Origin of the sequence: Photobacterium sp. SP02 (genome assembly GCF_038519165.1) — a bacterium.
Classification (GTDB): domain Bacteria; phylum Pseudomonadota; class Gammaproteobacteria; order Enterobacterales; family Vibrionaceae; genus Photobacterium; species Photobacterium halotolerans.
In genome coordinates this window covers 1-56,118 of the sequence record NZ_JASJOJ010000002.1, presented here as the reverse complement: position 1 = coordinate 56,118, position 56,118 = coordinate 1, and the positions used below count along the sequence as shown (strand labels likewise).

Below are 56,118 nucleotides of genomic sequence, written 5' to 3'. Positions count from 1 at the left end.
CAACATCTCAAGAATATCTTCCGCTTTTAAATTCAACGCAATACGTAATTTCTGGAACACCATATTGTTGTTCAGGTGATCTTCCGGTTTGGGTTGCTCGCCATCACGCTTACCCCGTTTGAAATTGATCAGCCCATTCAAAAACACGGCTAATTCTGTATCAGTAAGCTTGATAGACGTCTCGGCGGCGTCTTTTTCTAACCAACCCGCAACCTGCTCTTCAGTTGCACTGAAATCCGCCATCGCGAAGATTTCAATCATAGTATTGTTTTTAAAATCAAAGGTATCACGTACACGACGCAAGATATCATTATTGGTCAAAATAGATCCTAGTCTTAGGTATGCCATGGCAATCAACACGATTGCTGGAGAGCGGTGATTTTACCAGACTTGCGAGCCAAGCCCTATCAATTGCTCATGTCGCCGTAAAGCTTATTTTCCACTCGCACTGAGCAGCAACTTCAAACTGGCGGCCCCGAAAAACAAAGCAAACAGACTTTCAAATACCTTTTTGGACTTGAGGTAAAACTGCCGAATCCTTGTGCGGGAAAAAAAGCGCTCCGTAGCCCAGAAAAACGGATGCACTGACCAATCCAACCACAAGAATGACAGAGATCAGATCTACCGGCCTGGCCGCTGCTGGCACGCCCATGGAATACAGAGCGCCAAAAAACAACACAGCTTTGAGGTTCGTCAGATGAATCAGCAGACCTTTGACATAATTACCCTTTACTGTGGATATCCGATGCTCAGGCAGTGTAAACGATGCCGAGTTCAAGGCAGACCGCAACAACTTCCATGCTAAATACAGCAAATACAACGCCCCGCAGTACCTCAGCGTTTCAAAAAGCCATACATTCGTATGCATTAAGGCTGCCAGACCAAACGCTGCGAAAGCAGACACTACAATGAGCAGATAATTAATCTTTTCCATTGTTTTCTGACTCTCTGTTTGGGCATCCGAGTTCACGAAATTGAAAAGTATTTCATTTTTTTTGTTCACCACTCGATTTTGCGAAGTAGTAAGCAACGCCTACCGCAGCAACCGTTTCTCCGTATGGCTTTAATAGGTTTATTGTTTCTAAAATATCCTCAATTGTTCCACCAAATAGCATGAGTATCGGCGGACATAAAACCCATAACCCAACAGTTAATATTGCAAATGTAAAAATCTCGATAGATGTTTTACTTTCAATATCAATTACCTTTGCCTGGCCAAAATAAAACGCTGCTATCATTGCGATAAGAGGCAAGTAAATCTCGATTAATTCATTGATAGTCGCCCTAACTGCTTCACCTGCAATCGCCCCGCCCCTACCTACGATAAATAACACTAGAAACGACATTACAGTCGAGCCAAGAACCATCAGCATCAGCGACCAACGGCCTTTTGAAGAAGCTATATCCTTGATCACTGGCATCTCCTATTTATAAACAACCCTTTCACTTCTTCAAGATTATTGGGCGTATATGATCCGTCTGGTTCGACAGTTCGCCATGTGCGCTCCCGTATTCCCTTTGACTCTACAAGCCAAGTAACTGAAGCACTTACGCACTGGCTATTCGCAGTATTACTCTCTCTCATGCTTACCCTGTAGGCCGTTCTTCTAACCCTTCTATCTTCTCGAGTCTTAGGTTCGGCGAGGTATGCAGTTATGACATAACTATGAGGTTCTTGAATTTCTTGCCGATATGGAATGCCCTTGTCTGTAAAGAAATTTATCGTTGCTTGACGAGTTTCTTCTCTTGTTCCTGCCACTCGATAATCCAAACCTACTTCCGGAAAATCGATGACCTCTGGTGGCCTTGAACTTGTATCAACCGAACTACAACTTGCAATAAGAATGGTCTGGAAGATCAGTAGAAAGTATTTTGAAATTTTTCCCATGGTCGTAGGTTTCTCCTTGATGGCCTACGAATGTATGGCCTCCCTCCTCAGGCTTAACCACACTCGGTAAATCTGATGGCGAAATCATCGGAGGAAACCATGCCACATTCTATTAATTACATTCATTTAGCCCAATACAGCTTCAGCATTCACTGTGAAAATCGCCAAGACAAAATGTTGATTCACATAACACTCTCGCGCTCGAAAGCCAGAAAGGCTTTCTCAATATTACTTGACCGCTAAAGTGATCCATAAGCAATGAAAGTATCGTCCAGAAATCAATTCTGGTGCCATGATCATTCGTTATGTCATACCTCGAAGTAATAAAGCTAACTTGCAAGTGTTCTCCTGAAAACCAGTTTAAACCCTGCACCCCAACCAGGGTTCCAAAAGCAGCACCATGAAATTTACGACACATAGAGCAATAACAGTTCGCAGCCTGTTCACTGAAACCGTTAACAGAAAACTGAACGCCCCGGCACAAGCAAGACCCTTGGTATCTGTTACTCATCTCACGTTTCTCTCCATGTTGTATAACGAGTGGCATCGCCCTCTCTTCAAACTTGACTGCACTGGAAATGTCATGCGTTAACAGCCCCTTTTGTCTTCGATAAATCTCATATGTATTCGGTGCCAGCACGCGCTCTTCTTGTGGGTTCTGTTTCATGCAGATAACGCGTCAATGTATCTTTTGGACGCTCAAGACCATTTTCGGCTAACACTCTTGAAGCCATGCCTCGGTGGTTACTGCCATGGGTCAGTAAATGCAGCAAGATTTCTTCAACGGTGAGTTGTCCGAAGGCACCATCTATAAACTTAAATGAAACAATGCGCTTTAGTTCTTCCGGCGTAGCTGACTGCGTATAATTGACAAGCCATGAGTCATGCTCATTCATGGTCTGACGCAGTTCGGATATGGAAGGGGTTTCTACTGTATTATCGTCACTGTATTTTTCAGGTTCACCGATAATTCGACTGATGAACAGACTATCGACAACGGTGGTATGATTTAAAATCCGAACGAAAAAAGTGGCATCAACTTCCGGTAATTTTGAAAATTGCAGCTCTCCTAATTGAAGCAGCTCAGCATTGGCCCATTGTTTATATTGAAACGCTTTAGAAAACTGCATTTTTTCTCCGAAATATCTCAGATCATGACATTGTTACTGACAAAGACAGCGCAAACCCGCGATTACATCTAAATCGCTTACTCTGTATTATTGCTGCCCTGATTACACACTTTCTTTGGCACATAAAATGGCAGCCGCAATTGCTGTTTTTGCTTGTGGGCTATTTTTCCAGCACGTTGTTCGTAACATGGAAGCCACCATTTCAGCGATATCATCGACCTGATAAGTCGCCAAATCAGACAATGTGTTGATACCAATTTCCTCAAACCTTTTGATGACAGTCGGGCCGACGCCTTTCACAGCCAAGAGCACTTCTCTTTCTCGATCAGAAAATGTCATACAATTTCCTTATTCATATATGACGAATGACATGGGTTTCCCTCAACAGGCTTTGTCACACTCGGAAAAACTGATTACCTAATCAATCGATGCCACTATGTCAAAGTCTACCTAGGGTATTGATTTAACCGAATATATTTCGTGTCCACAGTGAATTTCGCCAGACAAGAGATTATTCAAAAAATATCCCGTTCGAAAGTCTTTGAGACATTTACCAATATCCCACCCGCGATTATCAGGATGGAAGCCTGCGGAGCATCTCTTTACAGGACCAGAAATTAGAGTAAAACAATCAGCATTGCCGACCACCAGCGCTCAAGCAAGCAAACTTATTTCTTTAATAGTACTTTATCGGACTTGTTCAACACCCGATAAAGTGTCGGCTTCGCAATAAACATCCTTCTTTTTTAGGCGTACTATATTTGGACTGCATCCGGCACATCATAAATATTATCTGTTATCTCACTCATTAAGCGATGATCTAAAAGGACCTGTAATATTGTACTAACTGTATCCGCACATGGAATAATGGTGTTATTAACTGTATCAAATTTAAGCCCCCATCCTCTATATGCATTCACAGAAACTAGGTTGGTCATAAAGTTTGGCCGATTATAAATACCTTTACTTTCAATGACCGCCATTCTTCTCAATTGTATTGAGTTAGAACCTACATAATCAATGATAGGTTCTAGATTGGAAAACAAATTGACAAATTCTGGACTTGATTGTAACTGAGAAAAAACTTGATTATAAGCTTCACGATACTTCATTGATGACTCAAAGCCACGCTTATTAGCTATAAATGCCGTATTATTAATCACATAAAAATCAAAGTTCTTTTCTATCGAAAAGCTATTATCTTCCACCCCTGACAACTCACCATTTGAGAAAATCATATTAATATATCTTTTCGGATAGGAGGTTTTCCATGAAGAGGTAGATCTCTTTACTCCATATACAGTGACACCATTCGAGATAAATTTAACAACATAACCTGAAGCACCTTTCAAATCCTTACTGTCATTGATTCGGTGTTCTGTTTCCAAACGATCAACAAGCACTTTTAAGCTTGAAAAGTTTGTCACAGTGGAATCTAAAGTAAGGCAACTATTTTCATTTGTTTGTGCAATATACGAATACGGAGAGTGTTCTGTTATTCTTTTTATTTCCGTATTTACAAATGACTTTAATTGCTGGTTAAGCCTATTTTCCGTTTGTACATAAAACGACCTGAACTTTGCAGAAGTACTACTATCCTTGAATATCCATAGGTGTGTGTTTGCCTTAGCAAAGTCAAATGTTTTTAATTGCTGAAAATCAGTACTCATTAACTAATATCCTTTAAAATGTAAAAATCTTGAATGGATTGAAACTTGTAATGGCCAGGAGATAGAGTTCCTTTTTTAAGAACACGTACATCTCTTTCTTGCCCGTTAATTTGAACTTTAGCTTCGTATAACTTCCAGCCAAACATTAACAGGAGTGGGTTCATAACTATCTGACCTGATTTATATGTAATTGCAAACATCCAAAGCAAGAAAACCACAAAACCTAGCATTTTTTCCGGAGCGTTATAGCTTATACCCATGAATGAAACCACGTACGGAAATACATAATTTATAATATCATTAGGAATCGGCTTAGAACTTTTCACTTCACCATGAAATGGAAAGTCCACTTTATTCAAAGACACATTAGAAATAACTACTGAAAAAACAGTAACAACAATAAAAATTATAGACAGATAAGGATGTTCAAACGGATTAAATATACAGTCATCTATTATTGATAAATCACAAAATCGATTACCCCACCATGCAATAGGAATATCTTGTACAGCTAGAATTAAAGCTAACGGCAAATATGATCCCAAAAAAATTATGAATCCTGCTATAAGTTTAAACTGCATACATTAAATCCATTATGATAACCTGATTAGATCTAGTTTAAAGGGGACAAGCGTCTAGCTACACGGTACGCGTCGGTTAGCTTTGCTTGTTAGCAGCCTAGACTGGTACGGCTTGCCGCACTAGCAGCACCTAACAACAGCAGACTGCTTTTAATTAAAAACTACGCCAGCCAGTTTCGATACTGCGAGTCAACCGAAAACTGGCAATCGAAATCCAGAAGAACAACGCTACCACTTCAATCTGTCTATGACATTGATTTAGCAAACATATCTTTTGTATCCACGATGAGATCACTAGATAAAATGCATCTATCTATATAGACAGGTTTGGCTTGCGGGAAAGCATTGCGGTACCAATCTAGCCCGGCTTGCACGTCTGGGACATGCACTAACAGCGCTGAAGGTGTCATCCCGATCCCCCACGGTTCAATACATGCTCACGGTGAAAGACGCTACCGCCCCTGACAATGAAGTCACGTAAGCAGGGTATTTTCGTTTGATGAGTCAGACATATTATTGGCATATGGGACAGGTTTCACTAAAACATGACATTGCAGTGTCAACTTTGTGGTTTAGGGCAAGTTTCGCGGGGAGGTGATAAAAACAGTCAATCAAGAAACAGCCAGATTATCCGGTATTAGCCTGGCTGAACTTGTGCGCTTGCGGCAAGTAACCACGCCCGTCTGCTTGTCAGAGATGAGCCATAGCATTGCATTTATTGAGGGGGGACTCGCACGGGAATTGTGGTCTTTTCCCGTATTCAGAGGACGCTCAGCGCGCCCCCCGGAGATTTCAGCGCGTTATGAATTCAATCAGAAACTGCTGTATTGCCGTATTATGAACGCCCCTGCTGATGTTTCTCTTTATCCGCATCAGGATGCGTTAATTGCTCTTGTGACGCTTCTTTCGGAACAGCACTTTTCTCCGATGAATCTGACGTTGCTTTTACATCCTCGGTCAGCTGATCCTGCTTGCCATCATTAATGATCATCTGATCCTGCTTGCCATCATTGATGATCAGCTGTGTCGTCCCTGTTTGATCAGCCGCCGATGCAAAACCGGACAAGGTCATAGATAACGCTGTCAGCACGACACCCAGAGCAAATCCATGTTTCGATTGAATCTGACTCATCACTTGTTCCCTTTTTAATTGATTGTTGGTACGGAGATAAATAAGCGCCTGGCATACTTGCATAATGTTTAGGCTAAGTCTGTCGGAATGAATACACTAAATATCTGTTTTGGGACTTGGCGCGAGTTCATGTGTAAAAACAGCAAATAAAAAAACAGCCAGAGCAATCTGGCTGTTTAGATATTTAACTGTTTAAAAGCAGATAAAGCAGGAATCAGTCTTTGTAGTCGGCGAAGTCGCCGGCACAATCGACCAGCTGTTCACGGGTCATCATGAAGACGCCGTGGCCGCCGTTTTCGAATTCCAGCCAGGTGAACGGAATGTGCGGGTACTGCGCTTCCATGTGAATCATGGAGTTGCCGACTTCACAGATCAGAATCCCGTCGTCGGCCAGATAGTCCGGAGCATTGGCCAGAATGCGGCGCACCAGATCCAGGCCATCAAAACCGGCAGCCAGACCCAGTTCCGGCTCATGACGGAATTCTTCCGGCAGGCTGTCCATGTCTTCCTGATCCACATAAGGCGGATTGGACACTATGATGTCGTACTTGTCTTTGGGTACGTCACGCAGCAGATCCGAATGCAGCGGGATCACCTGCTGTTCCAGACCGTGGTCGTGAATGTTCTGCTCGGCCACGGCCAGGGCATCGGTCGAGATATCCACCAGATCCACTTCCGCTTCCGGGAACGCATAGGCACAGGCGATACCGATACAGCCGCTGCCGGTACACAAGTCCATGATACGGGTGGGTTCACGGGTCAGGAAAGGTTCGAAGCCGTTATCAATCAGCTCGCCAATCGGTGAGCGTGGCACCAGCACACGCTCGTCGACGAAAAATTCCAGGCCACAGAACCAGGCTTTATTGGTCAGGTAAGACACAGGGGTCCGTTCAGTGACACGTCTCACGACGCGCTCTACAATCGTTCGGCGCTCGCTGCTGGTCAGGCGCGAGAAGCGCGCGTCAGCCGGAATATCAATCGGCAGATGCAGGGTCGGCAGCACCAACTGCACCGCTTCATCCCACGCATTGTCAGTGCCATGGCCATAAAACAGACCTGCATCGTTGAATCGGCTGACGGTCCAACGTAGCATATCCTGCAGTGTGTGAAGTTCGTTGACAGCTTCGTCGACAAAAATCTTATCCAAAATAGCCTCCAAATGGCGCTACAATACCGCGATAAAGTAGTTGGAAATTCATTATGAGTAAAAAAGACCCTGCACTGGAAGAGGACGATTTCTCGCTCTTTCAGGATGCAGTGAAGGGCGTTAAAAAGTTGTCGCATGATACCATAATCACTTCACGCCGACAGAGCCCGAAGACCGATAAGCGCAATGTGAGTGCCAAAGAGAGCCATAATCACGAGTTTTATTTCTCTGACGAGTTCGAACCTCATCTGAGCGAACATGGCCCGATGCAATATGCCCGATCCGGCGTCTCCAAGTATGAAGTGAAAAAGTTACGGCGCGGTGTCTATGTGCCGGATATTTTTCTGGATATGCATGGCATGACACAAAAAGAAGCCAAACGTGAGCTGGCGGCGATGATTGCAGCCTGTATAAAAGACGGGGTGTCCTGCGCCTGCGTGATGCACGGTATCGGCAAGCATATTCTGAAGCAAAAAGCACCGCTCTGGCTGGCTCAGCACCCGGATGTGATGGCATTTCACCAGGCGCCGCTGGAATTTGGTGGCGCCGGTGCACTCTTGGTGCTGATTGAAGTGCCCGAGCGGTAGCGCGCATTACCACCCGGAACGACAACGTGTCAGGCCGTTGCGCCTGACGCCTCGCTCAGCAGATCTGATCTGATCAATACACAGTCTGAGACAATGCACCGACGTTAACCACCTGTCCGTCCTGGATCAGGGTGACTTCGCCGGTATCACACACCTGCATCCGTACTTTTACCGAGCCTTCGTTGTAATAGTGCTCACAGTTGCCATTACGAGCACTGTCGATACGGGAAAAAATGGTGATACCGCCCGGATTCAGCATAGAAGGCGGGCTAACGAAAGTTAAGGTGCTGCCGGTTTGAGAAATATTCATCTCTTCTCTCACGCCATTTGCCCATTTTATCGCCCCGTTGGCGACAATATTGGGTGTCACCATGTTTGTCACACAGGCCGTCAGTCCCAGACAGCCAAGCAATACGAATACTATTTTTTTCATAACCACTTAATTTATCAGTCTTTATTTTTATCGTTCATTGTACCAGACCTGTCGGATCAGGACAGGCCGGCAATCTAAAACTGCGTACCGCAGCCAATCAATGGTGATTGGGCTGGACAACATCAACAGGATTTTCCTGCCATAATAAGGCGGACGGTTCCCCCTCAGCATGAAAATCCACCGCGGCAATGGAAGAAGTGCGGAACATCAGTGGCTGCAATCCCGGCACCAGCTCAGCACTCAGATAGCCCACCAGCGGTAAATGCGACACCACCAGAACCGTTTGCGGCTTCTCCAGCGCAATCACGGCTTTGAGGTAGTCTGCCACCTGGCTGGCGTCGCCGTAGGGAGTGATATCATCGACCGTCATCAGGGTGTTCGGCACAGGCAGCTCATCTGACATTTCCTGCCAGGTTTGCTGAGCGCGCAGATACGGGCTGACCCACACCAGATCAAGCTGCCCGTCCAGATGACTCGCTAACTGCTTGGCCATCTGCCGGGAATACATCTTGCCCTGGGCTGTCAGGGGCCGCTCCGCGTCACTTGGGGCAAAATGCTGTGCTTCGCCATGACGCATGATAAAAATTCGCATAGTCTCCAGTCCGATTGCGCGTTTCTGTCGTTATGCTAGCAAAGGCTGGCACAGACAGGGTAGCCATTTCATATTACGCGATGTGAAAGCGTGACGGCTGAATCGCTCTGATTACTGACGCCCAGTCACACATCCTGGCCAGACAGAATTTGCCAGTGCCATTAATGGGCGTCATAATTACCCTAATTCCCTGTAAATATAGGCGCTTCCTGTGTTCAAAAGTCCGAACGATCCCAAAGAGTACCGCTATCTGACACTGGACAATCAACTCAGGGTCTTGCTGGTCCATGATCACACGGCACCCCGGGCTGCAGCGGCGCTGTCTGTCGGCATCGGCCACTTTGATGATCCCCTGGATCGTCAGGGAATGGCGCACTTCCTTGAACACATGTTATTTCTGGGAACGGAAAAATTCCCCAATCCGGGCGAATTCCAGTCTTTTGTTAACCAGTACGGCGGCAGCAACAATGCCTGGACCGGCACGGAAAACACCACCTATTTTTTTGAGATCGCCCCGCCGGCCTTTGCTGCCGGTCTGGAACGTTTCGGGCAATTTTTTATTGCCCCGCTGTTCAATGTCGACGCGGTTGACAAAGAACGCCAGGCTGTCGATTCTGAATACAAACTCAAGCTCAAAGACGATGTACGCCGCCTTTATCAGGTGCACAAAGAAACCATTAACCCTGAGCACCCGTTTGCTAAATTTTCAGTGGGCGATATCACCACTTTGGAAGACAGGCCGGATAACCCGGTTCGCGATGAACTGATTGCTTTCTACCAGCAACATTATTCCGCCAATCAGATGGGGCTGGTGCTCTTAGGGCCGCAATCTCTGGACGAACTGGCAACCTACGCCGAACAGTTCTTTGGCGCGATTCCCAACTCAGGCCAGGACAAACCCGCCATTGATGTTCCCCTGATAACAGACAGAGAAAACGCCTGTTTTATTGCGATTGAGCCGATTAAAGAAGTGCGGAAACTCACGCTGTCTTTTACCCTGCCCCCCATGGATGCCCATTATCGCAGCAAGCCGTTGTCTTATCTGGCGCATTTGCTGGGCAATGAAGGCACAGGCAGCCTGATGTCTGTCCTGAAAAGTGAAGGGCTGATCAATACTCTGGCAGCAGGCGGCGGGATCAGCGGCAGTAATTTCCGGGAATTTACCATCGGCCTGAACCTGACACCCGATGGTCTGAACCGTGTCGATCATATAGTCACCACCATTTTCCAGTACATCCGACTCATCACCGAACACGGGCTGGCAGAATGGCGCTACCTGGAAAAGCAAGCGGTGCTGGAGCAGGCGTTCCGCTATCAGGAAAAAAGCCGGCCGCTTGATACCGTCAGCTATCTGGTGATGAACCTGCTGCACTATGCCCCGGAAGATATCGTCTACGGCGATTATATGATGAGCCAGTACGATGAAACGCTGCTGCAAGACGTGCTTGGCTATCTTCGCCCGGACAATCTTCGCCTGACGCTGGTGGCAAAAGGCCAGAAGCACGACAGAGTAGCCGACTGGTATCACACTCCTTATTCGGTCACGCCGTTTACCGAAGCGCAGTTAACGGCCTGGGCTGAGCCGGGCGACAACCCGGCGCTCATGCTGCCCGAGCAAAACCCCTACCTGTGCCAGCGTATGGACCCTCACCCGCTGACCGATGAACAGGAAGCGATTCCTCAGTTAATTCAGGATCTGCCGGGCTTCCGGCTGTGGTTCATGCAAGAACATGAGTTCAGAGTGCCCAAAGGCCTGGTCTATGTCGCCATCGACAGCCCGCACGCGGTAAGCTCTGTGCGCAATATCGTCAAGACGCGCCTGTGTGTCGAAATGCTGATGGAGTCCTGCAACGAAGTGGCCTACCCGGCAGAAGTGGCGGGGATGGCGTATAACCTGTATGCCCATCAGGGCGGGGTGACACTCCAGTTATCCGGTTTCAGCGAGAAGCAGCCTTTGCTGCTCAAACTGCTGCTGGAAAAATTCTCCGGCCGCACGTTCAATATCGACCGATTTAACAGCATCAAAGCACAGATGCTGCGTAACTGGCGCAATGCCGCGGAAGACAAGCCGATCTCTCAGCTGTTTAACCAACTGACCGGCCTGCTGCAACCGAATAACCCACCCTACCCGGCGATGATCAAAGAGCTGGAAACCGTTGAAGTCACCGAATTACCCGGTTTTGTCGAAGCCATGTTTGCCGAATTGCACATTGACGCTTTCGTGTACGGTGACTGGCGCAAAGATGATGCCCTGGCATTGGCAGAAGTGCTGAAAGACGCGTTCCGGGTCACCGATCAGCTCTATGGCGAAGCACAGCGGCCATTGGTACAACTGGGAGAATGCAGCACGCTGCGCTATGAAGTGGACTGCGGCCATGCTGATTCCGCCATCCTGATCTACTACCAGTCGCAGGAACAGTCGCCCAAAGCCATTGCCACCTACACCCTGGCCAATCATCTGATGTCGACCACCTTCTTCCACGAGCTGCGCACCGAACAGCAATTGGGGTACATGGTCGGCACGGCGAATCTGCCGCTTAACCGCCATCCGGGCCTGCTGCTGTATATACAGTCGCCGGTGGCCGGTCCGTTGCAGCTGCTCGAAGCGATTGATGAATTCACCAATGCCTTCGCGCTGGTGTTGCTTGAGCTCAATGAAAGCCAGTGGCAGGCCAGTAAGCAAGGGCTGATCGCTCAGTTGTCCGAGCCGGATACCAATTTGCGCGCACGCGCCCAGCGCTACTGGGTCAGCATTGGCCACAAAGATGACCATTTTGACCAAAGGCAGAAAATTGCCCACGAAATGGCATCGCTGTCCCGTGCTGAGTTAGTCCGCTTTCTGGTAGAAGACATTAAACCCAGAATCGCGAACCGGCTGGTGATGTATTATCAGGGCGGCGCACACCGTAACCTGACCCCGCTGGAAGTGGGGGATCCTATTACCTCAGTAACCGATTTTCAGCGTAACGCCCAGTAACCGCCTCCCCCTGAGTCTCGATCTCAGGGGAGACTGCTTGCATATCCAGAACGATAAAAGTGGAATCGTGATTCCACTTTTGGCATTCCTCTTAATTTTCCCTTTCCTGTCAGTCGATTATCTACATTAACAAATCCAAAAATACAGCCTCAGGCTGGCCGTCTGTATCGGATAGTGATGCAAGAAGCCGTGAGGTCGAATAAGCATAATTTCTCAGAACAATGTTCAGGAACCTGTTATGTCACACGCCTGTTCGATCTGCCGTCAGTCTATTACGGCGAAAAACCAGAGTTTACACAGCCGGCTGTTCTGCCGTCCCTGTATGAAGGCTATTCATCCGCGCCAGCTTGACAGCATGTTGTGTCTGCTGACCGCTATCGCCCTGTGTTCACTGACTTTCATGCTGTGGATTGGCTTTAACCCGCTGATGGTAGCTGGCTCGGTGATTCTGCTGCTGCACTTAGTCCGCCCGAAAAGCCTGTACCGGCGCTTTCGTCTTGGCATCAATGTGCAGCAAGGGTTAAAGCACCACAAAATCAGTTAACCGTTTCGCATCGCTCCTGTTTCCAATATCTCGCGCCATCTCTTGCTCCATCTCCCTCTAACGACAAAGGCCTGCTATGCAGGCCTTTGATTTATCAGGTTCTGAACCGGAAATCAGTCGTAGAAACGCTGCTCGTCCTGGGCCATCTGCAACAGACGCTCGCAGGGGCGGAAGCGATCGCCGTACTTATTGACATGCTCATTGAGCAATTCAACAACACGCTTGGCACCGAGCTGATCCATATAACGGAACGGACCGCCCAGGAATGGCGGGAAGCCGATACCGAAGATCGCACCAATGTCGCCGTCACGGGCACTGTGCACTACACCTTCATCCAGACAGCGGGCCGCTTCGTTCAGCATCATCAGTGCGCAGCGGATCGCGATGTCATGGCCGGAGGCTTTCCGCGCCGGGTTCAGCTTCAGCAGTTTATAAACGCTCTTATCGACACCTTTTTTCTTGCCGTTGTACAGGTAAAAACCTTTGCCTGTTTTACGGCCTTTGCGGCCATCTTTCAGCAAGATATCAAAGACATCCGGGCTCTTGAAACGATCGCCCAGCTCTGTTTCCAGAATCGGGCTGATTTTGGCCCCGACATCCACGCCCACTTCATCCAATAGGGTAATAGGCCCAACCGGGAAACCAAAGTCCAGCAGTGCGTTATCAATGTGTTCGATTGGCTCTCCGCCCAGCAGAGCCAGCGCGGCTTCGTTCATGTACGGGGCAAGAATACGGTTGACATAAAAACCGGCTTTATCGGCCACCACAATCGGGGTTTTCCCCTGCTTCTTGGCTAATTTCACCACGGTCGCGACCGTTTGCGGCGATGTACCGGCATGGGGGATCACTTCCACCAGCGGCATTTTTTCTACCGGGCTGAAATAATGCAAACCGACCACCAGCTCAGGGCGCTCTGCGGCAGAAGCAATCTGGTTGATAGGCAACGAGGACGTGTTGGTGGCAAAAATGGTGTCGGGTCTGGCATGGGCTTCCACCTCTTGCACCATCTGATGCTTGAGGCTGAGATCCTCAAAGACTGCCTCAATCACCACATCGGCTTTATCAAACCCCTGATAATCGACACCGCCGTTGATCATCAGCATCTGTTTTTGTAACTCGGCTTTACTGATAATTCTGCGCTTACGCTTTTTATCGAGCAGCTTAAAGTTATACGCCATCGCGTTCAAAATGCCGTCGTTGGCGATGTCTTTCACTTTGACCGGCAAACCGGCTTTTGATGCGGTCACATGGCTGATGCCACCGCCCATCAGCCCGCCACCCAGCACAGCGACCCGCTTGACCTCGGCCGGTTTGATATCGTCACCAACACCGGTTTCTTTCTTCATGGCCGTAGTGGCAAAAAAGAGGCTGCGCAGCGAAGCAGATTCCGAAGACATCACCAGTTCTCCGAACCGGCGGGCCTCTTCTTTTTGTCCTTTGACTATGCCGTGCTGCAAGCCATATTTGATGACATCTAAAATGGCTTCCGCTGCCGGGTAATTGCCACGGGTTTTTTCGCGTGTCTTCTTACGGGCCTGATCAAACACCAGATCAATATCGGTAATCGTAAAATCGGGTGCGGTATAATCAGCACGGTACTTAGCAGTCGGTTGAGCGGCATTCGGTTGATCGGCCATAAAGTCCTTCCTTCATCATCCATATTGGCAGTTGCCACAATACAACGAACAAGATTCGATCTTTTCAATCGATGAAACATTGTTTGCGGAACTGAAAAATTTGCATACCCAACTTCAGGTTATGATAGCGGGTATGGAGCAGGTAAAGTCAGCGTGCAGCATGTGCCATAAACACGCCGTATAGGTAAGACAAGAATTCTTGAAATCGCATCAACTATACTTTATGTGAATACGTATAATTGGTCGCCAATAATCTTTACACTGTGTTAAGACAAAATGTTAGCAGATAGCACTTGAGGTGAAAATCTTATCTTTATCTATTGTTACCTGTGTCGCGTCGCGTAACAATGACACCGTCGTACAACCTCCTTTACCCCAGTACATTGATTTTAGCCTCTTTAACAGGAATGACTCTGCAATATGAACCACACTATGCAACCTTGGATCATTGATTCACTGCTTGATACCGATGCGTACAAACTCCACATGCAGCAAGCGATTTTTCACCTCTATCCAGATGTGAACGCTGCCGCCGAGTTTCGCTGTCGCAGTGGCGAAGATCTCAGGCCTTACCTGGCTGAAATCAAAAGACAAGTCGCTCACCTGGGTGAGCTGCGGTTTAGCGCAGAAGAAATTAACTACTTAGCCACACTGCCATTCTTTCAGCCAGACTATCTGGACTATTTAAGCCAGTTTCATCTCGATCCCGCGCAGGTCATCATAGGTGAAAGCGATGAACAGCTCACGATTCGTATCGAAGGAAAATGGCTGGATATCATCTTGTGGGAAGTGCCTTTGCTTGCCATTGTCTGCGAGACTCGCTGTCGTCATCGCTATGCTGATGCCTCACCAGAAGATGCGATTGTTCAACTCAAACACAAACTGTCTCATTTTCACGCGCTGGCTGCCGATACGGACATCAGCGAATTTTCCCTGGTCGATTTCGGTACCCGGCGTCGTTTTTCTAAAGACGTACACTACGCCGTTGTCGATTATCTGACAGCGCATTTCCCTCAGTTTGGCGGTACATCCAACTACCATCTGGCCCGAACTCGCCAGCTCACCCCTTTTGGTACCCAGGCACACGAATGGTTCCAGGCTCACCAACAACTGGCCGGTGAACTGGCTGACTCTCAGCAGTTAGCATTGAACCGCTGGCTTCAGGAATACCCGGACTCATTAGGCATCGCCTTAACCGACTGTATTAACATGGATGCATTTTTGCGGGATTTCGATCTGCGTCTTTCGAAACGCTTCAGTGGTCTTCGTCATGACAGCGGTGACCCGATTGCATGGGGCGAAAAAGCCATTGCGCATTATCAGTCGCTGGGCATTGATCCGAAAAGCAAAACACTGGTGTTTTCCGACAGCCTGACGTTAGAGCGCGCACTGGAGATATATCAGCACTTCTGTCAGCGAGTTCAAATCAGTTTTGGTATAGGGACGAATATGACATGCGACTTGCCAGACGTAGATACCTTAAACATTGTGCTGAAACTGACCGAATGTGAAGGCCGGCCAGTTGCCAAAATTTCTGATGAACCCGGAAAAAGTATCTGTCAGGATGAAGAGTACCTGGGTCAACTTCGTGAAGCCTTCAAGCTGGCCAATGACTGAGTTGGATACACTGTCATGCTGCAGACAAAAAGAGAGGCGAAAGCCTCTCTTTTTATTACAATGTTGCGTTACTAAGGTAACATTTTACAGATAGATAAGGTGTTATTGACGCTGCATCACAGCTTCCATACCAAACTGTTTATTTGTCAGGGTTAAGGTATTGTCTCCGCCCAGCTTAAAATGGCTGTCGTGCTGGCCATCTTCGTAAATCAGCACAATCCTGTCATCTTCCAGGTAGTAGATGCCCTTATGCTCTTTACGCTTTCCGTCTTTTCCTATGACCTGCGCAGAGAATAAGAAATCCGGACGCAGCGATAGCTTCAGCTCTGACACACTGTTATCTACATCCTTACCGCCTATCGCGGAAGAACGCCATTGACCCGGTAAATTTTCAGGCGCCAGCTTAGTAAAACGCGCGCCATCTAAAAGAAACTGGTTATAACTCAACACATATTCATGCTGCTGGGAAGGCTGATTGATGGAGTTCATGGTAAGCGTCGTTTCATCAATATCATAGTTGCCGCCCCACTCGTCGATCAGTCCGTCGGTACGAAGCAGGCGCACTTTAAAATGATAAGACGAATTGAACTTAATATTCATAGCACGGTAGTTGATTCCCTCACTCTCCACCCCTTCCTCGGTAGTGCTGAACCAGTACCAGTCTCCAAGCAGCAGCGGATAATCGAATTCAGTCAGCTCATCGGCTGCTGCAGTATTGCTCCATGTAAAAACACTGAGGACAAATGACAAAAGAACGGCTCGCAGCATGATAGTACCCCTAAGAAGTATCAGCCCCTTCTATCAAATTAGCCCTCATTGGAATGTCCCGCGCGCGAATATGATACTTGTCATAAGTATTCAACCGCTTGTTTCAACTATGAGACATGGTCATACATGAACATCAGCCTAGTTCAGAATATAACTAAGGTACTGTTATAAAAGAAAAACGGCGCAGAATGCGCCGTTTTTTGTATGGTCATTAAATCTTAATCACTTCAGCTTTGTTCTTCCCGAACTAAATCAGCCGTGATTGCAACAGCCTCATCCAGATAAGCATCAGGCGCTTCATAGTCTTTAGGGACGTCTTTCAATGCAATGAAAGGCTTCTCACCTAACGATTTCTGACGTGCGTTCAAGCGCTCCAAACGCTCTTTCTCATCCAGATCCTGCTCAGACCGACGCTTGCTCTCGTTCAGAGACAAGGCATTTTTATCTTTCTCTGCGTTGTACTTGGCTATGTCATCGAAAATAAAGCCAAACTCCATATCGCTCTTGATACGTTGCTCGTGTTGGGCACGTAACGAAGGCAACAGCGGAGAGAAGTCATACAGCTTCTGGTAACCCGCAGGTTTGATACTGTCCCACGGCAGAGCATTATCTTCTACACTTTCACCCGTATCCGCAGGGTCAATGGCAGTAGGGAAACTGATATCCGGCACAACACCCAGATTCTGCGTACTGCCGCCGTTAATGCGGTAGAACTTCTGAATCGTGTATTGTACGTGACCTAGCGGTTTATCGAACAGATCATAGATATGATTCAGAGAACGGTGCTGCTGGACTGTGCCCTTACCAAATGACTGTTCACCGATAATAACGGCACGACCGTAATCTTGCATTGCCGCGGCAAAAATCTCAGACGCAGACGCACTGTAACGGTTGATCAGCACAGTTAAGGGGCTATCAAAGTAAACGCGATCATCAGAATCACCATTCACTTTCACACGACCGTAACTATCGCGCACCTGAACCACCGGGCCACTGTTAATAAACAGACCGGTTAATGCAGTCGCTTCGGTTAACGCACCGCCGCCGTTATTACGTAAGTCAATAACAATACCATCAACCTGTTGCTGGTTTAGCTTCGCCAGCTCTTTCTTGGTATCTTCCGACAGACCGACATAGAAACTCGGGATCTCAATGACACCAATTTTGCGGCCTTTGTAAGTTTCTACCGATGACTTGGCAGCCCTGTCTTCCAGACGGATCTTGTCCCGGACGATGGTGACACTGTAGCTTTTGGCATTGACTCCTTCCGGAAGAATCTCCAGACGAACCTTGCTGCCCTTCGGCCCTTTGATCAGCTGTACCACATCATCCAGTCGCCAGCCCACCACATCGACCATTTCTTTACCGTCCTGAGCGACACCGATAATACGGTCTCCTGCAGACAGTTTTTTAGAATTGGATGCCGGGCCACCAGCAACTAAAGAACGAATAACAGTGAATTCATCATCCACCTGAAGCACAGCACCAATCCCTTCCAGAGACAAGTTCATCTCTGACTGGAACTGCTCAGCGCTGCGAGGAGAGAGATAACTGGTATGAGGGTCAACTTCACGCGCGAACGCATTCATATAGAGCTGAAACACATCTTCGCTGTGACTTTGAGTAAGGCGCTTCAACGCGTTGTTGTAACGTTTACCCAAGGTTTCCTGGATGTCTTTCCACTCTTTGCCTGCCAGCTTAAGATTCAGCTCATCCGATTTGACACGTTCGCGCCAAATTTCATTCAGCTCTGCCCTGTCCTTCGGCCATGGCATTTCTGAGCGATCAACCACTATGTCTTCGTTGACATTGAAAGACATAGGTTTGTCCAGCAGGGTCAGCGCATATTGATAACGATCAAACCGGCGCTTCAATACCGTATTAAAGATATCGTAAGCTGCTGTTGTTTCGCCTCTTTTTAACTGGTCATCAAGCTGATATTTCCACTGTTCGAACTGTCTGATATCAGATTGAGTGAGGAAGCTTTTGTTGAAGTCCAGCATTTCCAGATAGCGATCGAAAATGTTGGCAGAAAATTGATCATCAAGTGAGAACTGGCGATAGTGAGATCGGGTAAACCGTGAGGCTACACGCTTACTGGCGGTCGCATGCTGTTTTTCTGGAGACAAAACAGGCAATTCACTTTGTGTATGTGTGGCTTCCAAGGCCTGAGCTGATGCTGCCAGCACAATACCGGCAGCAATCAGTGAGAAACGGAATCGACATTTCATACGTCGAGCATTCTCCTTTATGAACGCAGGTGCTCCGCTTTCACAACCATGGTCAGGCCATTAGTCAGACGGACACGCACATCGTCCTTATTAATTTCTACAATGGTTGCCGGCATGTTGCCATTGCCCATATTGACACTGACATCCTTACCCACTGTCACTTCATCGGAAGACAAAGCACGTGTTGTTTCTACCGGCTTCTTATCTAGCTTAGACGTTTTTTGCTTAACGTTTCTAGGTCTAGGTGATTTTTCCCTAACTTTCTTTGGCTTAGCATCACCTTCAGCCGCCGCTTTAGCCGCTGCCTGCTCTTTACGACGGGCGCGAACTTTCGCTTTACTTTCTTCCAACGCCTTTTGCGCGTGATCGACATGTTCCTGTTCTAACACACCACACTCATTGCCATCAAGGTCAATACGGCTAGCGCCTGCTTTAACACCATGAAGATAACGCCAAGAAGAAGTGTACTGACGAAGTGCTGCTCGCAGCTGAGTTTTACTGACTTTAGGATCATCACTCAGTCGTTCAGCGAGGTCTTGGAAGATACCAATTTTTAATGGTTTAGCTTCACCTTCAACAGTAAAACAATTCGGGAATTGCTCTGCAATATAGGCAATCACTTCTTTACTGTTCGTTAACTTTTCAGAGTTTTCCATGGACTTTCCTGACAAAGCGAGAGTACCTCGCTGTTAGTGCTTTTAAATAAAACCAATAAGTGCGGGCTATTATAATTACCTGATGTTGAAAAACCACCGAAAGCATGCAATTAGAGCTTAATTTGTAGTTCCTCAATGAATGCAACCAGTCCGTCTTCATCTTCCTGGTCAAATCTTGACAGACTTGGGCTATCAATATCCAATACGCCGTACAATTCACCTTTAACAGAAAATGGAATCACGATCTCAGAATTACTGGCCGCATCACAGGCAATGTGCCCCTCAAATTGATGGACGTCGCCGACTCGCTGAACTTTGTTTTCTGAGATGGCCGTGCCACAAACACCGCGGCCTACAGGTATGCGAACACAGGCAGGTTTACCCTGAAATGGACCCAGCACCAACTGGTCATCTTTCAGCAGATAAAAACCGACCCAGTTAATATCCTCTAACTCCATGTTCAGTAACGCACTAATATTAGAAATATTAGCAATTACATCGGGTTCACCGTCAACGATTGCCACAGCCTGTTGGGTTAAACGGCGGTAGAATGCAGATTTATTTTCCATGGCTTACTCCATATATAGCCGTTAAAATGGCACCTTTGTATCGTAATAGGAATCGTTATCACTGTGAAAGGCTCAACGAATCAAATGATTAACTGGTCATGGTTGATAAAGCAAGCAAAACATCACAAAAAGAGGCTGATTGCTGCCAATATCATCGCCCTGATTGCCACGCTTATCAGCGTCCCTATCCCACTGCTGATGCCGCTGATGGTAGACGAAATTCTGCTTGACCAGCCAGGAAAGGGAATTGCCTTATTAAACCATTTCCTGCCGTTAGCCTGGCAACAGCCGGCTGCCTATATCATGCTGGTGCTCCTGATGGTCGTCGTCATGCGTGCTGCCAGCCAAGCCTTGAATATTCTGCAAAGTCGCCAGTTTACCTTAGTCGCCAAAGACGTCACTTATCAGATGCGCAAGCACCTGATTGATAAACTGGGCCGGATCAGCATGCGTCAGTATGAAGAGCGCGGCAGCGGCGGGATCACCTCTCATCTGGTTACGGATGTTGAAACCATAGATAAATTTGTCGGCGATACGTTAAGCCGCTTTCTGATTGGTACGCTGACTGTGCTCGGGACAGCCGTGGTGCTGCTGTGGCTGAACTGGGAGCTGGGGCTGTTCATTCTTCTGGTCAACCCCGTTGTGATTTATGCATCACGAAAAATGGGAAACCGAGTTAAGCACTTAAAGCGGAAAGAAAACCAAGCCTTCGAGAAATTTCAGCAGCGACTGGTTGAAACGCTGGATGGTATTTATCAGCTCAGAGCCGCAAACCGTGAACGCGATTTCCTGAAAAACCTGAAAGAGCATGCTGATGGTATCCGTGATAATGCCGATAAGTATGCCTGGCAGTCAGAAGCCGCCGGACGAATATCTTTCCTGTTGTTTTTGATTGGATTCGAACTCTTCCGCGCTGGGGCCATGCTCATGGTGCTGTTCAGCGATTTGACCATTGGCCAGATGTTCGCGGTATTTGGCTATCTGTGGTTTATGCTGGGCCCGGTTCAGGAACTGCTGGGTATTCAATTTGCCTGGTACGGTGCTTCGGCCGCTATGCAGCGTCTGAACCAGCTGATTGCACTGGAAGAAGAGGTTCGTCCTCAGGCCAAAGTGGATCCCTTCTCCGGCCATAAACAGATTGCCATTGATATCAATCATCTGGACTTTTCCTATGATGAAGACAAGAAAGTCCTGAACGGATTGAATCTTTCATTACCGGCAGGAAAACGCGTCGCATTAGTGGGCGCGTCGGGCGGCGGAAAATCCACATTGATCCAGTTACTTCTTGGCATCTATCAAAAAGACAGTGGCGATATACTGATCAATGGCCATCCTGTTGAAGACGTCAGCTATGAGGCACTGCGGGAAAAAATGGCCGTTGTGCTGCAACAACCGGTACTGTTCAATGATACTCTTCGTCATAATCTGTCATTGGGCGCTGAGTATAGCGACGAACAACTTTGGCAAGCGATTGAAATCGCACAGCTTTCAGATGTCACACAGCGGCTGAGCGACGGACTGGACACTCAAATTGGCCGTCAGGGTATTCGCCTTTCAGGTGGGCAGCGTCAGCGGCTCGCGATCGCCAGAATGATTCTGACTAACCCGGATTTCGTCATTCTGGATGAGGCGACATCTGCACTGGATACTGCCACTGAAGCCGCTCTGCATACTGCGTTGAACCACTTTCTGGCAGACCGCACGACCCTTATCGTGGCTCACAGGCTCTCTGCGGTGAAACAGGCTGATATCATTTATGTGCTGGAAGACGGCCAGGTAAGCCAGACGGGCACACACACTGAACTGGTGAACACAACCGGCCTGTATCAGACCCTGTACGGTACTGCACAATCCAGCGATGCTGAACATCACATTAATGATCAGAATCTGACAGTAGCCAGGTTCAATTCAAAATAATATAGTGATGCCAGTTCAACAAGTTAACGGTTCCAAATAGGATGGACAACAATGTCAACGGTAAGACTCTGCCCTAGTTGTGATTTACTTTTGACACCTAAAGTAACCGCCAGGGGACAAAGCGCTTTTTGTCCCCGCTGTGAATCACGCATGTATCGTGGTGGCATGCCATCTATACGTGGCGATCTGGCTCTTGCTGTCGCCGGTTTGATATTAATCATACCGGCGCATCTCTACCCGTTAATTACCATTCGCCTGTTCGGTGTCATGATACCGGCCACCATACCCTCTGGCGCACTGACGCTGTCGTCCGATTACCCCGCTGTCGCGCTGTTAATACTGTTCTGCAGCACAGTCGCACCTTTACTGGTTTTTCTGTCGGTAGTCGGCGCTCAACTGGGTTTGGCGAAGCGCCAGCTCAGCCTCTTTAAGTACTCGATGTGGTGCATAGAACACCTGAAGCATTGGGCGATGTTTGATGTTTTTCTGGTCAGCTTGGGCATTGCCTGCTTCAAAGTTAAAGACTATGCCGATATCTATGTCGGCCCCGGTCTGTTTTGCCTGGTTATGATGGAAATACTGATGGTCATCATGCTCACGCGATTCAATGTCAAACGGTACTGGGAAGTCTGGCAGCCTGAAACCGATCATAAAGGCCCGGCATTAAAGTTACACTGTGACAATTGCCATCTGAGCCAGGAAGAGACTGATATATGCCAGCGCTGCCATAGCCCGACTCACTATCGTAAACCGTTTTCAATACAGAAAACCTGGGCTTACCTGATCACAGCGACTATTTTCATCATCCCGGCTAACACCTACCCGATATCAATATTTTTAAACAACGGTAAGCGGATTGAAGACACTATTCTCTCTGGTGTCGCGTCCCTCATCAATACAGGTATGGAAGGCATCGCCATTCTGATTTTCTTTGCCAGTATCGTTGTGCCCGTTGCCAAAATACTCGGACTTGCATTTATTCTTCTGTGCATCCACGGTAAAAGAAAGATCAATCACTTACACAGAATGAGGCTTTACCGTATCATTCAATGGATCGGTAAATGGTCAATGATGGACTTGTTCGTCATTGCTTTAATGGTCACGCTCATTGATCGCGGCCAGATTCTGGATTTTACCCCTGGCCCGGGAGCCATTGCCTTTGCGGTCGTTGTCGTGCTCACCATGCTGGCAGCAGAAAGCCTGGACTCTCGCCTGATTTGGGACAATTATGACAAACAGTAAATACCCTCCACAGCCGCCTTTTGGCACCCCCGTCGGCCCGCAACAGCCTCAACCGGTGAATGTCAAAAGGGACAGACAGATATCGCCGCTGTGGATTTTACCTGTTCTCGCTTTGGGGCTGGCGGCATGGCTGGTGGTTCAGGCTGTCAGCGAAGCTGGCCAGCGCATCATTATCCATTTTGAGGATGCAGCCGGGCTGGTTGCCGGCAGAACCATGATTCGTTACCAGGGCCTGGAAGTTGGCGTCGTCCGGGACGTTAAGCTCTCTGATGATCTGCAAAGTATCTATGTAACCGCTGATATCTACCCCGAAGCAGTACAGGTTTTACGTAAAGGCACGCGGTTCTGGCTTGTTAAACCCAAAGCCTCGATTACCGGTATCAGCGGCCTCGATGCACTGGTATCGGGTAACTACATTGCGCTGCTCCCAGGAGAGGGAGAACCGGCCCAGGAGTTTGACGCTTTAGACAGTCAACCCTCCGAAACACCCGCTGGCGAAGGGCTCACCATTCAGCTTCAGGCGCCCGATCTGGGCTCTGTCTCTATCGGCGCGCAGGTTTACTATAAAAAAATCCCGGTGGGTGAAGTCTATAACTACACCCTCAGCAACAATAAAAAACGGGTGTTGATTGACGTCCTGATCCAGCCTCAATACGCCAACCTGGTGACCAATAAAAGCCGCTTCTGGAACGTGAGCGGTGTCAGTGCCAATATCGGATTTAACGGTGTCGATGTTCAGTTTGAAAGTCTCTCGGCACTGATTGCCGGGGCGATTGCTTTCGACTCCCCGGACGAAGGTCTTCCTATCCAGCCGAACCATTTATTCCGTCTGTACCCCGATCTGAATACGGCTGGACGCGGCATCGCTATTACCGTTGAATTGCCAGATGACAATGACATCAGTGCTGGCGGCGCTCCGATCGTGTATCGCGGCCTGCAGATTGGCCAGATCTCTGATTTGCGTTTAGACCATCAGCGCAAACGTATTATTGCCCATGCTGCCATTGAGCCTAGCATGAGTGATTTGCTGACATCCGGCACCAGCCTGTTGCTGGAAGAAGCCAACCTCTCCTTACAAGGTGTCAGTAATCTCGGTAACCTGATAAAGGGCAATTATCTGACGTTAATTCCTGGCGAAGGTGAACCTGCCCGGCACTTCCAGGCATTCACCCAGGAGCAGCTTGAAGAGAAACGTCCCGGGGCTGCTGTCATTCACCTGTACGCCGATAAGAATGTTGGTATCAGCAGAAATACTCAGGTGACGCACCGTGGCATGGCTGTGGGAAGCGTCAAAAAAATCAGCCTGGAAAAAGAAAAAGTCCGTTTTGATATCATTATCAAACCCGAATTCACCTCTCTGGTACGAAGCCAAAGCCGCTTCTTTATTGATGGCGGAATTCAGGCCGACATCAGTGCAGACGGTATCAATGTCTCAGTACCGCCAGCAGAGCAGTTAATCAGTAGCAGTATTGCTTTTACCTCTGAAGGCACAGGGAGAATGCGTAGCCACTATCCGCTGTTTGAAAGTCGGGCACTTGCTAAACTTGCCAGCAGCCAGCAATCCGGCAGTACCAGGGTACAACTTTTTGCCGATACCCTTCCCTCGGTGAGCGAAGGTAGCCCGGTGCTGTACCGTAACCTTCCCGTCGGCAAAGTCAGTGGTTATGCCCTAACGCGTGACGGCGTCACAATAAAATTATCGGTTCAGAACAAGTACCGCCATTTGGTAACAGCCGACAGCGTTTTCTGGGACCAATCCGGTGTTGAAATCGAAGCAGGCCTGTCTGGGGTCAATATAAAAGCCAGCCCCATCACTTCATTACTCAAAGGCGGTATTGCTTTCGATAATATGAACGGCATTCCCAACCGTGTCGGTAAACAATTCAAGCTGTTCGGCAGCCTGAAAAGCGCGAAGGAGTTTGGTACGCTAATCAGCCTGACGGCAGAGCATGCCAAAGGCATTTCCGCGGGTACTGATATCAAGTATCAAGGGGTGACAGTAGGTAAAGTGTTGTCGCTGATACCGGATTTTAAAACCGGTCTGGTTCAGATTGATGCGCGCCTTTTTCCCCGGTTTGCTGATGCGCTGACAAAAGATAAAACGCACTTCTGGCTGGTCACACCGAAAGTCGATCTCACTGGTGTCAAAAATCTCGACAGTATTTTAAGCAGCTACATAGAGGTAGAACCGGGTGAAGGAAATTACCGGCAAACATTCGCGCTATCTGAACAGGCAAAAGCAAGGTTCGATGGCCTGACCGTTATTCTGGAAAGTGTCACCCGCGCTTCCATACGTTCAGGTACGCCCCTGCTGTTCAGAGACATACAGGTGGGTCAGGTCAGCAAGGTTACACTGGGTGAGCTGGCTGACAGAGTGATGATAGAGGCACACATTGAGCCGGATTTCCGGCATCTGGTTCGCTCAGATACCGTATTCTGGAACACATCGGGTCTGGATGTCAGTGTCGGTCTGACAGGGGCCAGCATTCAGGCTGGCACTGTAGACAGCCTGATTCGTGGCGGCATTGCACTCGCGACACCCGAAGGCCAGCCTCTTTCCGCGCCAGCTCAAACCGGGACGCACTTTCTGCTTCACGAAAAGGCCAATCCGGAATGGAAACAATGGCGGACCGCTATTCCGGCCGAATAATACCCGGCGTCAGCCCCCGGCCACCTTGGTCGCCGAAAAAGTCTGGCTGTTCCAGCCTGCTGCATCAACAAGGCAAGCCATTGGGCTTGCCTTGTTGTTTTATCCTAACGTCAGTTTGTTATAGACTTGCCGCCTGCATTCCAACCGAGATAAAGCAAGTGCATCAGTCCATCTACATGCCAGACGATTTCATTAACCTCATTCGCCAAATTCTGCCAGACACTCTGGATATGGACAGTTTCCTCGCCAGTTGCCGTACCCCGCTGCGCCGCAGCATACGGGTCAATACACTGAAAATTTCCGTCGCCGATTTTTTGGCAAAAGTCAGTGACAAAGACTGGACACTCACGCCGGTTCCCTGGTGTGAAGAAGGATTCTGGATAGAGTACGATGAGTCAGTCACTGAGTCTTTAGGCAATACCGCAGAACACCTGGCAGGACTGTTTTATATACAGGAAGCCAGCTCCATGCTGCCGGTCACCGCTTTACTCACAAACAACGAGCAAATCGGCTGTGTACTGGATATGGCCGCCGCCCCCGGTTCAAAAACAACGCAAATCGCGGCCTCAATGCAACATAAAGGCGCACTGGTTACTAACGAACTGTCAGCCAGCCGCATCAAGGTATTACACGCCAACCTGCAGCGTTGCGGTGTGTCTAATGCCGCGATTACACATTTCGATGGGCAAATATTCGGTAGCTGGACCCCTGAAGCATTTGACAGCATTCTTCTGGATGCCCCCTGTTCAGGCGAAGGCGCAATCCGTAAAGACGAAGACGCCATGGCAAACTGGAGCCTCAAGCACGTCCAGGACATTGCAGAGATTCAGCGCGGGCTTATTGTCAGTGCTTTTCAGGCGCTGAAACCCGGCGGTGTAATGGTGTATTCCACCTGCACGCTTAATCATACTGAAAATCAAGAGGTATGTTTATTTCTCAAAGAAACCTTTGGCGATGCAGTGCAATTTGAAACCCTGGCTGACTTATTTGACGGTGCAGAAAAAACCTGTACCGAGGAAGGCTTTTTACACGTTTTCCCACAGGTCTATGATAGTGAAGGCTTTTTTGTCGCCCGCATTCGCAAGCTTGCGGCCGTTGAAAGCGAGCCGGCTAGAAAGCGAAAAGCCAGTTTTCCCTTCTCTCTGGCCTCGCGCAAAGACAGTGAGCAAATCCACCAGCAGCTGTACACAGATCTCAGCCTGACACTACCGCCAGAGCGGGAAGTTTGGCTTCGGGATCAGGAAGTCTGGTTGTTCCCTGCCCGACTTCGTCCGCTGTTAGAAAACATCCGTTTCCAGCGTATTGGCATTAAACTGGCAGAAAAGCATAAAAAAGGGTATCGCTGGCAACATGAAGCAGTCATGACACTGGCCACAGGCAAAGAGCCAAGCTGTGTTTCTTTAACTACTGATGAAGCCAATGAGTGGATCATGGGCAGAGACATACGCCCGCAAAACCTCACCGGTAAAGGTGAAGTTATTGTTACCTATCAGGATTTTCCTCTGGGAATAGGGAAATGGGTTGGAAATCGCATCAAAAATGGCCTGCCAAGGGAATTGGTAAGAGATACAGGTTTATCTGGAAAAACACTTTGAATTTGGAGTAGATGGTTATTGGTATCGATGATTGCAGTAGCCTTGACTGTCTCAGGGCTAAAACTGGCAAAAAATGCTGCTTGAACTAAGCTTGATATTGTAATTGATCTCCATTTATAAACCAGTTAGCGCAAGGCTCTCACGAGCCATTCCCCTAAGCCCGAAACAGGAGTCGTTTCGGGCTATTTTTTATCTGTTTTTCAATCCTTTACCCCTCAGACTGCTCGAATTTTTCCGAACCAAATCTTGCTTCATTCAAAATACTCGAACAACTTACACAAGTTTTTCAGCTTTTAGTGTTGTAGCCCGGCATTTATAGTTAGCCCAAGTTCATTAAAGAATCACTATAGAAGGGACAGCATTATGTCTAAAGTTCTTGTTCTGAAATCCAGCATTCTTGGCGGTTACTCTCAATCAAACGCCCTGATTGATCATCTTGTCAACGTTAAAGCAGATAGCATCTCCACCATTATTGAACGTGATCTGGTTGCTCATCCGCTCCCTGTTTTAGACGGTGAACTGGCCGGTGGTTTGCGTGGCGGTGACAATCTGACCCAGCGTCAGAAAGAAACAATTGCACTGTCTGATCAGCTGATCAACGAAATCAAAACCAGTGACACTATTATCATTGGCGCACCTATGTATAACTTCAGCATTCCGACTCAACTGAAAAACTGGTTTGACCTGATTGCCCGTGCAGGTGTGACTTTCTCTTACACTGAAAATGGGCCTGTTGGTCTGCTGACAGGTAAAAAAGTGATTGTTGTTTCTTCTCGTGGCGGCATGCATAAAGGTAACGCCACAGACACTATGGTTCCTTACCTGACCACTATCCTTGGCTTTGTCGGCATGACTGAGGTTGAGTTTGTTTACGCAGAAGCATTAAACATGGGTGATGAACTGGCCGATAAAGGCCGCGGAGAAGCGAAAGCACAGATTGAAGAGCTGGCAATCTAACAGCGCCTCATCTCTGCAGACACTTGTTACGAAAAAAGCCGCGAAAGCGGCTTTTTTATTATCAGAGACAAGCGGTTATGGTTGCTTATCCGTTTATTTCGCCGGGCGGTTCGCCAGCTCAGTACGCTTATGTTCTTTCAATTGCTTACTGGCTTCACGGCGCTCTTTTGATAGCTCAGCCGTGATGATGATGTGGTCATCAACACGGTCTTCATAATCCGCTTTCATGTTTTCAATAATGCTGACAATCTCTTCATGTGTCATATTCGGCTGAATGTAATCAATCAGGTTTTCCAGCAACTCGACGCGTTTGCGGTTGTCTCTGATCTTGCGGTCATTATCAAGAATTTCACGCTTAAGTTTATTTTTGCGTCTAGCAAGACGCACCAATTCCAGGATATTGCTCATGTTTTGTCCTTACTTTGAAACTAGAAAACCTGCATTACTTGGGTTATAACAGAAACTTGTCTTTCTTCACAAGTAAGATCACTCTTAATTCACTACACCCTGCATTTCATTGATCTTGCTCAGCGCATCAAAAATCAAGAACGATTTTTAACCGATTAATTATACTGTGGATTTTCATTATTCCGATGACAGATGCTTTTCATTAATGCGACAAGCAATGAAAAACAAATATGCACACTGTTTCTTGTTATGTGACTCACAATATACTGCGGAATTATTTGCTTTTGGAATACAAGAGCCTACTCTTTCTTAATACCAGTATTGATTTAGCTTAATGCGATAGCGTGCGACACTTCTCGTCAGGACTCTTTCGGATGACTGTGGATGTAGAGTTAGCAATTCTTTGGTGTTTCGTTAAACCTTATTGGTTAGCTACGTAAAGAGTAAGAGATTCAGGAGACAACATGTCCAAAGCAACAGGTACCGTTAAGTGGTTTAACGAGGAAAAGGGTTTCGGTTTTATCACTCAGGATAACGGTGGTGCCGACGTATTTGTTCACTTCCGCGCAATCGCCGGTGATGGATTCAAGACACTGCAAGAAGGTCAAAAAGTACAGTACGAGGTTGAGCAAGGTCAAAAAGGCTTGCAAGCGGCCAACGTAGAAAGACTATAAGCTAACATCACATTAGCGTAAAAGGGGCTGTGAAGCCCTTTTTTTGTCGCTGAAATCCGACCAGTTCTTCTTTCTCCTTTCAGGTAAAGTCCTGAATCCATTTCACAATTCCTCACATTTGCAGTTATCTTCACAATTTTTCAGGATTTTTTGGGTATGACTCACTATTTGCTTGCCGTCTGCCTTGCATTGTGGCCTAATAACTCTGCCTATAATGCAACGCTATTTATGCAACAAAGTGAAAAGTATACTTCGATACACCCGCTTCACCTAAGCGCCGTTGTCCTGAAGAGCTACATCCTTGTCCATAAGTAATCCATTATGTTGGCATGAAGCACGCCCCTGGGCGTATTTATTCCTATATTTTCAGGAGACATCCTATGTCTAAAGCAACTGGTACTGTGAAGTGGTTTAACGACGAGAAAGGCTTCGGTTTCATCACTCAAGACAACGGCGGTGCAGACGTATTCGTACACTTCCGTGCTATCACTGGTGAAGGCTTCAAATCTCTGGCTGAAGGTCAGAAAGTGAAGTTCGATATCGAGCAAGGCCAAAAAGGTCCTCAAGCTGCTAACGTTGAGCGCGCATAAGCCCTCTTCAAGCACATGAACACGAAAAAGAGCGCCTGAGGGCGCTCTTTTTATTTCCTCTGATCATCCACTGCAATCCACCCAAAACCCGCTTCCCGATGTTTTCACCTTGATGAAAAGCTTTGCTCTTCACCATTGAGGAAAACACTCACACCGTCTGACCAAAGCGCCTCCCACTCAGTTAACCCCCACATCAGATACAAACCTGTCTCCTTAGCTCATACACTCTGGTTCACACTTTTCAATTTTAGCCACCATAAGCACCTAAATGCACTATAGTGAACACATCTATGTACAGTAAAGCAGGCAATACATCCCCGAGTTCAGCCGTCTCCTTATTGCCTTCCGCTTTTTAAATGACAAAAGTAAGGAATGAGGAGTGAGAAATGACAACCATAGCGAAACTCAATTACCGCAGAAAACTGGCGGGCTTACCCCTGATCCGTTTCAACCTGTTACGTCTGAATCCTGAAGACATGAACGATTTACGAGACGCCTATGCCGCAATGTATGAAATTTCAGACATTGCGGTTGGCGATCGCCGTGGCTATTTTTCGCTGGCCCGAGGGCATGGTTATGACCAGGATCTTTGCCACGATGATAACCGGGTATTTCTTACCTGGCACCGCTCATATATCTACTCGTTCGAAAAGGCCCTGAATACGGCCTTACAGTGGAAACGTAAAGATAAAGAACTTGAACTCACATTGCCTTATTGGGACTGGACACAGTTCAGTCAATCGACTCATGCGGCAAACGGCCTGCCAAAAGTGCTCAATGACAGTCAGTATAAGAATGCAGAAGGCGTCCAGCTGGATAATCCCCTCAACCGGGCAAAAAGCCTGTATCGCATCACCTCTCAAGGCCTGGAAGGTGATGAGCAGTACACACAACGCTTCCCCAACGCTTTTAAAAGCATCATCAGTCAGCTAAAAAACGATATTGAGCGTTACATGGACAACCCCAACTTTATGCGCTTTCAGGAAGATTTCGATTTTGGCGCGCATGGTGCTGTGCATGTGTATGTCGGTGGTGCAGGTAACTCCCCCTTACCACAAGGGTCAGGTGACATGAGCTCAGTCATTTCTGCGGCCTATGATCCCCTTTTCTGGCTTCACCATTCCATGGTCGATAAAGTCTGGTTTGACTGGCAAACACTGCACCCTGATGCAAATATTCCAACATTCGTTCAACAGAAAGTTGTCTATGACGGGCGCATCGGGCGTGATCTGATTGACGCCGAGAATTCGCTAAAATACATCTATTCTGACAATTCAGTGGAATCCGCCATTGCAACCACAGGCACCACCAACACCCTGCCGGCCAAATCACTCTCTGCAGCAGCAAGCCTGGCTAAAGAGCTCTCAATGGGACTGGTTGAAGGCGGCTTTGTCCGGGCGCAACTTGATTTCCTTCGTTTACATCCCCCCAAAGAGAGTTACGAGATTCGCGCTTACATCAATAATCCCGCCTGTAATGCTTCAACAGGTTATGACGATGAAAGCTACTCTGGACGTCTCGTCTTGTTTGGTCATGGTACCTGTCACGGCGCATCAGGACATTGTAATCCGACTATGGCCGTGCGGGACGATTACGATATCCGTACAAAGCATCCATTGCGCTACGAGCACACACGTTATTCTATTGATCTCACTCGCGGATTACGGCGCTATATTGGCCGGAAGAAATCCGTCGATGATGTGAAAATCTACCTGCTTGTTATTGATGCAAAAGGCAAAGCCGTTCCACCGGAAACCCTCAAATATGATGGTTGCTCCCTTCGCACTTTTGCGAAGAAATAGCGATTGCCCTGTGGTATGTGCCTCTTGCAGCCACAGGGTTTAACTATAATCAAATTGCCATGAAAATTACCGTTCCCCCTACCGCTGCAAGAAACGGCATTCTCCGTGTCTGGCTTCAACGGATCCCTGTCGACAGCCAGATCATTTATGCCTTTCGAAAAAGCCCGAACGCCACTGATGAGCACCCTATCAGCCAGGCCCATGTTTACGGTCGCGGCGAAGGTTCATCCGCCTCTGAGAAGGTCATGCTGCAATTCCCTATCGGCCCAGGTGGCAAGCCCTTTCAGGCTGGCGAAGTGCTAATCCTTAAAAGGCGCAATACAGCGGCTGACGCCTACGAAGACGTTCAACTCGATGTCATTGAGGTTACATAACAACCCAAGATCCATTCAGAGCAACAGTCCTTATGCCTAACCGCTGTCGGTATGCGCTTGTTCGTCATCTTAAAATAATCCGTTCTTTCAAAGGTACAGCACGTCATCCATGCCAAAATCCCCCGCAGCCAGTGCAATTCTTTGGTAGAATGACCTCAGAAAACACGTTTATGCCAGTAAAGGTAAGAATGAGTAATAACGATAACCAGCCAACCTTGTTTTGGCTGGACTATGAGAGCCACAATATATCTAATTGTTTTTAAATGACATTTCTGGCCATGCAATCAAATTAGGACGCTAGCTGGACACATGAAGTTACCATTACGGAAGTTCAATTTAGAAATGTTAACCTCCTTAATATCTCTCGGTTGTAGTTAAAATAAATTAAACATGTTGCATATAATCATCATAGAAAAATTAAAAAACCCTGTAGCTTGATTAATGCTCCAGGGTTTTTCTGCATTTTGTCATTTTCTCTTTAGCTAGGCTCTTGACCAGTACCACCGCAGCTCTGACACTGGATTGGTTCATATTGCAGGTCACCGCTGTCGTCTATTTCTTGCCAATTGGCTTTGTTAGATCCAGAACCATCACATTCACTGCAAACTGTAATTTCATCTTCCATATGTTGACCTCTAACTTAGTTAAAAATTGGTAATTTTAAGTAAAGTTATCTCTCTTTGTTTGCTTGAGATAGTACAGAAGCAGCAAACTCCTTGGTTTCATCACTATACTTGGGACTTTTAAGAACTTTGGAAGCTTTAGTTTCCATCTGCTCGCCAGTTTGTTTGTCTCCATCTACTTGGGCTATTGCACTCGCAGCTAGTGATTTTTTGATTTTTGATGCGTTTGGATCAGATAGAGCCTTCGCGGCTTTAGTTGCTACACTTTTTGAAGTTTTCTTTTTGTTCATGCTCGCTCCCCAAAAATGGTTAAACACCACATATAGCACTCATAAAAACACTACAAACACAACATATAGTAGCATCGATTGAATTATGAACAACATTGTTTTGTTCCTTTCAAAGTGAGATATACATTTTAGTGGTTCACCCGGCATGGACGAGACAAACGATTACTATCTGATTTTATTCATTAAATTGATGAGGGTTTGGCGATTCGAAAATGGATAATAAAATGAAGGGCACCTGAAAAATTGAATCGATAATCTAAAAGTGATATCACTAGAATTGGAAAAATTATTCAAGCTCACGTTACGCATAACGCTTTTGAGACACATCAACTAAAACGACCACTAAGACCACCTGTTGGTGATGACCATAGCTGCCGAAAAATTTTTCTTTCGCGGGAGTTGGCCTCGTTTGCAGTATTTTCGCCTCCAGAAGAACCTAATTTTTTGATACACCTGTCAGGCGATAACGTACACGTATTCAACCCCACCCGCCGGACACGCGAATGCCTGGCGGGTAACATAGGCTTTTTCAGATAGCCGCCGCAGTAACGTACTCGCCCATGAGTTCGACAGGTCGCAACGATCCGCAATTTGTGACGGTGTGACCTGCTCACCTTTCCTCATAGCTTGCAACACTCGCAGCTGCGTTTTACTCAGCTTCACCTGTCCAACCTGTTGCGGTACCAGGCGTGCTGCTTGCACCAGACGAGCGTCGATCTGCCCGATTTGAGCATTTTTTTCCATTTTTGAATCATCCTGTAAGGTTTATCGGAGGATCTTCAATTGATCCAAATGATGAGCGGCCTAAGCGGCCATGCGTGAAGAAATCGAAATAGGTAATAGCCAGTCTTGCCAGCAGGAATTTAGCCAGTTGTGGTACGTTTCCAGCGCTTCTATCTTCTGCAGCGTCATGTGCGTGTGGATATAGGCTTGATCCAGCATATCCCGCGAATGGTTCAGCAATGACTCACAGATAATGTAATCAATGCCCAGCTCCAGCCAGATTGACCTTGCCCGCTTGCGGATATCGTGGGATGTCCACTGGCCTTTTGACACCGCCCTCACCCATTCACAAGCAGCCGCGCTATTGATTGGGCCCTGGTCCCTTTTGCTGGCCGGAAACAGAAAGTGGCCTTTGTAACCTAGCTCAAACAGCCACATCTGATATGAGCGCAGTAATTCAACCATGCCAGGCGTTAACGGATATTCCATCGCCTTACCGTTCTTAGTGTTCTCTTTGGGGATGATCCAACAGCGCCGGGTGAAATCAATGTGCTGCCATTTCGCCATCCGTGTTTCTCCGATTCGCGAACCATGAGCAGCAATCATGGTCACCAGCATTCGTGCCATGGGATGTTGCTGCTGAGCATTCATCAGCAGTACCGGCATTTGGTCGGTATTGAGTCTGCACCCTTTCACTTGCGCCGCCGACACCGAGAACGTTTCACCAAAAAACTGCTTAAATCCCACACCCACTAAGGGGTTGGTGTTGATCTGTCCGAGACGTTTTGCCGTTGAATAAGCCGTTTTCAGCAAGTTGAAGTTGGCCCGTACATAGCTCACCGAGTATCCCTGCTTAAACATGGGCTGAATGAGCTTGCTGTCTATCGTCTGATGTTCGAGCTTTAATGCCGGATGACCTTCGAAAATACTGCACAGATGCAGCTCCCCCATACTTTTCAGGTTATTGAGCCGCGCCTTAGACGATTGCTTGAGCTTAAACTCTCGCTCAATGTGCCAGTTCACCACTTGATCAACGGTCTCAAAGCCGCTGTAGTCAATCGGTTTTCCAGAAGAAAGCTGTTTCTTAGCGTGTCCAACCACCTCCATAATGTGCTTGGCAGGTAATGCCGGCCATTTACCAATCCGGTGACCAAACTGCGTGCCATCCTTGTACTCCATCAGCACCCAGGTACCACCCATGCGTTTCTTGTTGAACTTCAGATACAGCGAGCAGCGCTCATCTTTGAGCTGATGAACACGCGGATCCCGCAGGTGCTTGTTGATTTGGGTGTCTGAGATTTTTAGAGAGATGGTTTTAGCACTGTAAGCGTTGGCGTTGAGTTTCAGATTATTCATGCTTGTCGCCCGTTAAGGTTGCGTTGATAGACATTCGTGCAGGTTGCTGGCCTTGGCCGGACAGGGAAACCCGGTCGATGCTGTAGGTTCCGGCAGCTACCGAGGGAAACGTGTCATCGAGCACGAGCAACCCTTCAGCAAAAGCCGCAGGGTTTGCCGGGGCATCAATGGTCACCTTGCGCCCCTCGCGTTGCAGCTTGCGAAGCTCTGCCGCGCAGGCCTGCTCAGCTTCGGTTTTGCTGTTCTTGTCTTTGCCCAGTGACTTGAACGGGCTTGCTCCCACCTTCACTTCCTGTTTTGTCCCGTCATTTGTGGAGACATAAAAAGCCCGGACGCCGTTGAAATCATTCCGGCCATCGAGATCACCACTCACATTCACAAACTGAGCACTGCCGGGTTGGTTGCCTTGCGGCAATGAAAGCGTGATAGTTTCAATGGCTTTGCCCGTGGCCGATTTCACCTCACCAATCGGTACCACCACAAAGGTGTCGTTGACTGGCTTGGCAATGGCATCGAACTGTTTCGCCAGGCGCGACAAAAACGCCTGCGTGCTTTCGTCGGTTCGGTCGATATGTTCGATTTCAATTTTCTGTAATCTGGGGTGAACAAAAACGGCGTAGCCATGTGGGGCCACACAGTCACTGACGATCTGGGCCAGTGTTGTTTTATCCCAGCTGGCGCTTTTACGTTCGCGGTAACCCGTTGAATCTTTGATTGAAAATGGTGCCACGGTGCACACAAGCGTGACTTCCCGGGGCGACAGGCCAAAGCTGCGTTTGGAGATCTGAAAGGTATCGCGTACCACCTCACCCAACTTCACCAGGTAGGGCTCACCTTTGGGCGGCAGGCCGTCGATATCGTCTGAGCTCAGTACCAACGTGAGTGAATCCCCGTCCAGTCCGTTGCCATCTTCCAGCCGCCAGCTTTTCAGCCGCGACATCATCATGTCGGCGTGTTTGCCTTCTAACGTGATCATCAATCCCAGCTCCTTGTTACCTTTTTCACATTGGGTGCACGGGTAGCTTCCGGCAGTACAACGTATGTCTCTGCGTTGAAAAGCTCGCCCCGCACATGCGGGTTTAACCGATAAAATGCCGCTTCAAGGGCATCATCATCTTGCCCGATCTGCTTAAACAGAAAGTCCGTCACCAGCTCACCGCCGGGGGCTTTAATCTTCATTGCGGTACTCCAGCAGCTGCAGCTGTACGTCGGTGACCATGGCCCTGCCATCGTGAATGAATTCAGTTTTGCCTTCGGTGAGGTTGCGAATGGTCCAGCGCCCGAGATTGTTGCCCTGCCCGTCGCTGACTTGCTGCGGTTCATCAATCAGAACGCGGATCTTGTCTACTTTGGCAGTGGCCCCGTATTGCAACCACTTGGCCGATAAATCGATAGATTCCAGCGGCCGTCCGGTGCGTTCAGAACGTGCGCCATCAATGATCGCCACTTCACTGAAAGCGCCAGGTGTGGTCCGGTTAAAACGCGTCAGGGGCGTTTTGCCCCCGACACTAAACACAAATTCACCAATCACTAAGTGATGCATATTTCCCTCTACCCCTGATCAATGGCTGCATAGCCCAGTTGCGTTGAAATGGTGTTACCACCCATAAGCGAGGCATATTGCTCGTTCATCTGCTGAATGGCTTCCCGGGCGATATCCTTGGGGTCTTGTCCCTGAGAGGCGCTGATCTGAATGACTGGGGCAAAATGCACTGGCGGTTGCTGACGGGCGAGTGCTTCTTTTTGCTCGACGGCTTTCACCTTCTCGGCAATCTGATCCGGTGAGTCCAGCTTTTTTCCAAACCAACCGCCGATCATCTCGCCACCCATGCCACCAATGATGGAACCGGCAATGCCACCCAGCACTGTACCCACGCCGGGCAGAATGGCGGTACCAATAGCCGCACCAAGACTGGCCCCGCCCAGTGATCCGCCCAAATCACCAACAGCAGCCCCCGTCTGCTCCATGTTTCCACTGGCCAGCCCTTGAGCAACATCCACGGCGCTCATGGCAAAGCCCAGCGGCTTGAGAACAGATGACAGGCCCGTTTTTCCGGCGGATTCAGCTACGTCGCCGCCAATCTCCAGCGCACTTTCCGCCAGTGCAGTCATCGGCATCATGGCAACCGCGCCACCACCGAGCGACAGCGCCGCTCCTTTCGGGTTAATCGCACCAAGCCCACGGCGGAGTAAACCTCCTAGCCCACGGCCGCCCCGGGCACGTGTTGTGCGGGTTCGCGAGCGAGCTCTTTCACCCAATCCGCCCCCGCCACCTGAAGGACCACGACCAGAAGCAACGGCCGCATTCAACCGGCTCCACTGCCGGGCAGCCCGCGCAGCAATCCTGCCCCCTTCTTCGGTTTCCCGGTTCAAGCCTTTCCGGAACAAGCGCCCCTTATCCAGCGTATTGCCAAAAATGAGCGATGCGGCTTTACCCGCCAGCAAGGCACCTTTCAGCCCAATAAAGGCGGCGGCACCAATACCCACAACAGCCGTTAGCCCTTGATTGGCCTCGGCAAAGTCGGCAATGCCATCAACCATCCAACCCAGCGGCTCCAGCACCCAGTTCAAGGCCGGAAGCAAGGCTGTTCCAATCACCACGCTGAGGCGGTTCACCTTGTTGATGAACTGGTTCACGCCGTTTTCGCTGGTGTTGATCCGGGCGTCGTACTCTTTCTGAAGTGACTTGATATGAACGTCCTGCCCTTCATTTGCTAGCTTCAGGGCATCGGTGAAGTTCTTGGTGTTCCCAGCCAGTGCAGCAACTGCCCCTTTAGCTTCTTCTCCGAATATCTGACTAATGAGGGCACTTTGTTCATCTAAAGGGGCGTTTTTGATGGCCTCCAGCACTTCCAGCAATGTGCCGGACGCATCCAACTGCATGGACGAAGCCAGCGAGCGTGAATCAAAGCCAATTGCCGCCAGCGCACTTTTCTGGGTACCGCTTGCCGCATCCCCCAGCGTCAGGCGGCCGGAGATGTTTTTCAAGGCCGTTGCGGATCGTTCTTCGCTCATCCCCGTAGAGAGCATGGCAGCCGCCAGTGCGGCGGATTCATTCACACTAAAGCCAGATGCTTTCGCTGAAGCGCCTTCCCGGGCCATGACGGCGGCAATGTCTTTTGCTTTAGCGTTAGAGTTATTGGAAAGGTGGTTGGAAAGGCCAGCCAGCCCTAACGCTCCTTGCTGATCTAAACCCAATGCCGCCTTAAACGTTGCCAGTGTCTGCCCGGCTTCACCGGCTTCCATATCGAAAGCCACACCCATTTTGGCGGAATCCAGCACGAAGCGTTGCAGCTCACCGATATCTTTGATGCCGCTTTGCCCACCGGCTGCCAGCATGGCGTTAATATCGTTGGCATTCATGGGTGTATTGGTTGAGGTTTTCAGCGACCACGAACGCAGGTCCGCCGCCTGCTCGGGCGACATATCCACGACTTTCTTCACGTCGGCAAATGAGCTTTCGTTTTTCATCGCTGACCACATGGTTGCCGCGACAGGCGCAGCGGCAACCGCCAGGCTTGTGGCCTGCCCGCCAATCTCGCCCAGCTTGGCATTGCGGTGATCAATCCGGCTTTGAATGGACTGCATTTCTTTCAGCCGGCTGTTTTGTTTAGCAAGGGTGGCGTTGGCTTTTTCAGCCAGAGAATCCAGCCGCTTTTGCTCATCAGCAAAGTGCTTGGTGTTGATACCCGCCCTTTTCAGCTCTGCTGCGAGTCCGTTGGTTTTAATGCGGTGCTGGTCTTGCTTCTCGGTCAGCGTCTTTAACGAAGTGCCGGACTTCTTATAGGCTGCATTTAACTCGTTAGTTTTCTGCTTGCCTTCCAGCATGGACTGGCTGAGTGCAGAGACTTTCCCCTGCGCCTGATCCAGCTTGAGCTTCAGCTCGCCTGCGCCCTCATCCCCGGCTTTTTTCATTGCAGACGAGAGCTTTTTCACTTCCTGCTGTGCGGCGCGGTACTCATCCCGCAGGCTGGCCGACTGGGCTTTTTGCTCCGCCAGCGCCTTTCCCAGTTGGTGATGCTTTTCGCGGGACTTATCGATCTGCTCATTGAGCTTTTTGGCCCGCGCAATGGCCGATTCAAACCCCTTCACCTCTCTCAATTGTTGGTTGAGTGACTTCAGTTCACCACGTTGCGCTTCTAACGATTGGGTCAGGCGTTCTGTGGCCGTTGTGGTAGTGACGATATCCTTTGTGCCTTTGACCGTGGCATCAAGGACAAAGCTGATCTTTTCGCTCATCGCTTCACTCCGAGCTTCGCAAGTATGATTTCGTACCGACGCATCGCTACATCCTGCGGCCACTGGCGCAGCTCGCTTTCTGTGGTGTTGCGGTGCATCGGGATCAGATCAATGAGGCTTTCAACGTCGTCGGGCGAAAGAAGTCCCCCGACTGTTGAAAAAAAGCGCCGACCTGCGGCTTGATTGCCAAGTAATCGTTAATCGCCATTCGGTTGAAATCGGCTTTCTCCAGACCGCACACCACGCGGAACATAAAATCTTCTCGTTCATGCTGATCAGTGATTTCCGCCAGCGCTTCAGAGTGTGCCACCTTGGGCACCTTAAATCGGATGTGCTCAATGGTTTCACCGAGTTCATTCTCAAACGGGAACAGCAAGGTGAATTCAAAGTCTTTACCCGTAAGAGGCTGATCACGCAGTTCATCAGACGGCTTCAGGATGAAAGCAGAAATATCGCTGTAGAGTTGATTGAAATCCGGCGCGGTAAGCGTCTCGAATTCTTCAGCAGTCAGATCGGTACAGCCCATGATTGCCGCTTTGCGCTGGGCAAAGTGCTGCTTGGCTGAAAGGGTACCGTCCACACCCATGAAAGGCAGTGCGCGAAATGCCTCAACGGACAGGGTTTTCAGCTCCAGTGTGGGGTTTTCATTGCGTTTGAAGAACGGAAGAGTGCTGGTCTTTTTCATCATCTGCCTATACAAAAAAAGCGCCCGAAGGCGCTTGTTTGATTACGAAAAGGGTTAACCTTGAATCCCGGCTTCACCCATCAAATCGACACCGCCAATGATGGTTTTGCCCGTATCGACGTTGATATCGTGGATCACCGCGCCCGTATCACGCTGAGTAAACGCCTTGCAGGTACCTTCAATGGTGACCGTGGGCTTTTCCCCCATCTTGAGCGCGTCTTTCTTGATACCGGTGATCGGGCCATACAGAGAAAACTCTTCCGTGTAGGGAATGTTCTCAGTGCTTTTGCCTTTCTCAACCACGTTAATTTGCGCATTGCCCATCAGATAACGGCCCAGTGCTGCAGCAATCTTTCCGTGCTCACCGCGCACCTTCAGCGACCAACTCAGTTTTTCGATGCCGACAGCATCTTCCGAGGCCACGAACGCCCCTTCATTGCTGGCCAGCTTGGTTTTGATTTCCGGCGGGGTGAATTCCACAATCTCATTCACCAAAGGCACAGACTCAACCTGTGCCGCAATCCGCAGTCGAATACGATCAGCCATTCACCACCTCTTCGAGCCAGGCTTCAATCAATCCGTTATCCACACTCAGCTCATACACCATGTGCTCATTGGGTGAGTAACGGCCATAGTTCACGCACAAGAACCAGCGCCCGGCGTTGTAGTTCTCCAGGTTGTTTTTGCTCGGGTGCAGAAACGCTTTGAATACCGGAACGATTTTTTCAGCAACCAGGCTCTGGCCCCAGTTCGTCAGCCGATCGATCACCTGCTGCATGAATTCTTCTGTCAGCAACTTGCCCATCAACGGCTGACTGGTTTCTTCCAGCTTGCGTGCCAGCAAATCTTCTAAGCCCACATGCGCAATATAGCGGCCCGTGTTGGTCCGGTTCCCGATAATTGAATAGCCACCCATTCGGGGACGGGCAATGGTGACAACCCCATGCTTGTTCAGGAAATTAGCTTGGGTGGTTTTATCGTTGATTTTGTAGGAGACGTTTCGCGCCGTTTCATCACAAAGCACGCCACGGTTTTGCGGGCTCTCATACCCTTCAACTGAGGCCATAGCCGCCACCAGTGCAATCGAAGCAGGCATCAGCACCTGCGCCCCGTCGTAGGTTTTCATAAACCATGGGTCGATAATGCACAGCTTGTCTTCCCCCGTACCTTCAGCACCGAATTCCCCTGCAAATTCTGCCGCGGCCATATCGTTGGTATTTGGCCCATCCAGCACCGGGCGGCAGCGCACATCCCGCCCCAGCAATGCCAATTTCTGGCCCACAGCTTTGCTGTGAAAGCCGGGGGCAGCAATCACGGTTGGTGTTTCCGGGCATCCCTTCACGGTTTCCAGACCGGTGATTGCCCCTGTTGCCGCTTCCACACCGCCAATCACATTGGCTTCATTTTCTGCTGCAGTCGCCCCTTCTGGCACAATGGTGACGTAGAGAATACAGCGCACGTATTCCATCAAATACCGCACGACATTCGGCAGTGAACCTTGCCGAGAGCCGGTTGAATCCAGTGCCAGCATCGCATCAGCATAATTCCAAAGCCGTGTGGGTTCGTTGAATGCCAGGTGCCCGGCCTTATTGGGCGCGGTGCCGGTTAAGTGAACCACCTGAAGTGCCAACGGCCCCATACTGGGCAATGGCTCAATGGTGTTCACCTCCGCGCCATTGAGTTCAAAATCTTGAATTGGTGCCAGCATTATTTATCTCCCTGCTTAACTGGTACCTGCGCAGGCTTGCCAATTTTGCCGTTCAGCAGCAAAAAAGACGCCTGTGCAGGCAACAGTGCAATGGTTTTTTCGCTGGTGTCGTACCAGCGGCCATTCAATCGGAACTTCTGCAGGATCGTGTAATCCTGCCGCCCCTGTGGTTTCGGGGTTGCCATGTGCTTTTCCTGTTGGTTAATAAAGAAAAACCCGCCAGCGAGCGGGCCAGGGTTTATTGCGGAATGGTGTCGCAGTGAATGGGAATGGTGTACTCGCTGCCCTGCCTGACAATGGTTTGTTCACACACAGGCTCATGAGTCAGCTCAGTCCAGCCCCACCCCAGGAAAATGCTGATCACAACAATGGTGATTGGGTCAATACTTGCTTTCATGTTGAGTCTCTCTGCCAACATTCAGATATAAAAAAACCGCTTACGCGGCTGGCGGGGGTGCAACGTCTACTGAAGGCTTTTCAGGCCAGATGACATCTTCATATTTTTGGTAAATATCCGTCAAATCACGCAGTTTCTGGCGATAATCACGAAAGGGCGCAATATCCAGATTGTTATCTAATGCAATGTTGACCAGATAATCCGCTTCGACGAGCAGAGGTGCGCGATGTACACGGATTTTTTCCAGCTCGGTTTCCAACACGCTGGCATCAATGACCGCCTGGGCTTCTTCAGGCGTTAAGCCTAAATCAACAAGAATTCCTTTATGAGCCGGCACATTAATCAGCTTTTCACCTTTGACAAGGATAGATTTAATCATGCTGTCGCCCCCTTCGCTGGGATTGGATAACCAATATAAACGGTTCCGTGATCATTCTCTGGGTGGTTCTGCAAATTGTTGACGTGCATTGTTCTTGCCAACCACTTGTAATTCAAATAATTGTTCTGTGCATCAGCCAACTCACCATCATCTTTCAGCATGTATGTGATTGGTTTGTTTGAGTAAATGCGATATTTCAGTTTTCCACCTCGTAGATGAAAACTTGAATATCGGTAGTTCCTGAACCCAATTCCCGGACCATTATATGGGCTGTCGACACCCTCAGGATCATACTTATAGCTTTCAACATAGCCTTTGTGACTGATGCCGCTCACACACTCTCGGTAACGCTGATAATTGACAACGGTACGCAGATAATTGGCATCACCGTTCCACGGATAGGTTTGCCCTTTTAAAATCACCAGTGCAGAAGCAACGTGCGTTGTATCAAAATCACCCGGATCATTGCTCGTATTGTTATTCCAATCATAATGACGATAGATCTGAATGGTCGTCTCATCGCCCATCGGCAACTGAAAATACACAGGATAAAACGTATCTTTGTCACCATTCACAGTCAGCTCGACAAAATAACGTCCCTCCCCCTGAATATCGACAGCTTCCGTATCAGCCATCCACTTTTCAAACTTCTGCCGTGATTGCTCGACACGTTGATCAATCTGGCCCATTTTAGCGGTGACTGTTTGCGCCAATGCCTGACTTGCCGCCGTTTGCTCAGCCGCCGCTTTTTGAATATCCGTTAACTGTTGTTCAATACTCATTGATTACACTCCAAGTTGTCGCAACCGCTCACTGATACGCAGCTGTTCATGAGCGATATGTATCTGGGTTGTTTGGGACTGAATGAATGCTGCGGTACTGGTTGCCAGTTCTTCCACCATCATAAGGTTGATGTTTTCTGTTCCAACAACGACCGTGATGCTTTGCGTTGGTAGCGGGGATATATCCAGGGTGAATTTTTGAATCCAGCTTGCGTTGGCCGATTTGTACGTCAGCAAAGTAGCTGGCGCCGAATACACCGCCAGCAACGTGCCCGATTCCAGAAAGAACCCCACCTCACGCACTTCATATTCCAGATTGCCTTTAAAGACGGCCGCCATACGCAGCTGTGTCTGGCTGAGCTCTTCCCAATCAGAAATCAGCTCACGTTGCTTTTCATTCTGAAGGCGGGTTTGCTCCGCGCTTGGCTGATAACTTTTATCACCGGCGGCAATCCACTTAATGGCCCCTTTAATCCCTTGGTTTCTCGCGCTAATCAGCTCCGCTAACCCGGCATTGGTGTATTGCACAATGGGGGAATTCATCTTGATACTCCAAAATCAATCTCAGTAAGAACAAAAAAGCGCATCGCGCCAGCAGAATAAACGGTTGCATGACAGCCAGGTGTGGCTGCTAACTGCGTAGAAAAAGCATCATCATTGACAGTCCAATGGTACGGTACGGCTGTGATGGACAGGTTGGCTTCAGCGACAGGTGAAGATGAAATTTCCCCGGAATAACTCACATCCTGTGTCGTCATACCCTTTTGCATCACACCGCTAAAACCAAAGCCAGATGCAACACCAAAACCTAAAATTAAACCAACGGTATCCCGTTCAGACTTTGTCCGCTCAATACGCGTTAACATGCGCTCAGCAATTGCCTTCGTCACCGGCGCATTGCGTTTCCAGGCAGTCAGTTCTAAATGGTATGGTCCCGGCGGCTGTTCCATCCGGTACCAAGGGGTGATCTCTATGTCGCAATCCAAAGCATCCATTGCAACAGCCAAGCCTTCCCGCGTACCCGCTTTTCGATGAATATCAAACGCTTTCTCTGCCGTCTTTCTTTGCTGAGCAAGTGTGTCTATCGGCTGCCAATCCATCACACCACGCTCAGCTGCAAGCAGAGAAACAAACTCTTCACGGGTGAGATTTGGCTGTTTCAAATCAGGGTATGGAGAAGACTGCGACTGAATAACGCGATGCCAGGCATACTCCAGTGCCTCTTCTACATCCGTGCGGTTTTCCGGCTGCACTGAGGTGAAACTATTCGGCTCGGACATCAATTATCACCTCGGTGCAATACGGGGCCTCATCCCAAGCGCAGATCACATCAGTTGCAGGTTCATGCACCTTTGCCCGACGTGCACCAAGCTCATAGAAAATATGGGCAATCTCTTCGCGGTCGACCACGGTATTTAATCGGTGCTTCTTCTCTGCAAAATTCATCGCCACTTGATGCGCATCAGACAATGACACAGGTCTTCCCGGCTCTGAGCCGGTATAAAGCGTGGCGACAATGCGATACGGTTTAGGGGTTGCAGATTTCGTGGAAATCTCATCGGATTCTTGCGCAATATCATCACGCTTTAGATAGGCCGCCACCCGATTTAACAGCGGCTGCCCTGCTTTACCGTCAGCAGTTTCTCGGCTCAACACCGCAACACACACCTTGCCAGAATGAGGCTCCAGCATTTTCGGCCAGGCATCTTTAACTGGCATGGGTCTGGTGAGATTTTGAAACTCATACCGCATCACCACGGCATCCGATTCAGATTCAATCTTGATGATTGGCCGCTCATCCAGCGTCAGGGCATGGAACTTGTAGCCCATGCGTGTGCCTGTGGTGTGAAACTGATACGGCGCCAAATCAAACCGCCTGAGCAAATCATCGTTGCTTTCCATCACAGCAGGTTTGGGCGGAAACACACTGGTATCTTCCGGCTCTAGTACCTGCCGTTTCAGGTTGTACTGCAGCGCCAGCAAATCCACCATGTCACTTTCAGTGACGAACTTGCGGAACATCTGCAGTGCCCAGTAATTCTGTTCCCGAATCTCTGCAATGCGTTTGAGCACAAACGCCTGGGTGATCTGCGCCAGCAGCTCCGATTCATTGGCAAAGGCTTCTGCCACCTCGGCGGCTTTATCCGGATCTTTCTGCGTCAGGTAATCAATGGCGTGCTGTTTGTAACCAGCGAGCAGCGTTTCAAAATCTGGTACCTGAAACGCATTTGGGATATTCATAAACCACCTTTTAACGTGAATGGCTGGCCCTGCCAGCTCCCCGTCACTTCCACCCGAAACCCTTTCCCCGTCGGCACTGCCCTGCACTGAGAAGCTTTAAAGCTTTGCAGTCCATTCACCGGGCTGGCCAGTGCTTCCAGTGTCAGGTTCTGCACTATCATGGCCGTGGTTGGGTCCTGTAATTTCCCTAAGTAAGCAATGGCCCGGTTACCCACGCCGCGGCGCTTTATCCGGCTGCTCACCTGCGTTGTCAGAATGCGTTCAAACCGACAGGCCAGCGCCTGCAAACCCGTTACAGTTCGCCCTGTTTTAGGGTCAATTCCTATCATGCTACTCCTATCAAGGCTTCGCCTTACTGGTTGGCCGGCCTTCAGCATCGTCATGGTGGTGTTGCGTCAAGCTCAAGCCCTCAACAGACACATCACCGCCTGTGATTTCCATGCCGCCTGAAATCGTTGCTGCACCGCCGCCGGGACCGCCCGCAACGGCAAAGCCGCCCATGTGGTTAAAGTTGCCCGTGCTGACGGTGTTTCCGGTTAAAATGGTGTCACCGGTACGGTTCACACTGCCCGTGTGTTCCAGATTCCCGGTATGGGTCACATCTGCATTGATGATCAGGCCACCCGGGTAATTCACTGTCAGCTGCCCCGAATCCAGGTCGTACAGCTCTGTCATTCCGTTGCCGTAATCCGTCATCACTTCATGGGCTGCGGTGGTCGGGCACGGGTATTGGCTGGACGGCAACCCCATCAGGGCCACCGCATTATTCAGGTTGTCCCCACTGCCCAAATTCAGCAGTAGGCATTGTTCACCCAGGCTTGGCCTGCGGTACTGCGACACCCGGCCAGACGCAAACACAAAAAAAGGGATGCCTGTTGCCAGGTTATCCCCCGTTGCCACGTTCACTGCGTTTTCGCTCGCCGCATTCACGTAGCCCAGCCGGATCATATTCGCCGCTGCCCGTCTGTTTTCTTCCACTTCCTGCTTTAAGCTCAGTAGCTCACGTTCCAGTGAAAGCAGGCGATTGAGCAATTGCAGCATCAAAGTCACTCCCGCCAAATTCCTGCACAACGTTATCGACTGGGCCCATGTAAATGCGTTGCTTGAGCGTCACCACCCGCATGAACACGCCCAACGTGGGGTCAAACTTACGAGGCACATTCGACACCAGCCGGGTCTCTTCCGTATCGTCGAAACAACCAAAGCGCTGATTGAGCAATTCGCGCTCCAGCCGGGTCGACACATCCAGCGCTTCTAAATCGAAATCCGTCGAGGTCGGTACCTCCACCAAAAACCGCAATTCAATCTCATGAAGCTTGCGGCCATCGTTCCCCGTATGGTTCACCGGTTCACTTTCGCCCACCTGATAGCTGATCGTTGTTTCACTCAGTTCAACAGGCGCTCTGCGGTAGGCGGAGGAAATCGTAATTGAAAGGGATTGCTGCAGTGTGCTGATCACCAAAGTCACCCACTCACTGGGCACCCGAAAGAACGTATCTGAATTCACGGTGAAAATGCTCCTCAAACTTGCGGTTTAGCTCCGGCAGGTAAGAGTCAATAATCTCTTCTGCCTGATCGGATATATCCATAGTGACCAGTTGGATAGACTTGCGCCCTTTCATCGTTCGGCGGAACACCAAAAGCTGATCGCTATCCATCGGGTTGATAAACGCACCATCGAAAAAATGCTCACCCACCTGCACGCCGGATTTTGTCTGCACCGGCTTACCCAAACGATGAACACCAATCTTCCTCACACCCACCCAGAGCTTGGAGGTGCGCCCGCTTTGATAAACCCGAAAACGGGTACGGAATGATTTGGCTTCAATGTTGAGTTCAAATCCCAGCTCAGCCATCGTCACAGCCTTGAACCAGTTATTCACGGACCGGATTGCCCGGCGAACGGCTTTATTCAGCTCATCCGGTAAGTGCTTAAACTTTTCCAGAAACTCGGTATCAACCACCATCTGTGTATTCAGACCAACCACGCTTCACCCCTGTTTGTATCAGGTTCATGGTGTACTGCCGGATCAACTGACTCTCATCATTTCCCCGGCCTTGTGCCGGGCCCTGAAACACCAGCTGATACGGCTTTCCTTTGTATTCCAGCGTAGAGAGTTCCGGCAGGTCATCATCCGTCATCAGTGAATACACGGTACGACTTTCAGTTTCCTGACGGCGAACATACCCGCGAAAAGGTGACGGCGTGCCATCCGGCGCGGTTGCCAGCATCGCATTGCTAAAACAATCCAGTACAGAAGCCCGCAACAACGCACGGGCATCATCAAAGGCAGCCATCAGGCCGCCGCTTCAGGTGCCACTAATTCACCCGTCAGCAACACTCCGCCGTCATTAAACACACCCACAGGCGCAGTGACCTTTCCAGCGCCTTGCGGCTGCTTCTTAGTGAATTCACCTTCATCGAAATAGGCAAACTCTCCCAAAAACGCAGGTGTATCACCCGCTTTAATCGGGCCATCAAAATGCCCTGTGTATCGCGCAGACACCACAGTACCTGCCGAGCCACTCAGGTTCGGGACCACAACCAAATTGCCATAAAGCAACGGGGTATCTTTGGTCGCACCGCCAGCCGGGGCAACAATGTCGATTTTCTTACCTTCAGAAATATGCATGTCAGCTTTCCTAAAAAAGAAAAGCGCCAATTCGGCGCTCTTTGAGGGAAAATTCAGGGCACTTAAGCCGCAGCTTTGAATGTTGCTTTTGCCAGCCCGCGACGGTCTGCCACTTTGGCAGCCAGGTCGTATGTGATTCGGAATTTCGCACCGTCAGACGACCAGCCTTCATGGGTTTCCAGCCAAGGTTCCTGCTGACCATCAAGGAAGCCCATCAGCACGTTATCAAAGTCTTTCCCGGTCAGGGCAATCGCGCCGTTGATGTCGGCCAGCCGTGCAGTTTCAACCACCTTGTCGAATTTCTTATAGGCAGGATTGAAAGAATCCGGCTTGCTGGCAGTGTTCAGCACCGCTTCGAGATAGCTGGCATGATCCGGGTTCGCCAGCAGAATCTCACCGCGCAGATCCAGCGCATCACCGCCACTGCTCACCGCAGTCGCAAATGACTTATGCAGCGCCATCACCAACGCTGCATAGTCACCCGCGGCAATGTCTTTGAACAGGTTGCCCCAGCCCTTATTCTGCGGCGCAAGGAAAACGTCTTTCCCGTCGCCCATCTTGGCACTTGCAAGAATCGCATTGAAATACAACTTGTCCGCCAATCGGTAGGCCGCCTGCACAAACTTACGCGGCACTTTGGACACCAGCGCGATGTCATCGTTAATGATTGCCTGACGGGTGAATGAGATTTCACGGCCAAAGGTCGCTAGCTGAATTTTCTCACCTGAGCCGGTTAGCATGGCTGTTTTGTATTCACCGTCTTCAGAGACTGCCATCAGATCCGGTGCATCGTTCACCGTCACCATGTCGGTTTCTTTAAAATTCGGCAGGTTCTCGGTGTTTGCCAGCTCCCGGAACAGCGGCTGGCGCAGTTTAGCTTCTTCACGCATCACGGTGCGCACCCCTTCCGTAATAATTCCGGAGAAGTCCTGACTGTTGAATGCCCGGGCCACCAGTTCATTCTTAGAACTGCAGGCTTTGGCGTCTTTCCCCAGCGAGATTTCCGCCATATCCAGCAACGACTTCAGGCTGTATGGGTTATCTTTTTCCAGCTCGGCTACCGAGCAGCGAGCTAGTAGCGCATTTTGCAATGCATCTTTCGTGATGTTGCCGTTTCCGGCATGCACCGCAGATGTGATATTCAAAGGCGCTGGCGGCTCTGTGCCATTGGCTGAGCTGTTCCCCAAACTGACCAGAATCTTTTGTGCCGCATGGGCTTCCGTACATTCCATGTCATTGAGCATTTCATCACGCAGTTCATCACTGACCTTATGCTGAGCACACAGCACACGAATCGCCTGCTGACGTGCGTTTTCTTGTTTCACTGCCGCCTGCAGTGACGCTGGATCAATTGGTTTTGGCATGTTGTTTACCTGTTGCGAGGGAATAGTTACAGCCGCGCTCGCGGCCAGCGGTAAAGGTTCGGAACTGTCCGGCTCTGGCTCCGGCGTGGGTTCCGGCTCGGGTTCATGATTAGGGTCCGGTACCGGCTTCAAGTGGTTCACTAAATTAGCCGGGGCATTCTTGAAGCCTTTCAAAGCGTCAGGGCTCAATGCTTTCAGGCAGTTCGTCAGATTCACCGGGTCAATCACCTGATCAATCAGTCCAAATTCCAGCGCCTGCTCTGCGGTAAACCAGGTTTCAGCCGCCATTGCGGCCAGCACATCTTCCAGTGATTGTCCGCTGCGCTCTGTGTAGGCTTCGGCCAACGTCTGCTTGGCATTTTTCAGTTGCGTTAACGCACTTTCTAAATCCTGCTCACCACCCCACGCCCCAATCATCGGGTCATGAATCATCAGCGTGGCGTTTTCCGGCATATGGATTTCATCGCACGCCATCAAAAAATAGCTGGCAGCGGATGCCGCAATGCCATCTACAATCCCGATGGTTTTACCTTTGTGGGCTTTAATGGCGTTGTACATCGCCAACCCTTCATACACAGAGCCGCCGTAACTTTGTATTCGAAACTCGGCATCTTGCGTGCCAACTGCCTGCAATGCGCGGATCAGGTCAATCGCTTCAATGTCATACGCACCAATATCGCCGTGAATCCACACCCTCACAGGCTGGCCCTCACCCTGATTTTTCAGGGTGAACCATGATTTATTACTCTTTGGCATTTTCGCCTCTCTGTTCGTGCTGAATGTTTTTAACCAGGTTATGGGCCGGGTCTGCCGTGCTCACGATGCCCATATCATTCATTGCATTTCGCTCGGCCTGTATTTCACGGCGGGTTGCCAGCGGGTTGATATTGCGCTCACGCTGCGAATGACTGAGCGAGTGCAGCCCAAGGCGGGTACCCTTTTCAATGCCGGTCATTTCTTTCGCCGGATCAATCCAGGGCATCACCGGAGCCTGATAAATCGCATTCAAAATGCTTTCTCGGTCAACGTCTTTCGGCAGCTTCAGCTCGCCTGCCAGCACTGCCATAGGCAACGCCAGACGATATTGTGGACGTGTCCAGCTGGTGACGAACTTGCGCTGAAGCACCCGGTAACGAGTGAAAGAATCAATCAGCTCCTGCCGTGCAGCGGAGTAACTGCCGGTGTAATGCCGGGTCACGCTGGAGTTATTCACCCCGGCCCCGGCGCTGGCCATGCGCATTTGAGACTCACGGAACGGATTGCTCATCGCCTCACGGCGGTTCGACTCAATAATGCCTGCGTCTTCACCCGGGCTGAGTTCAAACGAGTTGCCGTAACCCAGCGTCATATCAACCGGGTCGCCAGCACCTTTGAACCCATCCCCTTCCCCAAATCCGGTCCCGTCCTTCTTCACGAAGTAACTGAAGCGGCTGGCGATCTGCGCGCTGATGCGTTCGCTTTGGTCGTAGTCTTCCAGGTCAGCAATCAGGTCCATCACCGAATGCAGCAAAGAAACACCCCGGTTCTGATTCAGCCGCCGGCTAAATTTCAGGTGAGCCATGTAAGTGGCATCCACCTCAACAAACTCAAAGCCCAGTGCGTTTTTCTGAATCAGATATTTCAGCGGCTGGCCCAGTGCATTCCGTTGAATGCCCTCCATCAACCCCCGCTCTTCCTCGGTGATATGATGCGGAATGAAATCAGGTTCAAACGGCTGTACCGCAAACGGCGTGCGTGTCGGGTAATGAATGTCCGGGTGAACACCCATGTAATAGCGCCCGAAGACTTCCCCGTCCCGCAGCCAGGTACGACAGGCCAGCCACTCGGTTTCTGCCCGGGAATGCTCGCTGTCGATGTTCTGTTTCAGGGAATACAGCTCCAACCATTTGCTGATTGCCTGCGCAAACTCAACATGCACTTCGCCGTCTTTGGTGAGCGGTTGCGGTTCAATCATGATGCCGTTCGGCCCCACCACGTTGGCGCACAGCTCATCTAAAATCGCGGTGACAAACGGGTTGTTTTCATCAAAGTGCCGCGCCCGTTGCATCAGAGCTTTGGTATCGCGATTGAGCTGGTTTGCAGTACCGGAAGATTTCCGGTTCGGTTTTCGTGTGTTGGGGTTTCGGGGAAGTGCGGCTTGATACTTGTTATAGAGAATGCGGTCATGGGTGCGTTGCAGGCCGGCTTTCGGGCTGAAGAACCCGAACACGCGATCAATCAGGTTGGCATTACTCAAGGTAGTTCCTCCTGATCATGCTTCTGCGACCGCCCTGCTGCTCCCGAGCTATCAAGCCTTGCAAGCGCTCTATTTCCCGGCGCACCGTTGCCAGGCTGGCGAGGGTCAGTTTCTCGCCTTCGGCAGTTTCTACTGCCTGCTGATTCAAAATTTTCCGCTCAGCGTCCAAGTACCATTGCAGGCGCTCACGATTCGTTGTCATCCGAAAATACCTCTTGAATGCCTGCGGCGCGGCTGCACCTGTCGTTCAAACACAGGCTGCTGATCCGCATCCACCACGTTAGAGTTAAACTGCCAGTCAGCTGCCCACGCTGGCGGGCTCTGCCAGTTAATTTCATCCCCGCCCTTGTAATGCATCGCCGCCTCAGCGTACGCACACAGGTCGAAGCTTTCATTTCGTGCTCGCTCTGGTTTTTGCCAGTTGCCTTTCTCGTCGACAAACTCGGCGGTGAGTTCATCAAACCAATCCCGCTCCGCCCAGCTCGGCAGCCAGAAATAGCGCGAGCCAAACTCTGCCCGCTCATAGCTGGCAGACACACGGTTTTTCAAACGGTTGGTATGCAGGATTAACAACGGAATTTCACCATGGGCGTGTTTGCTTCGTTTGTCGGGATAACTTTCTTTCACCAGGTTATCCTGTTCGCGGCTGGCCCCTTTGAGCAGCCGGAACAAATGCGCCAAGCCTTTGCCCTTCAGGCGGTTGTAAAACTGATAACTCAGCTCGGTGACGCTGGTCGATTTGTTGTCCCGGGTATCACCGGAACCGCCGGAGTCGCACAAGGTGATCAGCGGTTTCATCACCCGGCCAGAACCATCTGCCAGCGGATAGGTTTTCTGCATCACCTGATCGATCAGTAAATCCCAGTCTTCCGCATACACGGCCGGGTTAATCCGGTCGCCATTACGGTGCGGCGTGGTGAGAATTTCAAAGCGGTCAATCAACCAACGCTGTAACCCTTCACCGAACACCTGCGCCTGTACCACAAAGCGCGGGTTCGATTTACCGCCCTGTACATCCACAGTCATGATAAGGAAGCGACCACCCAAAGGAATCACACCCCTGTCATAAGGATGCGCCATGGCACGCTGCTGGAGTTCGTGGGCGCCGATATCCTGCCCGCGAGATTGCAGAATGTAAGGCCGCCCGACATCGATGTTGAAAAAGGATTTCAGTGTTTCTTCATCACCACTGGAGTCATGAAGCTCCTGCGCCGTCAGGTAACGGTAAACAAGGTTCTCCCAGCTTTGATAGGTGGCAACCACCCCTTCAAACCAGAAAGAAGCCCATTTCGACTGGCGGATCTTATCTTCATCAGTGACTTCTTCACCGTACTGGTCAATCGCTCCTTCCCGAAACCACTTACCAGCAAGGCTTTTATCCTGCTTTTGAACTTCATCAATCCGGTGCGTACAGCGCGGACAGCGACAATGCGCACTCTTCGCCTTATCCTGTGGGTCTTGATAGTCATCATCCCAATGAAGGGTTTCAAAGTGCGGCATGAAGTAAAAACCGCAGTCATCGCATTGCCAGTAAAAGCGCCGCCTGTCACCCGTGTTATAAAGTTGAGCAATACCACCACAGGGCTGCACCTCGTGCGGCCCTAACTGCTCAACGGGTTTAGGGTGCCGGACAATCCGGCCGGGAGAACTCTCAGCCATTGCCATGCCGGAAGATTTTGCGTTTTGAATCCGCTTGAGCATCAGCTGAAACTTACTACCTTCCTGCCCAACCGACTCATCTGAACGGTCGTAGTCTGAACACCCGGCGTAACGATAGGTACTGGCAGATAAAGACGTTTCCGTCGCTGAATCCAGCTTAAGGTTCATGCCGTTCTTAAAGTGTTTGAACGTCAGGTTATCGTCGGATTTTCGCCCGGTTCTGAGTTTCACAATACCGGGTGTAGCACTGAAACAACGGTCTAAATCGACCTTCGACATTTCTTCAGCTTTGGTTTTGGTGCTGTAAATCAGCAGCATATCGCCCGGGGCTTGAGTTACGGCATAGTTGATCCAACCTTCCACCATGGCTTTCGTTTTACCGCTCCGGGCCGGGCCGCCCACGATCACCGCTTCATAAATCCGGCGAGATAAACAATTCAGCGGCTCCCGCATATAGGGAACCTGAGTAGATAAAAACTTGGTCACATCCGTACCGTCAGAGATCCACAACTCATCATCTGCGGCTTCAACAGGTGTTTTGTCAGAGGGACGGCACAAGTACGCCAGGCTGCGGCGAATCTCAGCAGCATCGGCAAATTTCACACCCAATCGCGGGTCAAACTGTTTCAAGCTCATCAGCCACCGCCTTCAGGTCAAAGTTAAATAACCGCTCTAAGTCTTCAAGCTGCTGCGGTGTTGCTGTCGGAATCGCCGATTCAATACGGGTAATCACCTTCTCTTTGAAGCTTTTTACCCCAGCAATACACAATGCAATCTCAATCTCATGAGCCTCACGGGTGACCAAGTCCTCAGCATCTTTTCCCAAGCTGAGCTTTTCCCGCTCAGCCTGTACAAACGCACGCAACTCAGCCGCCGTTTTAAATCCCATCAAGTCCGGTGCATCACTTTGCTTTACCGGGCGTTGGCTTAAATGCATGGCCGCCTGAATCACATCGTAAAGTGGCGCATTTTTAGGACCGGTTGCCATCGGCTCAAGCCCGACGGCTTTAAATCGTTTGCGAATCGTTGCTCGGTTCAGCCCGAAGGCTTCCAGCTCCGATAAATTCCAGAGGCGTTTTTCATTGTTCATTGATCCCCTCGGGCAAGGTTCCGCACTGCTCGGGGTAGTTATAACACCGACGCAGATTCTCAATGCGAGATGCACATAAATCGAAATACATCAGCCAGACCGGATCGCGCCTTGCGGCATCGCCCCATGTTTGCGGCGGTGAATGGTATGGCTGAGTGCAGGAAAGTAAGTAAGCGGCAGGCGGTTTAATCAGTTGGGTTTTGTACTGCGTCACTACCTGTGTTTTGGTGGTAGTACATCCAGCGGTCAGCGCCAGGAATAGGTAAATCAGCACACTTCGCATCTGAGATATCCTTGTCTATCTGCTGTCTGGCCTGTGTGGCTTTGGTTTCCCACTGCTTTCGCTGCTGCGCTGCCTGTTCAGCAGCCAATCGTTCACGCGCTGCAACGGCTTCCAAATACGCCACGGTTTGTTCCATCGACTTATTGATCGATACAACTTGCGTCAACTGCTGCGCGACACTGGCTTTTTCTGCCAGTGCGGCTTTCAGCTCACGGGTGGTCAGGCAGTTATCAATAAATACGACGGCCAGCAGTAATGCCAGTGCTGCTAGTCCGTAGGTTTTGAATCGAGTAACCATTAAGGCAAATCTCCCGTTCAGACTGGCGGCGCTTTACAATACCCGCACAGTTGTTGGCAGCCACCCTGCAATCTTTCCCGTTCACAAACACCCAGCGGGTCAGTTCATCGCAGGCCGTTTCATCATCAGCGTTGAGTTTTTTCAGGAAGGTGGAACGGGCAAAGTTACCCGCGCCAAGGTTGAACACAAAGCTCACGCTCATATCGTATTGCGTCTGGCTAACATCCGCACTGAGTAGCCGATCAACCACCCGCTCTGCCAACTGAACATCGTCGATAAACCAGTCGGCCATGTCGCGATAACTGGCTACATCGCCTTCTTTCACGTTTTGCGTGTGGCCCAACCCTACAGTCCATTTATCAGCACTGCATTGATAGGCTTCGGCCATGCAGCCTTCGTAATCAGCAATGTGCTTTAACCCATTTTCACTGGTTTTCAGTTCAGTATTTGTGGTGAACACCAGCCCCAGTACCACGGCGACCGCACAGCCGCCGCTAGTCTTCCATTTGTTCATAGGCTTTCCTTGTATCCGGGTGGTTTTCCAATACCTGCAAGGTGCGGCGTTTGTAGTACCAGTTCACAAACATGGTGATGAGCGTGGCAACAATGGAAACCAGCACGCCCACTTCGTTGAATGACAGGCTCGAAAAGAAGCCGGTGAAACCCGCCCAGAAGTAGGCGAACCACGTAATGATTTTCTCTTTCATAGGCGAATTTCAGACATAAAAAAACCGCCGGAATGGCGGTCTGACAAGGGACAAAAC

62 protein-coding genes and 1 pseudogene (1 of these 63 only partly in view) are annotated in these 56,118 nt (G+C 49.5%); 13 read left to right on the top strand and 50 right to left on the bottom strand.

All coding sequences use genetic code 11. The annotated features are described in order from the left end of the window. The 10 genes from P0Y67_RS01205 to prmB all read right to left on the bottom strand — a co-directional run. A protein-coding gene (locus tag P0Y67_RS01205; RefSeq protein ID WP_342390492.1) for a DUF1456 family protein crosses the window boundary here: on the bottom strand, positions 1–321 show its 5' portion. Its footprint begins 150 nt before the window's first position; 321 of the gene's 471 nt are visible here — the first part of the coding sequence; the start codon lies at positions 319–321; the stop codon falls past the left edge of the window. Positions 322–499: 178 nt separating this feature from the next. Continuing rightward, positions 500–934, bottom strand: coding sequence for a LysE family translocator (locus P0Y67_RS01200; RefSeq protein WP_342390383.1), 435 nt, complete (start codon positions 932–934; stop codon positions 500–502). 52 nt (positions 935–986) lie between these two features. Next, complete coding sequence (locus P0Y67_RS01195; protein WP_342390382.1) at positions 987–1,415, bottom strand: hypothetical protein; 429 nt, start codon at positions 1,413–1,415, stop codon at positions 987–989. Between the two features lie 615 nt (positions 1,416–2,030). Then, a complete protein-coding gene (locus tag P0Y67_RS22990; protein ID WP_446728787.1) occupies positions 2,031–2,399 on the bottom strand; it encodes a GFA family protein in 369 nt (122 codons plus the stop codon). A 106-nt stretch (positions 2,400–2,505) separates the two neighbouring features. Next, positions 2,506–3,018 carry a DinB family protein gene (locus P0Y67_RS01190; RefSeq protein WP_342390381.1) on the bottom strand — a complete coding sequence of 171 codons (513 nt, stop codon included), beginning with the start codon at positions 3,016–3,018 and terminating at the stop codon, positions 2,506–2,508. A gap of 102 nt (positions 3,019–3,120) precedes the next feature. Further along, on the bottom strand, positions 3,121–3,357 hold the full coding sequence (locus P0Y67_RS01185; protein WP_342390380.1) for a hypothetical protein: 237 nt from the start codon (positions 3,355–3,357) through the stop codon (positions 3,121–3,123). 416 nt (positions 3,358–3,773) lie between these two features. Continuing rightward, positions 3,774–4,688 carry a DUF4868 domain-containing protein gene (locus P0Y67_RS01180; RefSeq protein WP_342390379.1) on the bottom strand — a complete coding sequence of 305 codons (915 nt, stop codon included), beginning with the start codon at positions 4,686–4,688 and terminating at the stop codon, positions 3,774–3,776. Next, on the bottom strand, positions 4,688–5,269 hold the full coding sequence (locus P0Y67_RS01175; protein WP_342390378.1) for a hypothetical protein: 582 nt from the start codon (positions 5,267–5,269) through the stop codon (positions 4,688–4,690). Before P0Y67_RS01175 ends, P0Y67_RS01180 begins: the two co-directional genes overlap by 1 nt. Before the next feature lie 835 nt (positions 5,270–6,104). After that, complete coding sequence (locus tag P0Y67_RS01165) at positions 6,105–6,401, bottom strand: hypothetical protein (RefSeq protein WP_342390377.1); 297 nt, start codon at positions 6,399–6,401, stop codon at positions 6,105–6,107. 214 nt (positions 6,402–6,615) lie between these two features. Further along, entirely contained in the window at positions 6,616–7,548 is a 933-nt protein-coding gene (gene prmB / locus P0Y67_RS01160) for a 50S ribosomal protein L3 N(5)-glutamine methyltransferase (protein WP_192014738.1), read from the bottom strand. 53 nt (positions 7,549–7,601) lie between these two features. On the opposite strand from prmB, the gene smrB reads away from it, so the two are divergent. After that, positions 7,602–8,135: an endonuclease SmrB gene (smrB, locus tag P0Y67_RS01155; RefSeq protein WP_027253981.1), complete on the top strand. Its 534-nt coding sequence runs from the start codon at positions 7,602–7,604 to the stop codon at positions 8,133–8,135. A gap of 73 nt (positions 8,136–8,208) precedes the next feature. Here the strand turns inward: smrB and P0Y67_RS01150 are convergent, their stop codons facing one another. Beyond that, entirely contained in the window at positions 8,209–8,568 is a 360-nt protein-coding gene (locus P0Y67_RS01150; RefSeq protein WP_342390376.1) for a hypothetical protein, read from the bottom strand. A 97-nt stretch (positions 8,569–8,665) separates the two neighbouring features. After that, entirely contained in the window at positions 8,666–9,160 is a 495-nt protein-coding gene (gene sixA, locus P0Y67_RS01145; protein WP_342390375.1) for a phosphohistidine phosphatase SixA, read from the bottom strand. A gap of 211 nt (positions 9,161–9,371) precedes the next feature. Between sixA and P0Y67_RS01140 the strand changes: the two genes are divergently transcribed. Next, positions 9,372–12,137 (top strand): insulinase family protein, encoded by a 2,766-nt coding sequence (locus tag P0Y67_RS01140; RefSeq protein WP_342390374.1) that lies wholly within the window; start codon positions 9,372–9,374, stop codon positions 12,135–12,137. 238 nt (positions 12,138–12,375) lie between these two features. Beyond that, positions 12,376–12,681, top strand: coding sequence for a hypothetical protein (locus P0Y67_RS01135; RefSeq protein ID WP_337112419.1), 306 nt, complete (start codon positions 12,376–12,378; stop codon positions 12,679–12,681). Positions 12,682–12,794: 113 nt separating this feature from the next. Here the strand turns inward: P0Y67_RS01135 and P0Y67_RS01130 are convergent. Further along, positions 12,795–14,231 (bottom strand): annotated as a pseudogene (locus tag P0Y67_RS01130) (3-hydroxyacyl-CoA dehydrogenase NAD-binding domain-containing protein); the annotation flags it as partial. 507 nt (positions 14,232–14,738) lie between these two features. Here P0Y67_RS01130 and pncB point away from each other — a divergent pair. Beyond that, the gene (gene pncB, locus P0Y67_RS01125) at positions 14,739–15,935 is read left to right on the top strand and encodes a nicotinate phosphoribosyltransferase (RefSeq protein WP_342390373.1); all 1,197 of its coding nucleotides are present in this window, start codon (positions 14,739–14,741) and stop codon (positions 15,933–15,935) included. Positions 15,936–16,037: 102 nt separating this feature from the next. Here the strand turns inward: pncB and P0Y67_RS01120 are convergent, their stop codons facing one another. The 4 genes from P0Y67_RS01120 to P0Y67_RS01105 all read right to left on the bottom strand — a co-directional run bounded on the left by P0Y67_RS01120 (position 16,038) and on the right by P0Y67_RS01105 (position 20,159). Further along, entirely contained in the window at positions 16,038–16,703 is a 666-nt protein-coding gene (locus tag P0Y67_RS01120; protein WP_342390372.1) for a lipocalin family protein, read from the bottom strand. Positions 16,704–16,930: 227 nt separating this feature from the next. Beyond that, positions 16,931–18,934 carry a carboxy terminal-processing peptidase gene (gene prc / locus P0Y67_RS01115; protein ID WP_342390371.1) on the bottom strand — a complete coding sequence of 668 codons (2,004 nt, stop codon included), beginning with the start codon at positions 18,932–18,934 and terminating at the stop codon, positions 16,931–16,933. 17 nt (positions 18,935–18,951) lie between these two features. Continuing rightward, positions 18,952–19,590 carry an RNA chaperone ProQ gene (gene proQ / locus P0Y67_RS01110; RefSeq protein WP_192017077.1) on the bottom strand — a complete coding sequence of 213 codons (639 nt, stop codon included), beginning with the start codon at positions 19,588–19,590 and terminating at the stop codon, positions 18,952–18,954. A gap of 110 nt (positions 19,591–19,700) precedes the next feature. Next, positions 19,701–20,159, bottom strand: a complete 459-nt coding sequence (locus P0Y67_RS01105) for a GAF domain-containing protein (RefSeq protein ID WP_337113564.1) — start codon at positions 20,157–20,159, stop codon at positions 19,701–19,703. An 84-nt stretch (positions 20,160–20,243) separates the two neighbouring features. Between P0Y67_RS01105 and P0Y67_RS01100 the strand changes: the two genes are divergently transcribed. From P0Y67_RS01100 to P0Y67_RS01080, 5 genes are all read left to right on the top strand, one after another. Then, positions 20,244–22,076: an ABC transporter ATP-binding protein gene (locus P0Y67_RS01100; RefSeq protein ID WP_342390370.1), complete on the top strand. Its 1,833-nt coding sequence runs from the start codon at positions 20,244–20,246 to the stop codon at positions 22,074–22,076. Between the two features lie 51 nt (positions 22,077–22,127). Beyond that, positions 22,128–23,318, top strand: coding sequence for a paraquat-inducible protein A (locus tag P0Y67_RS01095; RefSeq protein WP_342390369.1), 1,191 nt, complete (start codon positions 22,128–22,130; stop codon positions 23,316–23,318). Further along, the gene (locus P0Y67_RS01090) at positions 23,305–25,968 is read left to right on the top strand and encodes an MlaD family protein (protein WP_342390368.1); all 2,664 of its coding nucleotides are present in this window, start codon (positions 23,305–23,307) and stop codon (positions 25,966–25,968) included. Before P0Y67_RS01095 ends, P0Y67_RS01090 begins: the two co-directional genes overlap by 14 nt. Positions 25,969–26,126: 158 nt before the next feature. Beyond that, the gene (rsmF, locus tag P0Y67_RS01085; protein ID WP_342390367.1) at positions 26,127–27,563 is read left to right on the top strand and encodes a 16S rRNA (cytosine(1407)-C(5))-methyltransferase RsmF; all 1,437 of its coding nucleotides are present in this window, start codon (positions 26,127–26,129) and stop codon (positions 27,561–27,563) included. A gap of 363 nt (positions 27,564–27,926) precedes the next feature. After that, positions 27,927–28,520 carry an FMN-dependent NADH-azoreductase gene (locus P0Y67_RS01080; protein WP_192017071.1) on the top strand — a complete coding sequence of 198 codons (594 nt, stop codon included), beginning with the start codon at positions 27,927–27,929 and terminating at the stop codon, positions 28,518–28,520. Between the two features lie 93 nt (positions 28,521–28,613). On the opposite strand, the gene P0Y67_RS01075 is transcribed toward P0Y67_RS01080, so the two are convergent. Then, a complete protein-coding gene (locus P0Y67_RS01075) occupies positions 28,614–28,928 on the bottom strand; it encodes a DUF496 family protein (RefSeq protein ID WP_192017070.1) in 315 nt (104 codons plus the stop codon). Between the two features lie 464 nt (positions 28,929–29,392). On the opposite strand from P0Y67_RS01075, the gene cspE (P0Y67_RS01070) reads away from it, so the two are divergent. The 4 genes from cspE (P0Y67_RS01070) (at position 29,393) to P0Y67_RS01055 (ending at position 32,368) form a co-directional block, all read left to right on the top strand. After that, positions 29,393–29,602, top strand: coding sequence for a transcription antiterminator/RNA stability regulator CspE (gene cspE / locus P0Y67_RS01070; protein ID WP_027252187.1), 210 nt, complete (start codon positions 29,393–29,395; stop codon positions 29,600–29,602). Between the two features lie 380 nt (positions 29,603–29,982). Continuing rightward, positions 29,983–30,192: a transcription antiterminator/RNA stability regulator CspE gene (gene cspE, locus P0Y67_RS01065; protein WP_027252186.1), complete on the top strand. Its 210-nt coding sequence runs from the start codon at positions 29,983–29,985 to the stop codon at positions 30,190–30,192. 386 nt (positions 30,193–30,578) lie between these two features. Then, entirely contained in the window at positions 30,579–31,994 is a 1,416-nt protein-coding gene (locus P0Y67_RS01060) for a tyrosinase family protein (protein ID WP_342390366.1), read from the top strand. A gap of 59 nt (positions 31,995–32,053) precedes the next feature. Further along, a complete protein-coding gene (locus P0Y67_RS01055) occupies positions 32,054–32,368 on the top strand; it encodes a hypothetical protein (RefSeq protein WP_342390365.1) in 315 nt (104 codons plus the stop codon). Between the two features lie 670 nt (positions 32,369–33,038). Here the strand turns inward: P0Y67_RS01055 and P0Y67_RS01050 are convergent. The 32 genes from P0Y67_RS01050 to P0Y67_RS00900 form a co-directional block, all read right to left on the bottom strand. Continuing rightward, positions 33,039–33,281, bottom strand: a complete 243-nt coding sequence (locus P0Y67_RS01050) for a hypothetical protein (RefSeq protein WP_161446186.1) — start codon at positions 33,279–33,281, stop codon at positions 33,039–33,041. Between the two features lie 456 nt (positions 33,282–33,737). Then, entirely contained in the window at positions 33,738–34,025 is a 288-nt protein-coding gene (locus P0Y67_RS01045; RefSeq protein ID WP_342390364.1) for a MarR family transcriptional regulator, read from the bottom strand. 60 nt (positions 34,026–34,085) lie between these two features. Beyond that, on the bottom strand, positions 34,086–35,360 hold the full coding sequence (locus P0Y67_RS01040; RefSeq protein WP_342390363.1) for a site-specific integrase: 1,275 nt from the start codon (positions 35,358–35,360) through the stop codon (positions 34,086–34,088). Continuing rightward, complete coding sequence (locus tag P0Y67_RS01035; protein ID WP_342390362.1) at positions 35,353–36,336, bottom strand: hypothetical protein; 984 nt, start codon at positions 36,334–36,336, stop codon at positions 35,353–35,355. The genes P0Y67_RS01040 and P0Y67_RS01035 overlap by 8 nt, the downstream gene beginning before the upstream one ends. Further along, positions 36,336–36,539, bottom strand: coding sequence for a hypothetical protein (locus P0Y67_RS01030; RefSeq protein ID WP_342390361.1), 204 nt, complete (start codon positions 36,537–36,539; stop codon positions 36,336–36,338). Before P0Y67_RS01030 ends, P0Y67_RS01035 begins: the two co-directional genes overlap by 1 nt. Continuing rightward, complete coding sequence (locus P0Y67_RS01025; RefSeq protein ID WP_161446196.1) at positions 36,529–36,903, bottom strand: phage tail protein; 375 nt, start codon at positions 36,901–36,903, stop codon at positions 36,529–36,531. The genes P0Y67_RS01030 and P0Y67_RS01025 overlap by 11 nt, the downstream gene beginning before the upstream one ends. 8 nt (positions 36,904–36,911) lie before the next feature. Beyond that, positions 36,912–39,599: a phage tail tape measure protein gene (locus tag P0Y67_RS01020; protein ID WP_342390360.1), complete on the bottom strand. Its 2,688-nt coding sequence runs from the start codon at positions 39,597–39,599 to the stop codon at positions 36,912–36,914. Between the two features lie 103 nt (positions 39,600–39,702). Further along, entirely contained in the window at positions 39,703–40,284 is a 582-nt protein-coding gene (locus P0Y67_RS01015; protein WP_342390359.1) for a phage tail assembly protein, read from the bottom strand. Between the two features lie 54 nt (positions 40,285–40,338). Next, positions 40,339–40,830, bottom strand: coding sequence for a phage major tail tube protein (locus tag P0Y67_RS01010; protein WP_342390358.1), 492 nt, complete (start codon positions 40,828–40,830; stop codon positions 40,339–40,341). Beyond that, positions 40,823–41,992, bottom strand: a complete 1,170-nt coding sequence (locus P0Y67_RS01005) for a phage tail protein (protein ID WP_342390357.1) — start codon at positions 41,990–41,992, stop codon at positions 40,823–40,825. The genes P0Y67_RS01010 and P0Y67_RS01005 overlap by 8 nt, the downstream gene beginning before the upstream one ends. After that, positions 41,992–42,177, bottom strand: a complete 186-nt coding sequence (locus P0Y67_RS01000; RefSeq protein WP_342390356.1) for a hypothetical protein — start codon at positions 42,175–42,177, stop codon at positions 41,992–41,994. Before P0Y67_RS01000 ends, P0Y67_RS01005 begins: the two co-directional genes overlap by 1 nt. Positions 42,178–42,230: 53 nt before the next feature. Further along, a complete protein-coding gene (locus tag P0Y67_RS00995) occupies positions 42,231–42,389 on the bottom strand; it encodes a hypothetical protein (protein ID WP_342390355.1) in 159 nt (52 codons plus the stop codon). Between the two features lie 40 nt (positions 42,390–42,429). Next, on the bottom strand, positions 42,430–42,768 hold the full coding sequence (locus P0Y67_RS00990) for a phage tail assembly chaperone (RefSeq protein WP_342390354.1): 339 nt from the start codon (positions 42,766–42,768) through the stop codon (positions 42,430–42,432). Beyond that, positions 42,765–43,550: a hypothetical protein gene (locus P0Y67_RS00985; protein WP_342390353.1), complete on the bottom strand. Its 786-nt coding sequence runs from the start codon at positions 43,548–43,550 to the stop codon at positions 42,765–42,767. The genes P0Y67_RS00990 and P0Y67_RS00985 overlap by 4 nt, the downstream gene beginning before the upstream one ends. A gap of 3 nt (positions 43,551–43,553) precedes the next feature. After that, on the bottom strand, positions 43,554–44,093 hold the full coding sequence (locus tag P0Y67_RS00980; protein WP_342390352.1) for a phage tail-collar fiber domain-containing protein: 540 nt from the start codon (positions 44,091–44,093) through the stop codon (positions 43,554–43,556). Continuing rightward, positions 44,090–44,830, bottom strand: a complete 741-nt coding sequence (locus P0Y67_RS00975; RefSeq protein ID WP_342390351.1) for a phage tail protein I — start codon at positions 44,828–44,830, stop codon at positions 44,090–44,092. Before P0Y67_RS00975 ends, P0Y67_RS00980 begins: the two co-directional genes overlap by 4 nt. Beyond that, positions 44,814–45,791, bottom strand: a complete 978-nt coding sequence (locus tag P0Y67_RS00970; RefSeq protein WP_342390350.1) for a baseplate J/gp47 family protein — start codon at positions 45,789–45,791, stop codon at positions 44,814–44,816. The genes P0Y67_RS00975 and P0Y67_RS00970 overlap by 17 nt, the downstream gene beginning before the upstream one ends. Further along, positions 45,788–46,120, bottom strand: a complete 333-nt coding sequence (locus P0Y67_RS00965; RefSeq protein ID WP_342390349.1) for a phage baseplate protein — start codon at positions 46,118–46,120, stop codon at positions 45,788–45,790. The genes P0Y67_RS00970 and P0Y67_RS00965 overlap by 4 nt, the downstream gene beginning before the upstream one ends. Before the next feature lie 10 nt (positions 46,121–46,130). Beyond that, positions 46,131–46,832, bottom strand: a complete 702-nt coding sequence (locus P0Y67_RS00960; RefSeq protein ID WP_342390348.1) for a phage baseplate assembly protein V — start codon at positions 46,830–46,832, stop codon at positions 46,131–46,133. Continuing rightward, complete coding sequence (locus P0Y67_RS00955) at positions 46,792–47,298, bottom strand: hypothetical protein (protein WP_342390347.1); 507 nt, start codon at positions 47,296–47,298, stop codon at positions 46,792–46,794. The genes P0Y67_RS00960 and P0Y67_RS00955 overlap by 41 nt, the downstream gene beginning before the upstream one ends. Then, positions 47,264–47,779 carry a phage tail protein gene (locus P0Y67_RS00950; protein ID WP_342390346.1) on the bottom strand — a complete coding sequence of 172 codons (516 nt, stop codon included), beginning with the start codon at positions 47,777–47,779 and terminating at the stop codon, positions 47,264–47,266. The genes P0Y67_RS00955 and P0Y67_RS00950 overlap by 35 nt, the downstream gene beginning before the upstream one ends. Further along, positions 47,748–48,089: a hypothetical protein gene (locus P0Y67_RS00945; RefSeq protein WP_342390345.1), complete on the bottom strand. Its 342-nt coding sequence runs from the start codon at positions 48,087–48,089 to the stop codon at positions 47,748–47,750. The genes P0Y67_RS00950 and P0Y67_RS00945 overlap by 32 nt, the downstream gene beginning before the upstream one ends. After that, positions 48,089–48,424 carry a capsid cement protein gene (locus tag P0Y67_RS00940; RefSeq protein WP_342390344.1) on the bottom strand — a complete coding sequence of 112 codons (336 nt, stop codon included), beginning with the start codon at positions 48,422–48,424 and terminating at the stop codon, positions 48,089–48,091. The genes P0Y67_RS00945 and P0Y67_RS00940 overlap by 1 nt, the downstream gene beginning before the upstream one ends. Positions 48,425–48,486: 62 nt before the next feature. Continuing rightward, positions 48,487–50,544, bottom strand: coding sequence for a ClpP-like prohead protease/major capsid protein fusion protein (locus P0Y67_RS00935; RefSeq protein WP_342390343.1), 2,058 nt, complete (start codon positions 50,542–50,544; stop codon positions 48,487–48,489). Beyond that, entirely contained in the window at positions 50,531–52,024 is a 1,494-nt protein-coding gene (locus P0Y67_RS00930) for a phage portal protein (RefSeq protein ID WP_342390342.1), read from the bottom strand. Before P0Y67_RS00930 ends, P0Y67_RS00935 begins: the two co-directional genes overlap by 14 nt. Further along, positions 52,017–52,226: a hypothetical protein gene (locus P0Y67_RS00925; protein WP_342390341.1), complete on the bottom strand. Its 210-nt coding sequence runs from the start codon at positions 52,224–52,226 to the stop codon at positions 52,017–52,019. The genes P0Y67_RS00930 and P0Y67_RS00925 overlap by 8 nt, the downstream gene beginning before the upstream one ends. Beyond that, positions 52,223–54,319: a terminase gpA endonuclease subunit gene (locus P0Y67_RS00920; RefSeq protein ID WP_342390340.1), complete on the bottom strand. Its 2,097-nt coding sequence runs from the start codon at positions 54,317–54,319 to the stop codon at positions 52,223–52,225. Before P0Y67_RS00920 ends, P0Y67_RS00925 begins: the two co-directional genes overlap by 4 nt. After that, a complete protein-coding gene (locus tag P0Y67_RS00915) occupies positions 54,300–54,773 on the bottom strand; it encodes a DUF1441 family protein (protein WP_234204240.1) in 474 nt (157 codons plus the stop codon). Before P0Y67_RS00915 ends, P0Y67_RS00920 begins: the two co-directional genes overlap by 20 nt. Then, the gene (gene lysC, locus P0Y67_RS22985) at positions 54,763–55,056 is read right to left on the bottom strand and encodes an Rz1-like lysis system protein LysC (protein WP_446728784.1); all 294 of its coding nucleotides are present in this window, start codon (positions 55,054–55,056) and stop codon (positions 54,763–54,765) included. Before lysC ends, P0Y67_RS00915 begins: the two co-directional genes overlap by 11 nt. Next, positions 54,959–55,354 (bottom strand): hypothetical protein, encoded by a 396-nt coding sequence (locus P0Y67_RS00910; RefSeq protein WP_342390339.1) that lies wholly within the window; start codon positions 55,352–55,354, stop codon positions 54,959–54,961. Before P0Y67_RS00910 ends, lysC begins: the two co-directional genes overlap by 98 nt. Next, positions 55,287–55,868 carry a lysozyme gene (locus P0Y67_RS00905; protein WP_342390338.1) on the bottom strand — a complete coding sequence of 194 codons (582 nt, stop codon included), beginning with the start codon at positions 55,866–55,868 and terminating at the stop codon, positions 55,287–55,289. The genes P0Y67_RS00910 and P0Y67_RS00905 overlap by 68 nt, the downstream gene beginning before the upstream one ends. Next, complete coding sequence (locus P0Y67_RS00900; RefSeq protein ID WP_342390337.1) at positions 55,849–56,061, bottom strand: phage holin; 213 nt, start codon at positions 56,059–56,061, stop codon at positions 55,849–55,851. Before P0Y67_RS00900 ends, P0Y67_RS00905 begins: the two co-directional genes overlap by 20 nt. Between the last annotated feature and the right edge of the window lie 57 nt (positions 56,062–56,118).

Coding starts and splice junctions, on each gene's coding strand:
- P0Y67_RS01200 (WP_342390383.1), bottom strand. CDS start 934: ATGGAAAAGATTAATTATCTGCTCATTGTAGTGTCTGCTTTCGCAGCG.
- P0Y67_RS22990 (WP_446728787.1), bottom strand. CDS start 2,399: ATGAGTAACAGATACCAAGGGTCTTGCTTGTGCCGGGGCGTTCAGTTT.
- P0Y67_RS01190 (WP_342390381.1), bottom strand. CDS start 3,018: ATGCAGTTTTCTAAAGCGTTTCAATATAAACAATGGGCCAATGCTGAG.
- P0Y67_RS01185 (WP_342390380.1), bottom strand. CDS start 3,357: ATGACATTTTCTGATCGAGAAAGAGAAGTGCTCTTGGCTGTGAAAGGC.
- P0Y67_RS01180 (WP_342390379.1), bottom strand. CDS start 4,688: ATGAGTACTGATTTTCAGCAATTAAAAACATTTGACTTTGCTAAGGCA.
- P0Y67_RS01175 (WP_342390378.1), bottom strand. CDS start 5,269: ATGCAGTTTAAACTTATAGCAGGATTCATAATTTTTTTGGGATCATAT.
- P0Y67_RS01165 (WP_342390377.1), bottom strand. CDS start 6,401: ATGAGTCAGATTCAATCGAAACATGGATTTGCTCTGGGTGTCGTGCTG.
- smrB (WP_027253981.1), top strand. CDS start 7,602: ATGAGTAAAAAAGACCCTGCACTGGAAGAGGACGATTTCTCGCTCTTT.
- P0Y67_RS01150 (WP_342390376.1), bottom strand. CDS start 8,568: ATGAAAAAAATAGTATTCGTATTGCTTGGCTGTCTGGGACTGACGGCC.
- sixA (WP_342390375.1), bottom strand. CDS start 9,160: ATGCGAATTTTTATCATGCGTCATGGCGAAGCACAGCATTTTGCCCCA.
- P0Y67_RS01135 (WP_337112419.1), top strand. CDS start 12,376: ATGTCACACGCCTGTTCGATCTGCCGTCAGTCTATTACGGCGAAAAAC.
- pncB (WP_342390373.1), top strand. CDS start 14,739: ATGAACCACACTATGCAACCTTGGATCATTGATTCACTGCTTGATACC.
- P0Y67_RS01120 (WP_342390372.1), bottom strand. CDS start 16,703: ATGCTGCGAGCCGTTCTTTTGTCATTTGTCCTCAGTGTTTTTACATGG.
- prc (WP_342390371.1), bottom strand. CDS start 18,934: ATGAAATGTCGATTCCGTTTCTCACTGATTGCTGCCGGTATTGTGCTG.
- proQ (WP_192017077.1), bottom strand. CDS start 19,590: ATGGAAAACTCTGAAAAGTTAACGAACAGTAAAGAAGTGATTGCCTAT.
- P0Y67_RS01105 (WP_337113564.1), bottom strand. CDS start 20,159: ATGGAAAATAAATCTGCATTCTACCGCCGTTTAACCCAACAGGCTGTG.
- P0Y67_RS01100 (WP_342390370.1), top strand. CDS start 20,244: ATGATTAACTGGTCATGGTTGATAAAGCAAGCAAAACATCACAAAAAG.
- P0Y67_RS01095 (WP_342390369.1), top strand. CDS start 22,128: ATGTCAACGGTAAGACTCTGCCCTAGTTGTGATTTACTTTTGACACCT.
- P0Y67_RS01090 (WP_342390368.1), top strand. CDS start 23,305: ATGACAAACAGTAAATACCCTCCACAGCCGCCTTTTGGCACCCCCGTC.
- P0Y67_RS01080 (WP_192017071.1), top strand. CDS start 27,927: ATGTCTAAAGTTCTTGTTCTGAAATCCAGCATTCTTGGCGGTTACTCT.
- P0Y67_RS01075 (WP_192017070.1), bottom strand. CDS start 28,928: ATGAGCAATATCCTGGAATTGGTGCGTCTTGCTAGACGCAAAAATAAA.
- cspE (WP_027252187.1), top strand. CDS start 29,393: ATGTCCAAAGCAACAGGTACCGTTAAGTGGTTTAACGAGGAAAAGGGT.
- cspE (WP_027252186.1), top strand. CDS start 29,983: ATGTCTAAAGCAACTGGTACTGTGAAGTGGTTTAACGACGAGAAAGGC.
- P0Y67_RS01060 (WP_342390366.1), top strand. CDS start 30,579: ATGACAACCATAGCGAAACTCAATTACCGCAGAAAACTGGCGGGCTTA.
- P0Y67_RS01055 (WP_342390365.1), top strand. CDS start 32,054: ATGAAAATTACCGTTCCCCCTACCGCTGCAAGAAACGGCATTCTCCGT.
- P0Y67_RS01050 (WP_161446186.1), bottom strand. CDS start 33,281: ATGAACAAAAAGAAAACTTCAAAAAGTGTAGCAACTAAAGCCGCGAAG.
- P0Y67_RS01045 (WP_342390364.1), bottom strand. CDS start 34,025: ATGGAAAAAAATGCTCAAATCGGGCAGATCGACGCTCGTCTGGTGCAA.
- P0Y67_RS01040 (WP_342390363.1), bottom strand. CDS start 35,360: ATGAATAATCTGAAACTCAACGCCAACGCTTACAGTGCTAAAACCATC.
- P0Y67_RS01035 (WP_342390362.1), bottom strand. CDS start 36,336: ATGATCACGTTAGAAGGCAAACACGCCGACATGATGATGTCGCGGCTG.
- P0Y67_RS01030 (WP_342390361.1), bottom strand. CDS start 36,539: ATGAAGATTAAAGCCCCCGGCGGTGAGCTGGTGACGGACTTTCTGTTT.
- P0Y67_RS01025 (WP_161446196.1), bottom strand. CDS start 36,903: ATGCATCACTTAGTGATTGGTGAATTTGTGTTTAGTGTCGGGGGCAAA.
- P0Y67_RS01020 (WP_342390360.1), bottom strand. CDS start 39,599: ATGAGCGAAAAGATCAGCTTTGTCCTTGATGCCACGGTCAAAGGCACA.
- P0Y67_RS01015 (WP_342390359.1), bottom strand. CDS start 40,284: ATGAAAAAGACCAGCACTCTTCCGTTCTTCAAACGCAATGAAAACCCC.
- P0Y67_RS01010 (WP_342390358.1), bottom strand. CDS start 40,830: ATGGCTGATCGTATTCGACTGCGGATTGCGGCACAGGTTGAGTCTGTG.
- P0Y67_RS01005 (WP_342390357.1), bottom strand. CDS start 41,992: ATGCTGGCACCAATTCAAGATTTTGAACTCAATGGCGCGGAGGTGAAC.
- P0Y67_RS01000 (WP_342390356.1), bottom strand. CDS start 42,177: ATGGCAACCCCGAAACCACAGGGGCGGCAGGATTACACGATCCTGCAG.
- P0Y67_RS00995 (WP_342390355.1), bottom strand. CDS start 42,389: ATGAAAGCAAGTATTGACCCAATCACCATTGTTGTGATCAGCATTTTC.
- P0Y67_RS00990 (WP_342390354.1), bottom strand. CDS start 42,768: ATGATTAAATCTATCCTTGTCAAAGGTGAAAAGCTGATTAATGTGCCG.
- P0Y67_RS00985 (WP_342390353.1), bottom strand. CDS start 43,550: ATGAGTATTGAACAACAGTTAACGGATATTCAAAAAGCGGCGGCTGAG.
- P0Y67_RS00980 (WP_342390352.1), bottom strand. CDS start 44,093: ATGAATTCCCCCATTGTGCAATACACCAATGCCGGGTTAGCGGAGCTG.
- P0Y67_RS00975 (WP_342390351.1), bottom strand. CDS start 44,830: ATGTCCGAGCCGAATAGTTTCACCTCAGTGCAGCCGGAAAACCGCACG.
- P0Y67_RS00970 (WP_342390350.1), bottom strand. CDS start 45,791: ATGAATATCCCAAATGCGTTTCAGGTACCAGATTTTGAAACGCTGCTC.
- P0Y67_RS00965 (WP_342390349.1), bottom strand. CDS start 46,120: ATGATAGGAATTGACCCTAAAACAGGGCGAACTGTAACGGGTTTGCAG.
- P0Y67_RS00960 (WP_342390348.1), bottom strand. CDS start 46,832: ATGCTGCAATTGCTCAATCGCCTGCTTTCACTGGAACGTGAGCTACTG.
- P0Y67_RS00945 (WP_342390345.1), bottom strand. CDS start 48,089: ATGGCTGCCTTTGATGATGCCCGTGCGTTGTTGCGGGCTTCTGTACTG.
- P0Y67_RS00940 (WP_342390344.1), bottom strand. CDS start 48,424: ATGCATATTTCTGAAGGTAAGAAAATCGACATTGTTGCCCCGGCTGGC.
- P0Y67_RS00935 (WP_342390343.1), bottom strand. CDS start 50,544: ATGCCAAAGAGTAATAAATCATGGTTCACCCTGAAAAATCAGGGTGAG.
- P0Y67_RS00925 (WP_342390341.1), bottom strand. CDS start 52,226: ATGACAACGAATCGTGAGCGCCTGCAATGGTACTTGGACGCTGAGCGG.
- P0Y67_RS00920 (WP_342390340.1), bottom strand. CDS start 54,319: ATGAGCTTGAAACAGTTTGACCCGCGATTGGGTGTGAAATTTGCCGAT.
- P0Y67_RS00915 (WP_234204240.1), bottom strand. CDS start 54,773: ATGAACAATGAAAAACGCCTCTGGAATTTATCGGAGCTGGAAGCCTTC.
- lysC (WP_446728784.1), bottom strand. CDS start 55,056: ATGCGAAGTGTGCTGATTTACCTATTCCTGGCGCTGACCGCTGGATGT.
- P0Y67_RS00910 (WP_342390339.1), bottom strand. CDS start 55,354: ATGGTTACTCGATTCAAAACCTACGGACTAGCAGCACTGGCATTACTG.
- P0Y67_RS00905 (WP_342390338.1), bottom strand. CDS start 55,868: ATGAACAAATGGAAGACTAGCGGCGGCTGTGCGGTCGCCGTGGTACTG.
- P0Y67_RS00900 (WP_342390337.1), bottom strand. CDS start 56,061: ATGAAAGAGAAAATCATTACGTGGTTCGCCTACTTCTGGGCGGGTTTC.